Source organism: Burkholderia sp. 9777_1386 (assembly GCF_015712265.1).
In the GTDB taxonomy this organism is placed as follows: Bacteria; Pseudomonadota; Gammaproteobacteria; order Burkholderiales; family Burkholderiaceae; genus Burkholderia; species Burkholderia cenocepacia.
The window spans coordinates 339,729-397,185 of record NZ_JACCQB010000001.1 but is presented as its reverse complement, the minus strand read 5'-3'; the positions used below and the strand labels follow the sequence as shown (position 1 = coordinate 397,185).

Annotated in this window: 51 protein-coding genes and 2 riboswitches (1 of these 53 running past the window's edge); of the genes, 22 read left to right on the top strand and 29 right to left on the bottom strand. The window is 66.9% G+C overall.

Annotation, left to right across the window (positions count from 1 at the left end; genetic code table 11):
* From H0X91_RS01725 to H0X91_RS01705, 5 genes are all read right to left on the bottom strand, one after another.
* Positions 1-810 carry the 5' portion of an ATP-binding protein gene (locus H0X91_RS01725; protein ID WP_196432750.1) on the bottom strand. 591 nt of this gene lie to the left of the window's left edge, so 810 of the gene's 1,401 nt are visible here — the first part of the coding sequence; the start codon lies at positions 808-810; the stop codon falls past the left edge of the window.
* Between the two features lie 54 nt (positions 811-864).
* The gene (locus tag H0X91_RS01720; protein ID WP_006483615.1) at positions 865-1,404 is read right to left on the bottom strand and encodes an A24 family peptidase; all 540 of its coding nucleotides are present in this window, start codon (positions 1,402-1,404) and stop codon (positions 865-867) included.
* A gap of 28 nt (positions 1,405-1,432) precedes the next feature.
* Complete coding sequence (locus tag H0X91_RS01715; protein ID WP_006498088.1) at positions 1,433-1,651, bottom strand: Flp family type IVb pilin; 219 nt, start codon at positions 1,649-1,651, stop codon at positions 1,433-1,435.
* Positions 1,652-1,733: 82 nt separating this feature from the next.
* On the bottom strand, positions 1,734-1,925 hold the full coding sequence (locus tag H0X91_RS01710) for a Flp family type IVb pilin (protein WP_006483622.1): 192 nt from the start codon (positions 1,923-1,925) through the stop codon (positions 1,734-1,736).
* A gap of 140 nt (positions 1,926-2,065) precedes the next feature.
* Positions 2,066-2,257: a Flp family type IVb pilin gene (locus H0X91_RS01705; protein ID WP_006483618.1), complete on the bottom strand. Its 192-nt coding sequence runs from the start codon at positions 2,255-2,257 to the stop codon at positions 2,066-2,068.
* Between the two features lie 1,052 nt (positions 2,258-3,309).
* On the opposite strand from H0X91_RS01705, the gene H0X91_RS01700 reads away from it, so the two are divergent.
* The 6 genes from H0X91_RS01700 to H0X91_RS01675 all read left to right on the top strand — a co-directional run bounded on the left by H0X91_RS01700 (position 3,310) and on the right by H0X91_RS01675 (position 8,793).
* A complete protein-coding gene (locus H0X91_RS01700) occupies positions 3,310-4,548 on the top strand; it encodes a glycosyltransferase family 87 protein (protein ID WP_012493711.1) in 1,239 nt (412 codons plus the stop codon).
* Positions 4,545-5,924, top strand: coding sequence for a glycosyltransferase family 87 protein (locus tag H0X91_RS01695; RefSeq protein WP_059723830.1), 1,380 nt, complete (start codon positions 4,545-4,547; stop codon positions 5,922-5,924). The genes H0X91_RS01700 and H0X91_RS01695 overlap by 4 nt, the downstream gene beginning before the upstream one ends.
* Positions 5,925-5,948: 24 nt before the next feature.
* On the top strand, positions 5,949-6,992 hold the full coding sequence (locus H0X91_RS01690; protein WP_196432749.1) for a glycosyltransferase family 2 protein: 1,044 nt from the start codon (positions 5,949-5,951) through the stop codon (positions 6,990-6,992).
* A 13-nt stretch (positions 6,993-7,005) separates the two neighbouring features.
* Positions 7,006-7,389, top strand: a complete 384-nt coding sequence (locus H0X91_RS01685; RefSeq protein ID WP_006498083.1) for a GtrA family protein — start codon at positions 7,006-7,008, stop codon at positions 7,387-7,389.
* Positions 7,390-7,684: 295 nt separating this feature from the next.
* Positions 7,685-8,188 carry an inclusion body family protein gene (locus H0X91_RS01680; RefSeq protein WP_006483191.1) on the top strand — a complete coding sequence of 168 codons (504 nt, stop codon included), beginning with the start codon at positions 7,685-7,687 and terminating at the stop codon, positions 8,186-8,188.
* A 65-nt stretch (positions 8,189-8,253) separates the two neighbouring features.
* Positions 8,254-8,793: an AidA/PixA family protein gene (locus tag H0X91_RS01675; RefSeq protein WP_058903896.1), complete on the top strand. Its 540-nt coding sequence runs from the start codon at positions 8,254-8,256 to the stop codon at positions 8,791-8,793.
* A 72-nt stretch (positions 8,794-8,865) separates the two neighbouring features.
* Here H0X91_RS01675 and H0X91_RS01670 read toward each other — a convergent pair whose 3' ends face one another.
* Positions 8,866-9,807 (bottom strand): ABC transporter substrate-binding protein, encoded by a 942-nt coding sequence (locus H0X91_RS01670; protein ID WP_058903895.1) that lies wholly within the window; start codon positions 9,805-9,807, stop codon positions 8,866-8,868.
* A 96-nt stretch (positions 9,808-9,903) separates the two neighbouring features.
* Complete coding sequence (locus H0X91_RS01665; protein ID WP_006498081.1) at positions 9,904-11,025, bottom strand: TauD/TfdA family dioxygenase; 1,122 nt, start codon at positions 11,023-11,025, stop codon at positions 9,904-9,906.
* A 405-nt stretch (positions 11,026-11,430) separates the two neighbouring features.
* On the opposite strand from H0X91_RS01665, the gene H0X91_RS01660 reads away from it, so the two are divergent.
* Complete coding sequence (locus H0X91_RS01660; protein ID WP_060214033.1) at positions 11,431-12,876, top strand: MFS transporter; 1,446 nt, start codon at positions 11,431-11,433, stop codon at positions 12,874-12,876.
* A 51-nt stretch (positions 12,877-12,927) separates the two neighbouring features.
* Positions 12,928-14,196 (top strand): ATP-grasp domain-containing protein, encoded by a 1,269-nt coding sequence (locus H0X91_RS01655; RefSeq protein WP_048985972.1) that lies wholly within the window; start codon positions 12,928-12,930, stop codon positions 14,194-14,196.
* A 17-nt stretch (positions 14,197-14,213) separates the two neighbouring features.
* On the opposite strand, the gene H0X91_RS01650 is transcribed toward H0X91_RS01655, so the two are convergent.
* Positions 14,214-15,089: a LysR family transcriptional regulator gene (locus tag H0X91_RS01650; RefSeq protein ID WP_006491158.1), complete on the bottom strand. Its 876-nt coding sequence runs from the start codon at positions 15,087-15,089 to the stop codon at positions 14,214-14,216.
* A 166-nt stretch (positions 15,090-15,255) separates the two neighbouring features.
* Here H0X91_RS01650 and H0X91_RS01645 point away from each other — a divergent pair, with 166 nt between their 5' ends.
* Together H0X91_RS01645 and H0X91_RS01640 are read left to right on the top strand one after the other, a co-directional pair.
* The gene (locus H0X91_RS01645) at positions 15,256-16,200 is read left to right on the top strand and encodes a hypothetical protein (RefSeq protein WP_034204000.1); all 945 of its coding nucleotides are present in this window, start codon (positions 15,256-15,258) and stop codon (positions 16,198-16,200) included.
* 37 nt (positions 16,201-16,237) lie between these two features.
* Positions 16,238-17,446 carry an ATP-grasp domain-containing protein gene (locus H0X91_RS01640; RefSeq protein ID WP_034203999.1) on the top strand — a complete coding sequence of 403 codons (1,209 nt, stop codon included), beginning with the start codon at positions 16,238-16,240 and terminating at the stop codon, positions 17,444-17,446.
* On the opposite strand, the gene H0X91_RS01635 is transcribed toward H0X91_RS01640, so the two are convergent.
* Positions 17,430-18,632, bottom strand: coding sequence for an MFS transporter (locus H0X91_RS01635; protein WP_196432767.1), 1,203 nt, complete (start codon positions 18,630-18,632; stop codon positions 17,430-17,432). The genes H0X91_RS01640 and H0X91_RS01635 overlap by 17 nt on opposite strands.
* A 95-nt stretch (positions 18,633-18,727) precedes the next feature.
* On the opposite strand from H0X91_RS01635, the gene H0X91_RS01630 reads away from it, so the two are divergent.
* Entirely contained in the window at positions 18,728-19,621 is an 894-nt protein-coding gene (locus H0X91_RS01630; protein WP_034203997.1) for a LysR substrate-binding domain-containing protein, read from the top strand.
* A gap of 150 nt (positions 19,622-19,771) precedes the next feature.
* On the opposite strand, the gene H0X91_RS01625 is transcribed toward H0X91_RS01630, so the two are convergent.
* The 3 genes from H0X91_RS01625 to H0X91_RS01615 form a co-directional block, all read right to left on the bottom strand.
* Entirely contained in the window at positions 19,772-20,032 is a 261-nt protein-coding gene (locus H0X91_RS01625) for a hypothetical protein (protein WP_034203996.1), read from the bottom strand.
* A 78-nt stretch (positions 20,033-20,110) separates the two neighbouring features.
* On the bottom strand, positions 20,111-21,013 hold the full coding sequence (locus H0X91_RS01620; protein ID WP_006493817.1) for an NAD(P)-dependent oxidoreductase: 903 nt from the start codon (positions 21,011-21,013) through the stop codon (positions 20,111-20,113).
* 56 nt (positions 21,014-21,069) lie between these two features.
* Positions 21,070-22,398 (bottom strand): MFS transporter, encoded by a 1,329-nt coding sequence (locus H0X91_RS01615; protein WP_077189503.1) that lies wholly within the window; start codon positions 22,396-22,398, stop codon positions 21,070-21,072.
* A gap of 365 nt (positions 22,399-22,763) precedes the next feature.
* On the opposite strand from H0X91_RS01615, the gene H0X91_RS01610 reads away from it, so the two are divergent.
* The 4 genes from H0X91_RS01610 (at position 22,764) to H0X91_RS35210 (ending at position 26,730) form a co-directional block, all read left to right on the top strand.
* Positions 22,764-23,684, top strand: a complete 921-nt coding sequence (locus tag H0X91_RS01610) for a LysR family transcriptional regulator (protein WP_006498069.1) — start codon at positions 22,764-22,766, stop codon at positions 23,682-23,684.
* Between the two features lie 296 nt (positions 23,685-23,980).
* Entirely contained in the window at positions 23,981-25,084 is a 1,104-nt protein-coding gene (locus H0X91_RS01605; RefSeq protein ID WP_006493819.1) for a tartrate dehydrogenase, read from the top strand.
* Between the two features lie 3 nt (positions 25,085-25,087).
* Positions 25,088-26,536 (top strand): aldehyde dehydrogenase family protein, encoded by a 1,449-nt coding sequence (locus H0X91_RS01600; RefSeq protein ID WP_060267098.1) that lies wholly within the window; start codon positions 25,088-25,090, stop codon positions 26,534-26,536.
* A gap of 65 nt (positions 26,537-26,601) precedes the next feature.
* Positions 26,602-26,730 (top strand): hypothetical protein, encoded by a 129-nt coding sequence (locus tag H0X91_RS35210; RefSeq protein WP_006498067.1) that lies wholly within the window; start codon positions 26,602-26,604, stop codon positions 26,728-26,730.
* Between the two features lie 45 nt (positions 26,731-26,775).
* Here H0X91_RS35210 and H0X91_RS01590 read toward each other — a convergent pair whose 3' ends face one another.
* The 7 genes from H0X91_RS01590 to H0X91_RS01560 form a co-directional block, all read right to left on the bottom strand.
* Positions 26,776-27,513, bottom strand: a complete 738-nt coding sequence (locus H0X91_RS01590; protein WP_058903886.1) for a transporter substrate-binding domain-containing protein — start codon at positions 27,511-27,513, stop codon at positions 26,776-26,778.
* Positions 27,514-27,721: 208 nt separating this feature from the next.
* Entirely contained in the window at positions 27,722-28,633 is a 912-nt protein-coding gene (locus H0X91_RS01585) for an ABC transporter ATP-binding protein (protein ID WP_196432748.1), read from the bottom strand.
* 45 nt (positions 28,634-28,678) lie between these two features.
* Positions 28,679-29,653, bottom strand: a complete 975-nt coding sequence (locus tag H0X91_RS01580; RefSeq protein WP_034203993.1) for an ABC transporter permease — start codon at positions 29,651-29,653, stop codon at positions 28,679-28,681.
* 64 nt (positions 29,654-29,717) lie between these two features.
* Complete coding sequence (atzF, locus tag H0X91_RS01575; protein WP_196432747.1) at positions 29,718-31,589, bottom strand: allophanate hydrolase; 1,872 nt, start codon at positions 31,587-31,589, stop codon at positions 29,718-29,720.
* Positions 31,586-35,206: an urea carboxylase gene (uca, locus tag H0X91_RS01570; RefSeq protein WP_196432746.1), complete on the bottom strand. Its 3,621-nt coding sequence runs from the start codon at positions 35,204-35,206 to the stop codon at positions 31,586-31,588. Before uca ends, atzF begins: the two co-directional genes overlap by 4 nt.
* A gap of 88 nt (positions 35,207-35,294) precedes the next feature.
* Complete coding sequence (locus H0X91_RS01565; RefSeq protein ID WP_058903883.1) at positions 35,295-35,951, bottom strand: urea amidolyase associated protein UAAP2; 657 nt, start codon at positions 35,949-35,951, stop codon at positions 35,295-35,297.
* Positions 35,952-35,962: 11 nt separating this feature from the next.
* Positions 35,963-36,718, bottom strand: coding sequence for an urea amidolyase associated protein UAAP1 (locus H0X91_RS01560; protein WP_048985958.1), 756 nt, complete (start codon positions 36,716-36,718; stop codon positions 35,963-35,965).
* Between the two features lie 56 nt (positions 36,719-36,774).
* A riboswitch (guanidine-I (ykkC/yxkD leader) is annotated at positions 36,775-36,906 on the bottom strand.
* Between the two features lie 431 nt (positions 36,907-37,337).
* A riboswitch (guanidine-I (ykkC/yxkD leader) is annotated at positions 37,338-37,459 on the top strand.
* Positions 37,460-37,599: 140 nt separating this feature from the next.
* Between H0X91_RS01560 and H0X91_RS01555 the strand changes: the two genes are divergently transcribed.
* Positions 37,600-38,622 carry an ABC transporter substrate-binding protein gene (locus H0X91_RS01555; RefSeq protein ID WP_006485590.1) on the top strand — a complete coding sequence of 341 codons (1,023 nt, stop codon included), beginning with the start codon at positions 37,600-37,602 and terminating at the stop codon, positions 38,620-38,622.
* A 141-nt stretch (positions 38,623-38,763) separates the two neighbouring features.
* Here the strand turns inward: H0X91_RS01555 and H0X91_RS01550 are convergent, their stop codons facing one another.
* The gene (locus H0X91_RS01550) at positions 38,764-39,564 is read right to left on the bottom strand and encodes a phosphodiesterase (RefSeq protein WP_034203989.1); all 801 of its coding nucleotides are present in this window, start codon (positions 39,562-39,564) and stop codon (positions 38,764-38,766) included.
* Between the two features lie 262 nt (positions 39,565-39,826).
* Positions 39,827-40,948 carry a sensor histidine kinase gene (locus tag H0X91_RS01545; RefSeq protein WP_060214077.1) on the bottom strand — a complete coding sequence of 374 codons (1,122 nt, stop codon included), beginning with the start codon at positions 40,946-40,948 and terminating at the stop codon, positions 39,827-39,829.
* Positions 40,949-41,343: 395 nt separating this feature from the next.
* On the opposite strand from H0X91_RS01545, the gene H0X91_RS01540 reads away from it, so the two are divergent.
* On the top strand, positions 41,344-42,459 hold the full coding sequence (locus H0X91_RS01540; RefSeq protein ID WP_062885975.1) for an extracellular catalytic domain type 1 short-chain-length polyhydroxyalkanoate depolymerase: 1,116 nt from the start codon (positions 41,344-41,346) through the stop codon (positions 42,457-42,459).
* Between the two features lie 47 nt (positions 42,460-42,506).
* On the opposite strand, the gene H0X91_RS01535 is transcribed toward H0X91_RS01540, so the two are convergent.
* The 6 genes from H0X91_RS01535 to H0X91_RS01510 all read right to left on the bottom strand — a co-directional run bounded on the left by H0X91_RS01535 (position 42,507) and on the right by H0X91_RS01510 (position 49,198).
* On the bottom strand, positions 42,507-44,276 hold the full coding sequence (locus H0X91_RS01535) for a histidine kinase (RefSeq protein ID WP_196432745.1): 1,770 nt from the start codon (positions 44,274-44,276) through the stop codon (positions 42,507-42,509).
* A gap of 75 nt (positions 44,277-44,351) precedes the next feature.
* Positions 44,352-45,764: an HD domain-containing phosphohydrolase gene (locus tag H0X91_RS01530; RefSeq protein ID WP_006498056.1), complete on the bottom strand. Its 1,413-nt coding sequence runs from the start codon at positions 45,762-45,764 to the stop codon at positions 44,352-44,354.
* A gap of 121 nt (positions 45,765-45,885) precedes the next feature.
* Positions 45,886-46,335, bottom strand: a complete 450-nt coding sequence (locus tag H0X91_RS01525) for a GNAT family N-acetyltransferase (protein WP_034203987.1) — start codon at positions 46,333-46,335, stop codon at positions 45,886-45,888.
* Positions 46,336-46,735: 400 nt separating this feature from the next.
* Positions 46,736-47,140, bottom strand: coding sequence for a hypothetical protein (locus H0X91_RS01520; RefSeq protein WP_060214091.1), 405 nt, complete (start codon positions 47,138-47,140; stop codon positions 46,736-46,738).
* Between the two features lie 173 nt (positions 47,141-47,313).
* Positions 47,314-48,552, bottom strand: coding sequence for a dicarboxylate/amino acid:cation symporter (locus tag H0X91_RS01515; RefSeq protein WP_196432744.1), 1,239 nt, complete (start codon positions 48,550-48,552; stop codon positions 47,314-47,316).
* Positions 48,536-49,198, bottom strand: coding sequence for a GntR family transcriptional regulator (locus H0X91_RS01510; protein ID WP_006485559.1), 663 nt, complete (start codon positions 49,196-49,198; stop codon positions 48,536-48,538). Before H0X91_RS01510 ends, H0X91_RS01515 begins: the two co-directional genes overlap by 17 nt.
* A 150-nt stretch (positions 49,199-49,348) precedes the next feature.
* Here H0X91_RS01510 and H0X91_RS01505 point away from each other — a divergent pair, with 150 nt between their 5' ends.
* Together H0X91_RS01505 and H0X91_RS01500 are read left to right on the top strand one after the other, a co-directional pair.
* On the top strand, positions 49,349-49,813 hold the full coding sequence (locus H0X91_RS01505) for a GNAT family N-acetyltransferase (RefSeq protein ID WP_034203986.1): 465 nt from the start codon (positions 49,349-49,351) through the stop codon (positions 49,811-49,813).
* 830 nt (positions 49,814-50,643) lie between these two features.
* Positions 50,644-51,810 (top strand): porin, encoded by a 1,167-nt coding sequence (locus H0X91_RS01500; RefSeq protein ID WP_006485558.1) that lies wholly within the window; start codon positions 50,644-50,646, stop codon positions 51,808-51,810.
* A gap of 98 nt (positions 51,811-51,908) precedes the next feature.
* Here H0X91_RS01500 and gcvA read toward each other — a convergent pair whose 3' ends face one another.
* Positions 51,909-52,841, bottom strand: coding sequence for a transcriptional regulator GcvA (gcvA, locus tag H0X91_RS01495; protein ID WP_006485586.1), 933 nt, complete (start codon positions 52,839-52,841; stop codon positions 51,909-51,911).
* A 138-nt stretch (positions 52,842-52,979) separates the two neighbouring features.
* Between gcvA and H0X91_RS01490 the strand changes: the two genes are divergently transcribed.
* Both H0X91_RS01490 and H0X91_RS01485 read left to right on the top strand, forming a co-directional pair.
* Positions 52,980-54,203 carry an MFS transporter gene (locus H0X91_RS01490; RefSeq protein ID WP_048985953.1) on the top strand — a complete coding sequence of 408 codons (1,224 nt, stop codon included), beginning with the start codon at positions 52,980-52,982 and terminating at the stop codon, positions 54,201-54,203.
* Positions 54,200-55,096 carry an oxidoreductase gene (locus tag H0X91_RS01485; RefSeq protein ID WP_062885973.1) on the top strand — a complete coding sequence of 299 codons (897 nt, stop codon included), beginning with the start codon at positions 54,200-54,202 and terminating at the stop codon, positions 55,094-55,096. Before H0X91_RS01490 ends, H0X91_RS01485 begins: the two co-directional genes overlap by 4 nt.
* Positions 55,097-55,231: 135 nt before the next feature.
* Here H0X91_RS01485 and H0X91_RS01480 read toward each other — a convergent pair whose 3' ends face one another.
* Positions 55,232-55,831, bottom strand: coding sequence for a DJ-1/PfpI family protein (locus tag H0X91_RS01480; RefSeq protein ID WP_006485564.1), 600 nt, complete (start codon positions 55,829-55,831; stop codon positions 55,232-55,234).
* A 408-nt stretch (positions 55,832-56,239) separates the two neighbouring features.
* Here H0X91_RS01480 and H0X91_RS01475 point away from each other — a divergent pair, with 408 nt between their 5' ends.
* On the top strand, positions 56,240-57,397 hold the full coding sequence (locus H0X91_RS01475) for a DUF4382 domain-containing protein (protein WP_125333314.1): 1,158 nt from the start codon (positions 56,240-56,242) through the stop codon (positions 57,395-57,397).
* Positions 57,398-57,457: the final 60 nt, after the last annotated feature.

Here is a 57,457-nt window from a genome sequence, read left to right as displayed (position 1 = left end):
GTCGCGCCGCAGGTCGAGCTCGTCGAGCGTCAGCTCGCCGCCCGACATCACGACCGGCCGTTCGCACAGGCGCCACCGGCGATCGACCGACTGGCCGGCGCCCGCGGCTTCCGCGTCGACGTGCACGAGCGGGTCGTAGACCTGGATCACTTCGCCGGCCGCGCAGATCGCGTACGGCACCGGCACGCGGCCGTGCATCAGCGCGCCGAGCCGTTCGGCGAGAAAGGTCTTGCCGCTGCCGGCCGGGCCGTAGATCAGCAGCGGCCGTGCCGCGTTCAGCGCGGCGGCCGCCGCATCGAGCACCGCCGTGTCGATCACGACGCCTTCGAATGCGGCCCACACGTCGCTCTGGCCGATGTGCAGCTTGCGCACCGAATGCGCGGCCACGCTCGCGAGGTACGCATCTAGCGTCACCGGCGCGGGCCCGCTGTAGCCGCTGCGTTCCCGTTCCTCGAGCGCGAGCACGCGGCCTGCATCGGTCAGGCGGAACGTCACGTCGAGATCGGTCGCGCCGCGATGGGTCAACTCGACCAGATGCTCGCGCACCAGGAACGCGAAGACTTCGTCGAGCACCGCGAGCGGCAGGCAGTGCCGCTCGACCAGATCGCCGTACGACGGGCGGCCGAGCACCAGCGTCGACTTCAGCACGAGGCCGCCGACGAACGCCATGCTCAGCCCGGTTTCCGCGAGCGAGCGCGGCGCCGACGGCAGCTGCGCGCCCAGCTTCGTATGGACCTCCCGCGACGGCAGCGGATCGGGCAGGTGTGCCACCTGCGCGTCGCGTCTCGGTTCGGTGTGGTTCGTGTTCATGATCGTTGCGTCCTCGTTGCGTCCTCGTTGCGTCTTCGTGACGGAACCGCCGCGCTATGCGCACGACGCGAACAGCATGCCCAGCGTGCCGGCCGCGATCGCCACACCGTACGGCAGCGTGCCGACCGATGTGATCCCGGCGGGGCCGTCGTCGGCCTCGGCGCGCGCCGCCGGCGAGCGCCGCACGATCAGCGTGCGCACGTTCGCCCACATCTGGCGCATCCGCCCGCGCAGCAGCGCGTAGGCGATGGCGCCGATCCCGCCGGCCAGGAACGTGGCCAGCACGATGTAAAAGGTCATTTCCGCGCCGACCCACGCGCCGATCGCGAGCATCAGCTTCACGTCGCCCGCCGCCATTCCGCGCAACAGGTAGAACGGCAGCAGCAGGCCGAAGCCGGTTGCCGCCCCGGCGAGCCAGCCGAGCACGCCCGCCGGCACGCCGTGCAACAGGCACTGGGCGATCAATGCGCCGACCAGGCCGAGCAAGACGAGACGATTCGGAATGCGACGGGTCGCGATGTCCGTGCTGGCCGCGGCGACCGCGAGCAGCGTCACGCACAACGGAACCGGGTAAGGCGGCGCAACGGGAAACATGGCGAACCTCGCGAATCGAATCGGTGGATCAGGAAACCATGGACAGCGCGGTGGTCACGGCGGTGGTCACGGCAGCCGTCACGGCCGCGGCGATCATCTCGTACGCAGCGCCGAGCGAGCCCTTCAGCGTGACGACGCTACCCAGTACCGCGATGGCGAACATCGACGCGAGCAGCGCATATTCGATCGACGTCACGCCTCGTTCGTCGGCGATCCAGCAACGTGCGACACGCATGATGGCTTGCATGATGGTCTCCGGTTTCCGGTTGGTCGGATGGCCGGGGACGGCTCGAACGCTGCACCAGCCGAGCCGTCCGCGGCACGCTCCATCAGATGCCTGCCACCGCCGAATCGAGGTCGGCCGCGATCGTGCTGAACACGGTCTTGAGGTCCTTCCCGATGGTCGACAGCGCGAGGATGATGCCGACTGCGATCAGCGCGGCGATCAGGCCGTATTCGATGGCGGTCACGCCATCTTCATCGCGAACGAAACGGCTGGCTTGTTGAATGAGCTTGGACATGGTGATCTCCTTGCGTGGTGACTTTCAAAATCCTCGCGCACCGGCTGGTCGGATGACCGTGCTTCGATACGTCGAGGAATGTCGTTGATGCCGTGTGGCGCCGACGAACGATTCGAACGAGCCGTTCGTCGTACCGTCCATCAGATGCCTGCTACCGCCGAGTCCAGATCCGCGGCGATCGTGCTGAACACGGTCTTCAGATCCGTACCGACCGTCGCCAGCGCGGCGACGATGCCGATCGCGATCAGCGCGGCGATCAGGCCGTACTCGATGGCCGTCACGCCGTCCTGATCCTGGACGAACCACGCGATCTTTTCGATGATTCTTGACATGAGCATTCTCCTTTCGGACTGCTATGAAATACCCTTCGTCGGTCAGGACGTCGGGGGGTGGGCACCACCGGCACTACTCGAAAAATCGGAAGCCGACGATCAGTCGCGGCAACGGGGTGGACCAGCGTTGTCCGTGCGAACGGGTATCGGCGAGGCGGAGCATGAGAGACGCGTGTACGGTTCGACCGGCCGGATGAACCGGACGAGTCGATCGACCGGAACGGCGCGACGGCCGTTCGACGCATGGAATCCAGTTGAACGGGAGATGAACTCCCGGCAAAGCTGCAGTGTGTCTTTAACGCGGCTTGCGATCCGCGACGTGCTGTGGTCTTTCATTTTTATTCCCCATGTACTGCCATGCCGATTTCTTATTGCCCTGAATCCACCGGGTCTCTTGGGTCGTTCGACGACGGTTGCCGCGGTTGATCGGACTGGAGCTGCGTGTTCCCCGACGCGCTCCGGACTGTCTGTTCCGCAGGTGATTCGCGAGCCGGTTCCTCTGCTGCCTGCCGGAACCGCCCGGTCGTCACGTCGTCGACTGCCGTGCCAACGCTTACGCAAAGAGCGGACCATCCCGGTCGGAATCGAGACGCATCAAGGGTTTCAGCGATATATGCAAACCTCCGCCAAACGCCCGACCGCCGAAATGTTTCAACTTTGATATATACGGTTCGGGCGCATGCGGCCGGCACGAAAGCCCGTCGTGGCGCTGCACGAAGGACCTAAAAAATTTTCTCGGGATTTTCCCGAACGCGGCAGACCGCCCGCGCGCTGCGGGTTCGGCGGCACGCACAGCCGGTAAAAATCGCGGAATGTTTCAGGCCAGAAACACGAATCCCGGCGGCGGCGTTTTCTCATACCAGAAATGGCGGTTTTCACCCGAATCGCTGAACACATTAAATGCCGGCCGGCCGTGCGTGGTTTGCATCACGCGATTTTTTCTTCAACAATGAATTCACCGGACAACGCCATTTCAGAGCGATTCGATCCGCAGGCACCACAACATCAAACGGCCGCGACAGACCACGCGGCCACACGACAGACGGGGCATCATGTACACAGCCAATCGTGGAACGCGCGATCGCGCAATACGCTGTGCTCAATGGCTGACGGCCGACCGGATCATTCCGTACAGCTGCATCATGCTGATGCTCTTCGCTGCGCTGCTGATCGTCTGGGCGGTCGTGACCGACGGCTTCACGTCGAACGCCACCGCCCGCCCCGGCACCGACTTCTCGGTCTTCTGGACCGCATCGCATCTCGTGTTGCAAGGCCATGCCGCGGCGGCTTACGACACGTCCTCATTCCTGCAGGCCGAGTTCGCGCACTTCGGTGCGTATCTGCAAAACCGGCCGCTTCCCTGGCTCTATCCGCCGACGATGCTGCTGTTCATCGCGCCGGTTGCCCTCGTGCCTTTCCTGCCCGCTTACTTCCTCTTTTTCGCGGGCAGTCTTTTATGCTACGCGCTCGCCGTCTCGCGGTTGTCGGGGCTGCGCGCGCATCTTCCCGTGCCGCGCGCCGCGGCGCTCGTCGTCGTCGCGTATTCGGCGGTGTGCATGTCCGCGCTGTTCGGCCAGAACAGCATCCTGACCGCCGGCCTCGCCGCGCTCGCGCTGCATCTGCTCGGCAAGCGTCCGGTCCTGGCGGGCGTGCTGATCGGGCTGCTCGCGATCAAGCCGCAACTCGCCGTCGTGTTCCCGTTCGTGCTGATCGCGACGCGTGCGTGGCGCACCTTCGCGGCGGCGGCGATCAGCGCGACGCTGTTCGCGGCGGCCGGCGTGGCGCTGGCCGGCCCCGCCGCGCTGCACGGCTTGAGTCACGCACTGTCGACGGTACGCGCGCAGCACTTCATGCTCGCGTCGTACTGGCTCGCGTCGCCGACGCCGTTCGCCGCGTTGCGGCTCGCCGGCGCGCCGGTGGCGGCCGCGCTGGCCGCCCAGGCGGCGGTCGCGCTCGTCGCGCTCGCCGCGGCCGTCGACGTCTGGCGCCGCACGCGTGACATGCGGCTGCGCGGGGCGGTACTGGCGGTCGCCACCCTGCTGACGACGCCATATCTGTGGAACTACGAACTGACGTGGCTCGGCATCGCGATCTTCTGCCTGATCGCACACGGCCTCGACGAAGGTTGGCTGCCCGGCGACCAGGGCATTCTCGTGCTGGCGTGGCTGCTGCCGATCTTCGAAATGCTGAACCGGCTGATGAAGCTGCCGCAGATCGGGCCGGTCGTGCTGCTCGCGGTGCTGTTCGTCGTCGTGCGCCGCACGGCGCTCGCATCCCGGAGCGCACGATGAAAGCGCCGTCGTTCGCCCGCCACGCGCATTCGGCCGCCGACGTGCATCCGGAACTCCCGATCGCCGGCCCGCGCCGCCATCCGCACTGGCTCAACCGCGATCGCGTGCGCCTCTACGCGGCCGCCGTGCTGCTGACCGAGCTGCTGTTCATCGCGATCTACCTGACCCGCGTCCTCCTGTCGCGCCACGGCGCGCTGGAACCGCTGTCGCAGGACTTCTCGCCGGTCTGGAGCGCCGCGTGGCTCGCCGCGCACGGTCACGGCGCGGACGCGTGGCATTTTCCCGCGCTGTTCGCGGTCCAGAAGCTCGCGGTCCCGACGATGACGCTCGCGGACGGCACGCTGCCGTGGCTCTATCCGCCGACGATGCTGCTGTTCGTGCTGCCGCTCGGCTGGCTGCCGTACACGCTGGCGGTCGTGCTGTGGCTCGGCATCACGATCGCGCTGTTCGCGGCGACGATGCGCGCCACGGTGCAGCGCGACGCCGCTTGGCTGTGCGCGCTCGCGTTTCCGGGTGCGTTCCTCACGGTGATCGTCGGGCAGACGAGCCTCTTCACCGCGACGCTCGCCGCACTCGGCCTGCTCGCGTTGAACCGGCGGCCCGTCTGCGCCGGAATCTGCTTCGGGTTGCTGACGATGAAGCCGCAGCTCGCGGTGCTGTTCCCGCTCGCGCTGCTGTGCGCGGGCCAATGGCGCGCGCTGGCCGCGTGGGCCGCGACGATCGCCGTCAGCGTCGCGCTCGCGACGCTCGCGTTCGGGATCGGCCCGTGGCTCACGTTCATGCACGTGATCGGCAACGTCTACGCGATCGTCGATGCGGGCCACGCGAAGCTCGCCCGCATGCCGACGGTGTTCGCGCTCGCGACGATGGCCGGCTGGCCCGCGCTCGTCGCACGCGGCCTTCAGCTGCTGTCGGCCGCGGCCGCCGCGAGCGCCGTCGTCTACGCGTGGCGCGGCGCGTGTTCGTACGCGCTGCGCGCCGCGACCCTCGCGTGCGCGTGCCTGCTCGTCAGCCCGTATCTGTACGACTACGACCTCACGTGGTACGGCATCGTGATCGCGTGGTACGCGCGCTATGCATGGACGCACGGCTGGCGGCACTTCGATCGCGAATGGCTGATGCTGCTGTGGCCGATGCCGCTCGCGGGCCTCGCGATCGTGCCGCACCTGTCGTTCCAGTTCATGCCGCTCGTGACGCTCGCATCGCTCGCGCTGCTCGTCAGCCGCATCGCCCGGGAAAGACGCGACGTGCCGTCGCTGCCCGACGCGCGCGACACCTCGACCGAGACCGGGTTCACCCACCCGCTCCGACCGCACCACCGCCCGGCGCACGGCATGCGCCGCACCGGCCGCCCGACGCTCGGCGCCGGCCGGTAAAGCGCCATCACAAGGGGAATCATCATGCGGGAACCCATCTACACGCCGCTCGTTTCGCTGGTCGTGCCGTTCTACAACGAAGGCGAAGCCGTCGAACGCTTCTTCGACGTCGTGATTCCGTTGCTGAGCGCGATCGACGCGATCCGCTTCGAGATCGTCTGCGTAAACGACGGCAGCCGCGACGACACGCTGGAACGCCTGGTCCGGATCGGCGCGGCCGAACGGCGCGTGCGCGTCATCGACCTGACCCGCAACTTCGGCAAGGAAGCCGCGCTGACGGCCGGCCTCGACGAAGCCGCGGGCGATGCGGTGATCCCGCTCGACGCGGACCTGCAGGACCCGCCGAGCCTGATCCCGGTGATGATCGGCCACTGGCGCGACGGCGCGGAGGTCGTCGCGGCCAAGCGCAGCAACCGCGCGTGCGATTCGTTCGCGAAGCGCACCGCCGCCGCGATCTACTACCGCGTGCACAACCTGCTGTCGGACGTGAAGCTGCCGGAGAACGTCGGCGATTTCCGGCTGATGGACCGCAAGGTCGTGAACGCGCTGCGCAACCTGCCCGAGCGGCACCGCTTCATGAAGGGGCTGTTCGCGTGGGTCGGCTACAAGACCGTGATCGTCGAGTACCAGCGCGATCCGCGCAGCGCCGGGCACTCGAAATTCTCCGGCTGGAAGCTGTGGAATTTCGCGCTGGAAGGCATCACCAGCTTCAGCACCGTGCCGCTGCGCAGCTGGACCTACATCGGCGTCGGCATCGCGGCGCTCGCGTTCGTGTACGGTTCGTTCATCATCCTGCGCACGCTGCTGTTCGGCAATCCGGTGCTCGGCTACGCGTCGCTGATCTCGGTCACGCTGTTCATCGGCGGCATCGAGCTGATCGGGATCGGCGTGGTCGGCGAATACGTCGGGCGGATCTACGACGAATCGAAGCAACGGCCCGTCTACCTGATCCGCCGCCGCTACCAGGCGCACGGCAAGGTGATCGAACTGCCGGTCGCGCGCGACGCCCGCCGCCAGCCGGCCCGCCGGCGCGTGCAGCCGGTCCGGGCGCGCATCGGCGCGCGCTGAACGCGCGCTCGCCATGATCGGGCTGCTGCAGGCCGAGCGCACGCGGCTCGTGCGTTTCGGCGTGTCCGGGCTCGGCTCGACCGCGCTCCACACGCTGGTCGCGACGGCGCTGTTCGCGCTGCGCGACGCGACGCCGGTGACCGCGAATGCCATCGCGTTCCTCTGCGCGACCGCGTTCTCGTATCTCGCGAATACGCTGTGGAGCTTCTCGTCGACGGTGCGCCCCCGCAACGCGCTGCGCTTTCTCGCGGTCACGCTGGCCGGCTTCGTCGAGACGATGCTGCTCGCGCGTGCCGCCGAGGCGCTGGGTGCGTCGCGCGCGATGGGCGTCGTCGCGATCGCACTGCTGATCCCGCCGACGACGTTCGTGCTGCACCGGCTCTGGACCTACCGGTAAGCAGCCGCCTTCCCGCCCCCGCCGATAATCGGTCGATCGATTAACAGATTCGATGTCGCGATATTTATGTCACGCATCGACCCGATTGATTCCGATTTTAAAATTAACTCTAAAAATCATTTTCCCGACCTGTTTACTTTTACAGCTTCCATGATTAACCAAACGGACTAATCTGCATTAGCCGTCGCCTCCGCACGTGCCGATACCGGCGCAAACCCTTGCCTCACAAGGCGATGGCGGCTGCACGAAGCAATTCGCGCAACGATGATTCCCATTACTTCAAACGGGAGCTTCTATGTCACGCGTTACCGATGTGCTCGTTTCGTTCGATACCGAAACCATTCTCAAAAAATATCCGAATCCCAGCAAGAATCCGGCGGCGCCGACACTGATCGACTGGCGCTATGTCTATATGGTGACCAACCAGGACAACGTCATTTCCGGGCAGGCGGGCGGCGAGCTCGACCTGAAGGCGCAGGTCGGCGACCTGATCCGCTGGCGCGAAACGAGCCTGTCGCTGGGCTTCGAAAACCAGGTGGTGTTCTACAAGTTCATCGGCAACGTCGGCAACGACCTGATCTCGACGCCGACGCCGCGCGTCGCGGAAGCGTCGATCCCGGTGCCGAACACCAGCAAGCCCGAAGTGCCGACGTGCCAGAAGGTCGCGAACTACTACTGGTCGTCGGAATGCCTGAAGGTCGGCCGCGTGACCTACCACTTCCAGTTCCAGATCATCGATCGCAACTGCCAGAGCCAGGGCTGCTTCTCGTGGGATCCGTTCATCTCGATCCATAACTGATCGCGGCACGCGGGCGGCCGCACGACGGCCGCCCGTGCCGCTCCCTTGTTGCGGAGGACGTGCTCATGTCTGGTGTTCGTTGCGATGGTCTCGCGATCGTCGACGCCGTCACGCTGCTGTCGGCCTACCCCGATGCGAGCCGGGACGCCGACGCGCCGACCGTGATCGACGGCCGGCACATCTACGTGTTGCGCCCCGGCGACGCCGGGCAGGTCGGCCACAACGACAACCGGCTCTTTGCCGGCCTGTCGCCCGGCGACCAGCTGCATTTGCGCGAAACCGCGCTGGCGCTGCGTGCGGAAGTGACCGTGCTGTTCATCCGGTTCGCGCTGAAGGACGCCGGCATCGTCGCGCCGATCGAAGCGGAAATCCGCGACGCCGCCACCCCGGTGCCGGACGGCGACGACCTGCTGCATCCGTCGTGCCGGCCGATGAAAGACCATTTCTGGCGCAGCGAGGTGCTGGCCCCGGGCATCACCACGTGCACGGCCGATTTCGCCGTGCTCGATCGCGACGGCGCCGTATCGGGCTACTTCCGCTGGGAAACGGCGATCGAGATCGCGGGCAGCCGGCCGGACACGAAACAGGCCGGCGTCGAACCGTAGCCGGATCGCAACCGCCGTTTCACGGTGCAGCCGAACGGCGGCCGATCACGCAAGCGCCGCCGCGTGCCGTGTTCAGGTGCGCGGCAACCCCGGCGGATTGGTCTGCGACCGGTCGATCGCCTCGGCATCCAGCCGCCAGTGATCGAGCGCTTTCCGATAGCTGCCGTTCGCGATCAGCGCATTGATCGCGAGCGTCAGCGGCTCGGCCAGGCCGCTGCCCTTGCGGGTCGTGATCGCGATGTCCGCGGTGCGCGGCCAGCCGCCGCTGACGGTGCCGATCAGCTTCGCATCGCCGCGCAGCGACGCTTGGTACGCGAGCATCGAGTTCACGCTGAAGATCGTGTCGACCCGGCCCGACTGCAGCGCGACCCACCGCTCGGCCGCATCCGCGTAATACTGGATCTCGACCGGCGCGAGGCCGCGCGCGACGTTCTGCCGGTTCCATTCGAGCAGGATCTTTTCCTGGTTCGTGCCCGAATCGGTCACGACGCGCAGCCCGGCGACATCCTTCGGCTCGCGGATCGCGGCCAGCCTGCTGCCGGTTTTCACGTAGAAGCCGAGTTGGTCCTTGCGGTAGGTCGAGAAGTCGAACTTCTCCTTGCGCTGCTCGGTGACCGTCACGTTCGAGATCACCGCGTCGACCTTGCCGGACTGCAGCGCGAGCGGCCAGTCGGCCCACGCGAGCGGCACGATCTTCAGCTTGCGGCCGAGGCTGTCCGCGATCAGTTGCGCGAGATCGGGATCGAAGCCGACCACCGTGCGCGCGTCGGTCGCATAGGTACTGAGCGGCGGCAGGTTCGGTGCGATGCCGATCGTCAGCGTATTCGCTTCGGCAAACCGGAAACCGGCCGGCAACGCCTGCTCGACCGCCGGGTTCACGGCGCCGCGCTGCCGGGCCGGCTGCTCGGGGCTCAGGTCGAACGACGCGGCCTGCGCGGCGAAGGCGCTACCGGCGATCAGCGCGGCGGCCAGCAAGCGGGCAACGTGTGTCACGGGAAAAGCGCGGCTTCTCATGTCTGGTGGAATCCCTTTTTATTCGATGATGCGTGGCGCACGCGCGGGCGGCGGTTCGGTGACGTTGCGCGTACCTTGCCGCCCGGCCCGGCTCCTTTATGCAGGCGTCGCTTCGAGTTCGACCGCGGCCGCACGCCGCGGCGCCGGTTGCACGACGGGCGCCGGCTGCCTCGCCTGCGCCGACTCGCCCGCATACAGCGCCTTCGGGTCGAACACGCGCGCCTGCAGCGGCGTGAACGCACGGAAATTCCACAGGCTGCGCGCGACGAACACACGCTGCACCCAGCGGAACGCGCGATCGTTCTCGTCGTACTGCGGGTCGAAGCGGTCGCGCGAATGCAGCGTGAAGTGGTTGTTGATCAGCACCAGCTTGCCCGGCGACACCTGCACGCCGAACGACACCTCGCGCACCGCGCGATACAGGTTGGCCAGCGCTTCCTGCGCGCGCGGGTTGACCGCCAGCACCATGTCCGGATAGAACGCGACCGTCACGCGCGGCGCATCGAGCGGCCCCGACAGCACGGCGCTCAGGTCGGTGTTGTCGCGCGGCGTCGGCGCCGCGCCGCGCCACCGGTACGGCACGCGGATGATGTAGTGCTCGCCGTAGAGTTGCGCAATGTCGTCCGGCGACAGCAGTTGCAGCGCGCGACGCGCATCGGCGAGCCGCGTGTACGGGCCGCCGCCCGCCTCGCTGCGCACGCCGAGCAGCAGCAGCGCGAACGGCGACGTGTCGCCTTCCGGCATGTGCGCCTGCGCGGCGTTCTCGATGTGGAAGTCGAGCTCGACCTCGGACCCCAGGCCCGTGTAGTCGCGCGCGGTCGCCTTGTGCGGGGTCAGGTTGTTCACCAGCTCGCGGCCTTCGTGCGCGATCGAGTACGGCTCGCCGGCCAGCGTGCTCAACGCGACCAGCACGTTCTCGCTCAACACGCCGGCCTTGAACGAGCGGCCGGTTTCCTCGAACCGCGGGCTGCCCGTCACGCCGTCGTCGATCGGCAGGTTGTCGATCTCGATCGAGCCGTGCGCGTCGGCGGTCGGCGCCTTCGCCCGATCGAATGCGTCGACGACCCGGTCGGGAAACGCGTTGTAGGCGAGCTTGCGGACCGCGCTGATATAACCGGCGCCGCCGGCCGGGTCGTAGTCGAGCGCGCCGAGCGTCGTGCGGATATGAGCGGATTCCACTGCCGTCAAAGCGATGCGTTCATCTGCGAGATAGGTCATAGGTCTCTCGTATAAAGATCTGGTTCGAAGAGCGGCGTGGCATCACCGCCGCGCTCCACCGTCCTCGGGGCGAAGCGCTCGACAAGACTAGGAGACCGTCATTGCATTGCGAAATGATATTAATTCGATTGCAAACGAAAATTATCGATATAAGTTCAGCAATCCGGGCGGAACCGGTTCACGTCGTTTGCACCTGCCCTTAACACGAATACTTGTTAAAAAATCGCTGCTTATTATTTGTATTCGCCAACGGGTCGATGCTAGTTTTCTGTCGGATTCGACGATTCAGCCGGCGTCCGACGGGCAGCCGGCTTCCTCTATCCGCCCTACGGGAACCCGCCAGATGAATCGATACCGCCTGCCGCACCCGACGTCGCACACGTCCGGCCCGCACCGGGAGCCGCGATGAACGATCGCGCCCCGGCGCTCGACCGCGTCGACCATCCACCGGCCGCCGCCGCTGCGGCTGCGCCGCATACGTCGCTGCGCGCCATCTTCCCGACCGTCGCGGCCGCGAGCCTGGGCTTCGCGATCGTCCAGCTCGATGTGACCGTCGTCAACGTCGCGATTCCGAGCCTCGGTCAGGCGTTCGGATCGAGCGTTCACGGGCTGCAGTGGATCGTCGATGCGTACACACTGTCGTTCGCCGCGCTGCTGCTGACGTCGGGCACGCTGGCCGACCGCTTCGGCAGCCGCCGGCTGTTCGCGTACGGTCTTGCGCTGTTCCTGCTCGCGTCGCTCGGCTGCGCGCTCGCGCCGTCGCTGGCGGCGCTGGTCGCCGCGCGGGTCGCGCAAGGCGTCGGCGCCGCGATGATCCTGCCCACGTCGCTCGCGCTCATCACGCATGCGTGCGCCAACGACGCCGCCGCGCGCGTGAAAGCCGTCGCGTGGTGGAGCGCGACGGGCGGCGCGATCAGCGCGGCCGGCCCGACGCTCGGTGGCCTGCTGATCGATTCGCTCGGCTGGCGCGCGATCTTCTTCATCAACCTGCCGATCTGCGCGCTCGGGCTGTGGCTCACGCTGCGCCACGTGCGGGATTCGGCCGCCGCGCGCACCCGGCTGTTCGATCCGGCCGGCCAGATCGTTGCGGTACTCGTGCTCGGGTTGCTGACGGGCGGGATCATCCGCGCCGGTGCGCACGGGATCAGCGACCCGTATGCGGCCGGTGCGCTGCTCGCGTCGGTCGCACTCGGTGCGCTGTTCGTCGCGATCGAACGGCGCGTGGCCGCGCCGATGCTGCAGCTCGCGTTCTTCCGGATCGCCCGCGTGCCGGGCGTGCTCGCGATCGGCGCGATCACGAATGCGGCGTTCTACGGGCTGATCTTCTCGCTCAGCCTCTATTTCCAGAACGCGCGCGGCTTCACGGCGACCGAATCGGGGCTCGCGCTCGCGCCGCTCACGATCATCATGCTCGCCAATATCGCGAGCGCACGGCTCGCGGTCCGCTACGGGTTTCGCGCGACCGTGATCGTCGGGCTCGCCGTGTCGCTCGCCGGCTACGTGTGGCTGTGGCAAACGCTCGCCGCGCACACGCCGTATGCGCTGCTGGCGCCCGGGCTCGCGGCGATGGCGGTCGGCGGCGGCATCGCGATTCCCGCGCTGACGTCGACGCTGCTCGGCAGCGTCGAGGCCGGCCGCTCGGGCACCGCGTCCGCGATTCTCAATACCGCGCGCCAGGTCGGCGCCGCGATCGGCGTCGCGGCACTCGGCGCGCTGGTCGCCGGCCAGGGCGCGGCCATCGTGGCCGGCGCCGCGCATGCGTTCGCCGTCGCGGCCGTGCTCGTCGCGATCTGTGTCGTGCTGGCCGTGCGCTGGCCCCGCGACACTCCCGTTACCGGCACGCGGGCCTGAGCGCGCTGCCGCACGACGTCCTTCAACCGCCCCCATCCGAGCGAGGAATCCATGCAGCATCGCTTCATCGATACCGTCCTGATCGTCGACGGCGCGTCGACCGCCGCCTATCTGGCCCCCGCGTTTCGCGCATACGGCATCCGTTGCGCGCATGTGATCAGCGACCCCGATCTGCCCGCAATCTACCGGAACCAGTTCGTGCCGTCCGACTACGTCCGCCAGGTCCAGCATCGCGGCGACATCGACGCGACGCTCGCGCAACTGGCCGACCTGCGGATCGGCGCGGTGCTGCACGGCCTCGACGCGGCGCTCGAGCTGGCCGACACGCTCGCCGAGCGGCTCGACGTGCCCTATCGCAACCCGCTCGCGACCTCCGCCGCACGACGCGACAAGTTCGCGATGAACGAGCGCATTCGCGCGGCCGGGTTGCGTGCGCCGGCGCACTTCCACAGCACGTCGGTCGACGAAGCGCTCGCTTGGGCGCGCGCGCAGGGCACGCTGCCGCTCGTCGTGAAGCCGGCGCGCAGCGCGGGCGTGACCGGCGTGAAGATCTGCCGGACGCTCGCGCAGGTCGAGGCGGCCGCGCGCGACGTGCTGGCGACCCGTTCGCTGTACAACCAGCCGAACGACGACATCGTGATCCAGAGCTATTCCGAAGGGCAGGAATACATCGTCGACTCGGTGTCGTTCGAGGGCCGCCATCGCGTGGTCAGCTTGTGGGAGGTGCATCGCGACCGCACGCACGCGCCGCGGCTCGACAAGATGCTGGTGCTGAACCATGCCGACCCGCGCTACGCACCGCTGCTCGACTACGCGGCCGACGTGCTCGACGCGCTGGACGTGCGCTTCGGGCCGACCCATCTGGAGCTGTTCGATACGGCCGACGGTCCGACGATCGTCGAGCTGAACGCGCGGCTGCACGGCAGTCTCGATCCACGGCTGACGAGCGCGGTCAGCGGCGAGAATCACGTGTCGGCCGCCGTCGAAGCGGTGCTGCATCCGGAACGGCTGTTCGGCGAGATCACCGCGCCGACGGATTTTCGCGGCTACTGCGGGCACGTGCTGCTGCTGTCGTCGCGCAACGGCGTGCTGCGGCAGGATTTCACGTGGCAGGCGATCCAGGCGCTGCCGTCGTTCGTCGGGCTCAAGCAATGGATCAAGGTCGGCGACACGCTGCGCGTGACCACCGACCTGCAGACCGCCCTCGGCACGGTCGGCCTGTACAGCCCGACCTTCGAGCGGCTGCTCGAGGATTGCCGGCGGATTCGCGAAATCGAGGCCGACTTCTTCGCGGACGAACGCGCGGTCGCGCCGGCCTAGGGCCGGATCGTCTCGCGTCAGCGCGCGAGCAGCGCACCCGCCTGCCGGCCGAGCACCGCGCGCAACGCGTCGAGTTCGGGCAGCGCGGGCGCTTCGTCGGGCGTGACGAGATAGGTCGTCACGCTGTCGAGATCGTCGAACGCGTGCGTGCGCAGTTCCTTGCGCGCCACGTGCTCGGTCGTGATCCGTTTCGGCAGGATCGCGACGCCCATCCCGGCCGCCACGCAGCCGAGAATCGCGCCGAACGTGCCGAACGACGACACCGACTCGATCGCGACGCCGCGCGCCTTCAGCCAGTGTTCCGCGACCGCGCGATACGGACAGCCGTCGTGAAACGCGAGCAAGCGCACCGTGTTGTCGGCCAGCAACTGCCGGCGCGTGACGGTCGCCGCGCTCACCAGCACCATGTCTTCCGCGAATGCGGGCTCGTAACGCAGCCCGGGCCGGACAACCGCGCGAGCGGTCAACGCCGCGTCGATCCGGCCGCGCAACAGCGCCTCGGCCAGATCGGGCTCGCTGCCGATCTGCACCGCGAGGCCGAGCGCCGGGTCGCGCTCCTTCAGCGCGGCGGCCAGCGCCGGCAGCCGCGTGGCGGCGGTGCTCTCCATCGATCCCAGCCGGAAGCTGCGGGCGACCGGCGTTTCGCGCACCACCTGCGTCGCTTCGTCGACGAGGCGCAGGATGCGGTCGCAATACGGCATCAGCCGGCGCCCGGCGTCGTTCAGCACCAGCCGCTTGCCGTGCCGGTCGAACAGCGGCGCGTCGAGCGACTCTTCGAGCTGGCGCAGCCGCGCCGTGACGTTCGATTGCGTGCAGCCGAGCCGTTCGGCCGCGCGCAGCGCGCTGCCTTCCTGCACGACGGCCCGGAAAGTTTCGAGCAGAGGGATGTTCATATCGGTTTCTCTTGTTACCGATTCAGTTTATATCATTTTACTTCGCCAATCATCCGGATTAGCCTAGCGGGTATTCCCTGCCGGCCGGCCCTTTTCAAGGAATCCGCATGCCATTCGCTGCCTGCTTCGGCTTCACCCCCGTTCGCCGCCGGCTCGAGGTTCGTCCGTGCGCGCACTGATCGCCGCGCTGGTGCGGCGTGGCCCGACCGTGCTCGCGTGCGGCGTCGGCCTCGGGCTGCTGGTGCCGCCGCTCGCGGCGCTCGCGCGGCCGTTGATGCCCGTTACCGTGTTCCTGTTCGTGCTCGGCACGCTGCTGCGGGTCGAGCCGAGCGCGGTGCGCGCGGTCGCGCGGCGGCCGGCCGTGTCGCTGCTGCTGCCCGCCGTGACGATGATCGCGTGTCCGGTCGCGCTCGGCATCGCCGCGCGGCTCGCCGGCCTGCCGTACGACTGGGTCGTCGCGCTGGTGATCGCATACTGCGCGCCGCCGTCGAGCGGTACGTCGACGATCGCACGGATGCTGTCGCTCGACGCAAGCGTCGCGCTCGTCGCGACCCTCGCGTCGATGGTGTTCGTGCCGCTGACCGCACCGCTGTTGACCGCGTGGTTCAGCCACGACGCGGCCGTGTCGATCCCGCCGTCGAGCCTCGCGCTGCGGCTCGCGCTGCTGATCGGCAGCGCCGAGGGCGTCGCGCTGCTCGTGCGCCGCCTTGCCGGCGCGCGGCTCGCACGCCATGCGACGCCGATCGACGCGATCGTCGTCGTCGCGCTGCTGATATTCGCGCTCGGCACGATGGCCGGCATGCAGCAGTCGATCATCGACGCACCGCACCGCGCACTGGCCGCGATCGCCGTTGCGTTCGCCGTCAACGCGGGTTTCCAGATCGTCGCGTACGGGCTCACGCCCGGCGACGTCCGCACGCGCCTGAACGTCGCGCTGATCGTCGCCAACCGCAACGTCGGGCTGATGTGGGCCGCGCTCGGGCTGGCCGCCACGCCGACCATGGCGCTCGTGTTCGCGTGCGCGCAGTTGCCGATCTATACGCTGCCGCGCGTCGTCCAGCATCTGCTGCCGCGCCTCGAAGCCCAGCGCCTGCGCAGGCGCGCGCGCTAGCCGGCTTTCCTCTTCCGCCCTCGATCAAGGATTCCTCATGAAGCGACTCATCGTGATCGGCGCACGCGCCACCGGCAGCAGCATCGCGCTGGTGCGCGGCGCCCTCGCACGCCAGGTGGCCGTGACCGTCGTCACCGCGCCCGGCCATCGTCTCGACGGCGTGTTTCCCGACGGCGTCGAGACGGTCAACCTCGCGCCCGACGCCGGCCAGCTCGCCGGCTGGCTGCGCGCGCGCTATCCGGACGAACTCGACACGCTGCGCGTGACGACCGCGCACGACACCTATGCGCGCACCGCCGCGTGGGTCGCCGATGCGCTCGGGCTGCCCGGCCCCGATGCACGGCACGTCGCGCACGCGGTGTCGAAGTCCAACCAGAAGGCGCTGCTCGCCGCGCACGGCATCCCGGCCGCGCAGTTCGTCGCGGGCACGCTGGCCGCGCCGGCGGCGCTCGCGGCCGCGGCCGCGCCGTTGCGCTTTCCGGTCGTCGTCAAGCCAGCGGAAGGCTCCGCGAGCGACGGCGTGCGCCGCTGCGAGGACATCGCCGCCGTGCGCGCGCAGCTCGACGCGCTCGCTGCCGTGCGGGCCGATGCCCCGTCGCTTGCGACCGAACGCGTCGTCATCGAGGAGTTCCTGGACGGCAGCGAATACTGCGTCGAGTATTTCGACGGCCGCTATGTCGGCGCGCTGCGCAAGCTGAAGCGGCATGGCGCCGGCTTTCTCGAACGCGGCTATACGTCCGAACTCGATCTCGACGCCGACACGCTGCGCGCGCTGATCGACGTCGGCACGCGTGCGACGGCCGCCGCCGGGCTCACGTGGGGGCCCGTGCATCTCGACTGCATCGTGCATGATCGCGTGCCGCACGTGATCGAACTGAACCCGCGTATCGCGGGCAGCTTCATCTGCGACATCGTGCGCGACGGGTACGGCTTCAACGTGGTCGAAGCGTTGCTCGACAAGCTCGACGGCAGGACGGTGACGATTCCCGAGCTGTTCGAGCCGCACGCGTATGCGCGCGCCGAATTCCTGCTCGACAGCGATCCCGGCGCGTGGCGCTTCGCGCAGGCCGGGGAGATCGACGACGGAGCGGTCAGGATCAGCTACGGACCGCAAGTGCTGCCCGATCGGGAACGGCGTGCGTTTCTTTATGTGCGGGTGGCGTTGCCGGCCGGGTATGATCCGGCGGACAGCGCGGGAGCGGCGGGTGCGCGCGGCGAGTTGAAATCGACTACCGAGTCGGCCTGACTTCGGGCGAGCGAGATTTGCTTGCGCCGGCAGGCGGCGTCCCGCGCCAGAAGAAAAACACGAGCGCGCCCGCGATCGCCTGTGCGCCGACGACGAACGCGACGCAGCCCGCCCAGCCCCGGCGATTCCATGCGGGAACAGGCAGGACCGAGCCGAGACTTCCGCCAAGGTAATAGAAGGAAAGGTAGATGCCGATCGCCGTCGATCGTGCCCCGCGTGCCACCCGCGAGATGAACGCATTGGCCGATGCCTGCTCGACGAACACCGCGGTTGAACTGAGCGCGAGACCGGTCAGGATCGCACTGACGCTGCTCGACAGCGTGAGCAATGCACCGACGATCGCGAGCCCGGTCGCCGCAAGCGCGAGATCGCGCGGGCCGCGTTGCGCCGCGACGCGGCCCGCGAGCGGTGTGACGACCACCGCGACGAGAAATACCGCATAGATCGCGCCGATCTCGACCGTATCGAAGCCAAATGGCGCACCGGCCAGCCGCAGTCCGACAAACGTGAACGTCGCGACCTGCGATGCGAGCACGCATGCGCCGACCAGAAACGACGCCAGCAGCGGGCCGCGTGTCAAGAGCTTCCGGCGCGGCGTCGCCACGCCATCGCCATCGCCATCCGGACGCGCGACGCCGGACCTCGGCAGGCACGCGTGGATCGCGAGGCCCGTCGCGAGACACAGGAACGCGATGAAATCGAGCGCGTGACGCCAGCCGAACGCGGACGTCAGGATATTGGTCACGAAGCGCCCGGCGAATCCGCCGAGCGTCGTACCGGCGACGAACAGTGCGCTGACCTCCGTCGCCGCGTCGTGGCTGAAGATCTCGCCGATACAGGCGATCGAGATCGCGAAGATGAACGGCATCAGCATGCCCGCGGCAAAGCGGGCGGCGAGAAACGATGAAAAGTGCGCCGCGTGCCCCGACCACAGGACGGGAAGCACACACGCCACGGCGGCGCACGAAATGACCGTCCGGCGATCGAAGCGGGCGGCCAGCGTACCGACGAACGGAGCGATAATGGCAACCGCCAAGGTAGTGGCGCTGATGCCCTGGCCGGCCTGTTCGGCGCTCACGTTGAAGGCCGCGGCGAGTTCGTGCAGGATGCCCTGCGTCGAATAAAGATTGATAAATGCCGCGAACCCGCACAGGAAAAATGCGAATCGGATGGTTCTGTTGCCCACGGGTGATGCCCTCTCTGATGTGGGTGACAGTCTGACGAGCGGGCGGCACGCGTGCCAATACTGTTTTCGTGGCCATTGATACCGAAACGACAAAAATGCTCGACCTACGCCGCCTCCGCTATTTCGTGACCGTCGCCGACGAATTGCACTTCGGACGCGCGGCGTTGCGTTTGCGTATCGCCCAGCCGCCTTTGACGCGCCATATCGCCGCGCTGGAAGCCGACCTCGGCATCCGGCTGTTCGAGCGGTCCACGCGCGCGGTGCAGCTCACGCCGGCCGGCGCGCTGTTTCTCGAACAGGCGAGAACCGTCGTTCATGCGGTCGACGAGGCGGAGGCGACCGCGCGCAAGATGGCGCAGGGTATGGTCGGCCGTGTCGTGATCGGCTATGCAAGCTCCATCCCGATGTCCGACGCGTTTTCGGACATCATCCGCAACGTGAGCCGCAGCATGCCGGAAGTCGAGTTGGCGTTTCGGGAGGTATCGACCGCCAGTCAGCGCCAGCAGATCGCCGACGGCACGCTGGACATCGGCTTCGGCTGGTCAACGGCGACGACGTCCGGCGAGCGCATCCGCTCCCTCGTCGTGTCGCGGGAACCGCTCGTCGCCGCGGTGCCGGCCCGGAGCCGATACGCAGGCAACGCGACGATCGCGTTCCGCGAACTCGCGATGGAGAACTTCGTCACGTTCCCTTCCGGGTACGGTTCCGCGCTGAACGCCGCGCTCGAGGATCTGTGCGCGCATGAAGGCGTGACGCCGCGGATAGGACCGACCGCGTCGCAGATCACGACACTGGTGTCGCTGGTAGCGGCGGAACGCGGCGTCGCCATCGTGCCCGGCTTCACGTCGACGTTGCACCGCCCGGGCGTCGCTTACGTGCCGCTGGCGAGCCCGCACGTGCTCGAGCTGGTCGTCACGTGGTCCGAACCGTTTTCGTCGACCTGCGTCGAGCAATTCGTCGAGTTCGCCCGGTCGGTCGCGCCGGACTAGGCTTCCCGCTCCTGCTGCACGTACCACGATATCCGAGACGCATACGTTGACGTCATACGTATGTGCATACGCTACGAGACCCGACTAAGCGGTGCACCATACGCGCGGCCGGAGCATGCGTGCGCACGGACGATTTCCGGATCGACCGGGCTATGTCCCGAAACGATCAAAGGTGGCGTGCATAGCTTCCAGCGCCTGTTTCCTCGGAATAGCCTGCTTCTCGTTCTCGGCGAAGCTGTCGTAGATCGCATCGAACTGCTTGCTGTTGAAGCGCTGAATCGCGATCTTTTCGGCATCGTCGGCAATGGCCTTGTCATGCGAGTAGTACCCGAGGTGCACCTTGGTCATGAGGAACAGGCCGACGCAGATCAGTACGGCTACCGCGGCAATCGATTTCGTTCTTTTTGTCATCGGTCGTCGCACCCGCTACAAACGGGTTCCCGGATTTTTTCCGGCGATCCTGCCCCGCACGCACGACCGCCCGCCTCCTCAAAGCGACGCGCCGTCGTCGCGCGTGGGCCCCGCCATCAGCACATCGGTCAGTTTCAGCACCGGACAATGCGCGCCGGCCCCGGCAACGGCATCGCGGTACGTATCCGTGACGGCCGCCGCGATCGCATGGGCTGCATCGACGCCTTCGGCCATCGCCGAGTAGTACGACAGATCCTTCAGCGCATTCGCCATATGGAACGGCAGCGCGGACGTGTCGCCGGACTCCAGGAACGGACGCAGCCGGTTCAGCGCGGCGCCACCGCCACCGCCGTTGGCGAGCACGTCGGCGAGCACCGCGACGTCCACGCCCGCGCGCTTCGCGCACGCGACGGCTTCCGACAGCAGCGCGATGGTCCCGAGCGAAACATAGTTGTGCAAAAGCTTCATGCTGTGGCCGGCCCCGACATCGCCGACGCGCGTGATGTTCTCGGCGAAGCACGCGAGCACCGGCCGGATCTCCGCGAACAACCCGGGCGTCGCGCCGACCAGCAGGTTCAGCCGGCCCTCGTGAGCCTCCCTGGCGCCGCGCGTCATCGGCGCATCGACGAAGCGCCCGCCTGCCGCTTCGACGAGCCGCGCCATCCGGACGGTCGACTCGGGAACCGCGGTCGAACAATCGACGACAATCGCGTTGTCCTTCAGGCCGGCCAACACGCCGTCCTCGCCGGTGAGCACCGCTTCCACTTCGGGGGAACCCGTCACGCAGAGGATGACGACGTCCGCTTGCGCGGCCAGTTCGCGCGCGGTCCGCACGGTCCGGACGCCGCCCTGCAGCAGTTCGTCGAGCGGCTGGTTGCCCGGATGCTCGACGACCGTGAGCGGATAACCGTGCTTCAGCACGTTGCGCGCAATACCATGCCCCATCAAACCCACGCCGATCAGGCCAATCTGCTGTTTCATGTCATTCCCGTCAAAAAAGGCGCCACGGCGCTGCGCCGCGGCGAACCGGATTGTCGTTACCGCTCGACCAGCCGCGCCGGCAGCAGCATCGTGAGGACGAGGCCCAGCAACAGGCACCCGACCATCAGGAACAGCGGCACGGCGAGATTGCCGGACAGCTGCTTCAGGTAGCCGACCGCATAGGGGCCGAAGAAACCGCCGAGGTTGCCGAACGAGCTGATCACCGCGATGCCCATCGATACCGATGCGGCGCCGAGCGCCGCGGTCGGCATGCTCCAGAACAGCGGCGGAAACGAGATGAGCCCCGCGTTCGCAATGCAAAGCGCGAACATCCCGAGCCACAGCTGATCGTGCCAGACGACCGACAGCCCGAGCCCCGTCGCGCCCATCAGCAAAAGCGTGGCGACGTGCAGCCGCCGTCCGCCGCGCCGGTCCGCGCTGCGCCCGAACAGGACCATCACGACCACGGCCACCGCGTTCGGCAGCGCGGCGAGCAGGCCGATCACGAAATCGCTGCCGATGCCCATCTGCTTGATCATCGTCGGCGCCCAGAACGTATAGCCGTAAATCGCGAAGACGTCGAGAAAGTAGATCACGCAGAACGCCCACACGAGCCAGCTCGAGAACAGGCCGCGGTGCGCGACGGACTCGGTCGTCGCGCGGTCTTCCGCCAGTACGCGTGCGAGGACGGCGCGCTCCGCGTGCGAGAAGCGCGCGCTGCGCGTGACGTCGTCGTCGAGGCCTTTCCATACGTACAGCGCGGCCAGGAATGCCGGCAGCGCCTCGAGAATGAAGATCCATTTCCAGCCCGGTATCTGCATCGCCCCGTCGAAATACTGCAGGATGAAGCCGGTCAACGGCGATCCGATCAGGCCGGCCAGCGCCAGCGCCGCGTAGAACATCGACAGGATCCGCGCGCGCCGCCGCCCCGGGAACGAACGCGCCATGTACAGCACGATGGCCGGGATGAAGCCGGCCTCGGCGACGCCGAGCAGGAAGCGCATCACGTAGAACTGCATCGGCGTGGACACGAACGCGGTCAATCCCGACACGATGCCCCACGACACGACGATCCGCGTGATCCAGCGCCGCGGTCCGACCCGCACCAGCAGCATGTTGCTCGGCACCTCGAAGATCACGTAGCCCAGAAAGAATATTCCGGCGCCGAAGCCGAACACCGCATCCGAAAAGCCCAGGTGCTGGCTCATCTGCAGCTTGGCGAAGCTGACGTTCACGCGGTCGATGTACGAAGTGACGTACGCGAACATCAGGATGGGCAGGATCTGCACGGCCAGCCGACGAAAGATCCGGTCCTCCTGCGCGAGGTCGTGCGCCGATGCCGCGGCGGCGAGGTCGCCCGGATCGCAGGTCGCGTCGATTTCCACGTTTGTCTCCGAAAGTTCATGGATGGCCCCGCGTGCAGTCGCTGTCGAGATAAGTGTGTGCGACAGGGGACCGTTCGAATCTACCGGCTGCCCCGGCCGCCCGATATGCGAAATCCTTCAAGCGGCACTTCGAATATCTCGAACGCATGCCCGCGCCGGCCATCGTACGGTGCAATGCACAAGCCACCGGAAAAACGGATTCTAGCGCCGATCGCCCGCGCGACACGGGCAGCCGCGGGATGATCGCGGCGTCGCGGTGTGCGGCGCACCATTCGCGGCCGCTCAGGGTTAGCACCACTTCGCCCGGCACCATGGAGCGCATCGATGGATGACATACTGGCCGCAGTGTCAACCGGAGTCCGCGCTTGTTCGATCTCACGTCCCTCGCCCTGTTCGTCCGTGCATCCGAGCTGGGCAGCCTGTCGCGCGCCGCGCAGCAGTCGCACATGTCGCTTTCCACCGCGAGCCGCCGCATCGCGCTGCTCGAGCATCACTTTCGCGTGGTACTGCTGAACCGCACGGTGGCGGGCGTCGAACTCACGCCGGCCGGCGAAGCGCTGTTGCGTCACGCGACCGACCTGCTGCTGCGCACCGATGCGATCTACAGCGAGTTGTCCGACTATACGAAAGGCGCGGTCGGCCGCGTCCGCGTCTTCGCGAACATCTCGGCGATCAGCCAGGATCTTCCCGATCAGTTGCGCGCGTTCTCGCAGCGCTATCGCGACATCAAGCTGCAGATCAGCGAACTGAGAAGCGCCGACATCCTGCAGGCGCTGCGCGAAGGCCGCGCGGACGTCGGGATCGTCACGTCGCGCACCGCGACCGAAGGGATCCATCTCGCGCCCTACTGCATGGACCGGGCCAGCGTGGTCGTGCCCGACGACTACCCGCTGACCGGCGAGTCGATCGATTTCAGCGCGTTGCTCGACCACGATCTGGTCGCACTCGACGACCGCTCGGAACTGACGCGCTCGCTCGTCAGGGAAGCGGCGCTGCTCGGCAAGTCGGTCCGCTTCCGCGTGCAGGTGCAGAGCTTCGAGGCGATGTGCCGGTTGATCGCCGCGGGGCAAGGCATCGGCATCCTGCCCGAGCGCGCGGTCGCGCTGTTTCGCGAACCGATGCGCCTGCGCTTCATTCGCCTGAACGATCCGTGGGCCAACCGCGTCATGTCGGTCGGCATCCGCGCGGGCGCCGTGCCGCTGCCGACGCGCAAGCTGTTCGAGTTCCTCGCGTCCTTCGCGCCGCCTTCGCTCGTGTCCGGCGAAGCCGGGCAGGCGGTCGACTGATACGCCGCCCCGCGCCCGCGCTCGCCGGCGTGTTGCAGATTTTCGAAGGTCCCGTTCGCGGATCCGCACTTCCTGCCCGCGCCTGCGAAGAAGTAGATTCGACGGACCGATTCAACAGTCCGCCGGTTACCGCAACGGAAGAGACGCAGGAGACACGGCGACGCGATCCGACGTGAGCGGTGCAGCGTCGCGTATCGCAGGTCGCGCGGCCGTTCGACGCTGCGCGGTTCACGCCGCTCCCCGTGTCAGCCCCTCCCGTGCGGGACGCCAGCTTCGTCATGGAGGCTTCCCGCCATATGAAGAACCCGCACCGCATCGCCGTCATCGCCGGCGACGGCATCGGCAAGGAAGTGATGCCCGAAGGCATGCGCGTGTTGCGCGCTGCCGCCGACCGTTTCGACATTCCGCTCGCGTTCGACGAGTTCGGCGACTGGTGTACCGATCACTACGTTCGCCACGGCACGATGATGCCGGCCGACTGGGCGCGGCAGATCGGCGCGCACGACGCGATCTTCTTCGGCGCGGTCGGCGCGCCCGATATCGTGCCCGACCACGTCGCGGTGTGGGAATCGCTGATCAAGATCCGGCGCGAGTTCGATCAATACGTGAACCTGCGTCCGGTGCGCCTGATGCCGGGCGTGCCCGCGCCGCTCGCCGGACGCCGGCCCGGCGACATCGATTTCATCGTCGTGCGCGAGAACACGGAAGGCGAGTATTCGTCGGTGGGCGGCCGGATGTTCACCGGGACCGACCGCGAAATCGCCGTGCAGCAGTCGGTTTTCTCGCGTGTCGGCGTCGACCGCGTGCTCCGGTTCGCGTTCGAGCTCGCCCGCTCGCGCCCGCGCAAGCAGTTGACGGCCGCGACGAAATCCAACGGCATCTCGATCACCATGCCGTTCTGGGACGAGCGCCTCGCGGAAATCGCGCGGTCGTTCCCGGACATCGAAACGCGCAAATATCACATCGACATACTGTGCGCACACTTCGTCCAGAATCCGGATCGCTTCGACGTCGTCGTCGCCTCCAACCTGTTCGGCGACATCCTGTCCGACCTCGGCCCCGCCTGTACCGGCACGATCGGCATCGCGCCGTCCGCGAACCTGAACCCCGAGCGCCGCTTCCCGTCGCTGTTCGAGCCGGTGCACGGCTCGGCGCCCGACATCGCCGGCCGCGGCATCGCCAATCCGATCGGGCAGATCTGGTCGGCCGCGTTGCTGCTCCAGCACCTCGGTCGCGGCGAATCGCGCTACGAAGCCGCGGCCGCCGAAATCGTCGCGGCGATCGAATCCGTGCTCGTCGCCGGCCCGCGCACCCGCGACATGGGCGGCACGGCCAGCACCGCGGAACTGGGCGCCGCGATAGCGCACACCATCGCGAATCCCGCATCGATCGAGGAATGACCCATGCAATGTGATCACTACATCGACAACGTCCGCGTCGCACCGACGACCGGCGAGCGGATCGACGTCGTCGACCCGAGCACCGGCGAAGCGTTCGCGACGATCGCGCGCGGCGACGCGACCGACGTGCAGCGCGCCGTTTCCGCCGCCCAGCGCGCCATGGGCGACACGCTCGACGGCCCGTGGGCGAAGCTGTCGCCGGTCGAGCGCAGCAACCTGCTGTTCGCGTACGCCGCGGCCGTCACGCAGCATGCGGACGAACTCGCGCAGCTCGAAGCGCGCGACACGGGCAAGGCGCTGAACACCGCGCGTACCGACGCGGCGGTGCTCGCGCGCTACCTTCAGTACTACGCCGGATGCGTCGACAAGCTGCACGGCGACACACTGCCCTACACCGCCGGGTTCACGGTATTGACGGTGCGCGAACCGATCGGCGTGACGGGCCACATCGTTCCGTGGAATTACCCGATGCAGATCTACGGCCGCTCGGTCGGTGCGTCGCTCGCCGCCGGCAATGCGTGCGTGGTCAAGCCGGCGGAGGATGCGAGCCTGTCCATTCTGCGGCTGGCCGAAATCGCGGCGGAGGTCGGCTTTCCGGCCGGCGCGGTCAACGTCGTCACGGGGTTGGGCGGCGAAGCCGGCGCGGCATTGTCAGCCCATCCCGGCATTCGTCACATCTCGTTTACCGGGTCGACCGGAACGGGCGCGCTGGTCGGGCGCGCGGCGGCCGAGCGTCACTGCCCCGCGGTGCTCGAGCTGGGCGGCAAGTCGCCGCAGTTGCTGTTCGACGATGCCGACCTCGACCAGGCGCTGCCGGTCATCGTCAACGCGATCGTGCAGAACGCGGGCCAGACCTGCTCGGCCGGCAGCCGCCTGCTCGTCCAGCGCACCGTCTACGAGCGCGTGCTCGATCGTCTCGCGCAGCAGTTCGCGCGGCTGCGTTCCGGGCCGCCGTCGATGAATCTGGAGATGGGGCCGCTCGTCAACGCCAGGCAGCATGCGCGGGTCCGGGCCATCGTCGAGCGCGCGCAGGCCGACGGCATTCGGGTGGCGGCGCGCGGCACCATCGCGGCCGGCGCATCGGGTTCGGGGTACTACCACGAAGCGGTGCTGTTCCGCGACGTACCGCCCGACAGCGAACTCGCGCAGGAAGAGGTGTTCGGCCCCGTGCTCGCGGCCATGCCGTTCGACGACGAGAACGCGGCGGTCGCGCTCGCGAACGGCACGCAGTACGGCCTCGTCGCCGGCGTCTGGACGCGGGATGGCGCACGTGCGCTGCGCCTCGCGCGCAAGCTGCAGGCCGGACAGGTCTTCATCAACAACTATGGCGCGGGCGGCGGCGTGGAACTGCCGTTCGGCGGCGTGAAGGCAAGCGGATATGGCCGCGAGAAAGGCTTTGAAGCGTTGCTCGGCTTTACCGCGCTCAAGACCATCGCGATCAGGCACGATTGACGGCCACAACGGCGCGACGGCCTTCGGGCCGTCGCCGGGGAATCGCGATATCTCGGCTGACCATCGTGGGTGCCGGCCACGTCGGCAAGAGGTTCGGCAACCTGATCGTCGTGAACCGTGTCGTCGACGTGTTGCAGATCCACGATCGCGACATCGCGCGCGCTGCCGCCGCGGAATTCGTCGGCGCCGGCTGACCGTTCCATCATCCGTCGCGCGACGCTTGCCGGCCGAGTGCCGACCTATCCCGTCTGCAAGACGGCCGGATCGATCTCGCGCGCCGTCAGCCCGAATCTCGCCATGCGAGCGCGATGGTCCGGCGAGCCGAGATACGAGCGAAGTCGCTGATTGAACGCCGCCAGCAGATCCCCGTGTTCCCGGTTGAATGAAAACGCGCCCAGCGGAGGCGTCCGCGGGCTGCCGTCGACATCCGACTCGTGCGCGACGGCCTCGATCAGCGCGCTGCCTATCCGGCCCGCCACGATTCGATTCCCCAACGCGGTGCTCGCATACGCATCGACCACGCCGGAAAGAACGGCCGCGATCGCGTCGGCCTGCTGTTCGAAGACGACGATTTGCCGCCGGCTCACGCCCGCCGCGATCGCGGAATCGTGCTGGACCTGTCCGGCAATGATGCCGAGGCGCGCGTCAGGACGTTCGGCAATCGACGCATAACGCCTGAGTGCCTTCGGATTTCCCGGGCGAACCAGAAAACCGTCTTCGATTCCCCACACCGGCACGCTGAACGCGACGGTATCGGCACGCTGCGGTGTCACGAAAAGCGGTACGTTCATGTCCCAGTGACCTGATGCAACGCCGGGCAGCAATTCGCCGAACGTCGCCGGGCAATACTCGATCCGGGTCACGCCTATCTGCCGGAGGATCGTCGCCGCGAGTTCGAGATCGGCACCGGTCGCGGTGCCATCCGCTTCGGTCCAGCCGAATGGCGGTTCTTCGATGTACGCAATGGTCACCTTCATCGCTTTCTCTCGCAAGCCGAAGAATCGATCAGGAATGCATCAGCTTACCGTGGGAAGTCGAGGTCCAGTCAGCGTGGACAAAATTAATCCGGATGTAAGCAAGTTGGCGGTATTTTCCTGACGCGCCCGTCGATGCAGTCACCAACCCGAAACATCGCAGGCCCGATGCGACAGGCGTTCTGGCGTGACGGCATGAGCCGGCGCCACGCTACTCGACGCTATCCGTCACGTCCGTCATCCGGATCATGTGCGGCTTGATGCCGTCGTCTTCGGCCGTCGCGGTCTCCTTCGGATGAATCAGCGCTTCGAGTCGCGCCTTCGTCGCGATGAACTCGGGCGTATTGACCTGCGAATAATCGCGCGGCCGCGGCACCGGCACTTCGATCAACTCCTGCACCCCGCCCGGATTCGCCTTCAGCACCAGGATCCGGTCGGCCAGAAGGATCGCCTCGTCGAGGTCGTGCGTGATGAACAGGATCGTCACGTCGATGTTGCGCCAGATGTCGAGCAGGTGCGTCTGCATCCTTGCCCGCGTCTGGGCGTCCAGCGCGCCGAACGGTTCGTCCATCAGCAGGATGCGCGGACGGTTCGCGAGCGCACGGGCAATCGCCACGCGCTGCTTCATGCCGCCCGACAACTGGTGCGGATACACGTCGGCAAAACGCGTCAGCCCGACGAGATCGAGCCACTGCAGCGCCTCGCGCTCGGCCGCGCCGCTGCTGCTGCCGTTCATGCGCAGGCCGAACATCACGTTCTTCTTCACCGTGAGCCATGGAAACAGCGTATAGCCCTGGAACACCATCCCGCGATCGGCGCCCGGCCCGTCGACCGGCTTGCCGTCGAGCAGCACGTCGCCGCTCGTCTGCGCGTCGAGCCCGGCGAGGATCCGGATCAACGTCGACTTGCCGCAGCCGGACGGGCCGATCACGCACACGAACTCGCGCCGGTGCGTGCGGAAACTGATGTCGTCGAGCGCGACGCACTCGCCCTGCGGCGTCGCGAAACGCTTGCCGACGTGTCGCACGTCGAGGATCACGTCGCGGGCCTTCAGCCGCGCGAAGCGCTCGCGCACCGCATCGGATTGAATCAGGTAATCGGGGACGGCTTGCGGGTTCTGCATGATGCCCTCTGCGAAAATCGGTCGATGGGTACGTGGGAGCGGACGTCACGCTTTCAGCGTGCGGTCCCACGGAAAGAGCCGGCGGCCGAGCAGCCCGAGCACGATGTCGGTGCCGAGGCCGATGATCCCGATCATCAGGATCGCCGCATACACGTTGTCGAAATGCTGGTAGCGCGCCTGCTGGCTGATGTACCACGTGATGCCCGAGCTCGTGCCGACCAGCTCGGCGACGATCAGGTAAGTCCACGCCCAACCGAGCAGGATCCGCTGATCGCGATACAGGTCGGGCAGCACGCCCGGAATCACGACGTGCGTGAGCAGCTTCAGCTTCTTCGTGCCGAGCGTCATCGCGGCCTCGAACAGCCCGTATTCGAGCTTGCGCGTGGTGTTCGCGATGATCAGCACCTGCTGGAACAGCGTACCGATCACGATGATCGCGATCTTCGGCGCGTCATAGATGCCGAGAATCGCGACCATCAGCGCGCCGAACGCCGGCGCAGGCAGGTAGCGGAAGAACTCCAGGAACGGCTCCTGCAGCCGCGCGAGCGCACTGAAGGTGCCGCAGACGATGCCGAGCGGCACGCCGATCGCGGACGAAATCACGAAGCCCCAGAAGATGATGCGGATGCTGTGCCACAGGCTTTCGTGCAGCCACACGCCATCGCGCGACGCGGGCGGCGTCGTGAACGCCGTGTAGAACGCGCGCAATACCTGGTGCGGCGCCGGCAGGTAGACCGGATTCGCGCGCTCGCCATCGGGCACCGCCGCGTGCGCCGCACGCGCATGCGCGAGCTCGTCGTCGAACACGTCGCGGTCGATCTGCATGCCGGTCTGGAAATAGTCGACGCTGCCCGGATTCGTGATGCGCATCTGCGGATGCCAGATGAACGGGACGTAGCTGATCAGGCACCAGACGGCGAACGGCAGCAGGAAGGACGCCAGCCCGAGCGTCCATTGGCCGCGCGTCGTCAGCTCGCGGCGCACCGCGAGCCAGCCGGTCGTGTTGCGGGTCGTTGTCATCGGAATCTCCGTATCGTTTCGGGTGCCGGTCGCGCGGATGCCGCGGCATCGCGCGACCGGGCGTTCATTGCAGCGCGCCGCTGGCGGCCTGCGCGCGGTAGGCCCGCCAGCCGCCGAAGCGTGTGATGTCCTGCGCATCGTCGAGCGCCACGCTTTCGCACAGGAAGCCCTGCACGCGCGTACCGTCGGCGAGCGTCAGCGTGCCGATGCCGAGCGGCGCCGCAATTCCGGCGACGAAGCTGCCGTAGGCGTCGACCGGCATCTCCCAGACCTCGACCGCGATCGGTGCGCCATCGTTCGGCACACGCACGAGGCCCGGTTTCGCGACACCGCCGCTTGCTTCCGCGGACAGCGCGTAGAGGCGATAGGCCGGCGCGGTGGTGGTCGCGGTGACGAAGCGCGCGCCGCGCTGCGTGAGCTGCCCGTTCAACGGTTCGCCGCGCAGATGCGCGCCGACGACGGCCACCCGCACGACACCCGGGGCTGCGGCACGCGCCGACACGGTGGCCGCAGGCGGCCGACCGTCATCGACAGCGGCAACGCCGTCGCCCCACGCGTGTGCGAGATCGAGCAGCCGCGCATCGTCGTGTGCACGCCCGACGAACGTGATGCCGAACGGCAAGCCCGCATGCGGCCCGGTCGAGCACGTGCCCGCCGGCACCGCGATCGCCGACAGGTCGAGCAGGTTCACGAAGTTCGTGTAGTAGCCGAAGCGCGAATTGATCGCGATCGGATCGGCTTCGAGCGCATCGACGGTCGCGGTCGTCGCCGAGGTCGGCATCACGATCGCGTCGAGGCCGTCCCACGCGCGGGCTGCGTCGACGCGCAGCGCCGCCAGCCGGTCGAATGCGGCGAACGCGTCGGCGGCGCTGAAGCGCGACGCCCCGCCGACGATTTCGCGGATCACCGGATGCAGCGCGTCGGGCTCGCGCGCGGCGAATGCGCCGATCGCGGCCAGCCGCTCGGCGACCCACGGGCCGACGTACAGCAGCCGCGCGGCGGCCAGGAACGGTGCGAAGTCGATCTCGACGACCCGCGCGCCGGTCGCGCGCAGCCGTTCGAGCGCCGCGCCCCACGCCGCGCGATACGATGCGTCGCCGAAGAATTCGAGCTGGTCCGCACGCGGCGTGCCGAACCGCACTTGCCCGAGCGGCCGTGCCGGCTGCGCGCGCAACCCGTCCGCACCCAGCAGCGGCTGCCATGCGCGCCCGTACGGATCGCCTTCCGTCACGCCGTGCGCAGCGGCGAACACGACGCGCGCGTCGTCCGCCGAACGCGCGAACACCGACACGCAATCGAGCGACCGGCAGGCCGGCACCACGCCGAGCGTGCTCAGCACGCCCCGTGTCGGCTTGAGCCCGACGAGCCCGTGGAAGGCGGCCGGCACGCGCCCGGAGCCGGCCGTGTCGGTGCCGAGCGAGAACGTCGCGACCCCGAGCGCGACGGCCACCGCCGACCCGGAACTCGAGCCGCCCGACGCGTAGCGCGGGTCGAGCGCATTGCGGCACGCGCCGTAAGGCGAGCGCTGCCCCGAGAGCCCGGTCGCGAACTGGTCGAGATTCGTCTTGCCGACCGGAATCGCACCGGCCGCGATCAGCCGCTCGACGACGGGCGCGCTGCGTGCCGGCGTGTACGCGTAGGCGGGGCAGCCGGCCGTCGTCGGGATGCCGGCGAGGTCGATGTTGTCCTTGATCGCGAACGGCACGCCGTACAGCGGCAACGACGCGATGTCGCGTCCGGCCAGCGCGTCGGCGTACGGCATCATCTCGTCGCGCGTGAGCGGCCGGATCCACGCATGGTGCGGGTCACCCGCATCGAAGTGCGCGGCGATCGCGTCGACGAGCGCAGGCGGCGTCAGGTCCCCCGCCGCGTAGCGGGCGCGCAGCGCGGCAATCGCATGCACTCCGCGCAGGATCGAGCGTTCCGTCGTGCTCATGCGACCTCCTCGGCGGCGCCCGCCTTCATCACCATCAGCCGCTGGCCGGCCACCACCGCCATGCCGGGCGCGCAATCGATCGTCTCGATCGCGCCGTCTTCCGTTGCCGTCACCGCCACCTCCATCTTCATCGATTCGACGATCGCGACGACCTGCCCCGCGCTCACGCGCTCGCCGGCTTCGACCAGCACTTTCCACACGCTGCCCGACACGTCCGCGGCGATCGCCCGCTGCGTGTCGTCGAGCGCGCCCGCTACCCGTTCCGCTTGCGCATCGCCCGGCTCCCCCTCGCCGACGTATTCCGCATGGCCGGCCACGCGCCACCGCTCGCGCTCCGCGTCGAACGCGGCCTGCTGCGTCGCCTTGAACGCGGCGATCGACTCCGCCTCGTCGTGGAGGAAGCGGTTGTAGGCGCGCAGGTCGAACACCGATTCCTCGATCTTCAGCGTCGCGCGGCCCGCGATGAAATCCTCACGCAGCGCACGCAGCTCGGCCTCGCTGACTTCGTAGAAGCGGATCTCGTCGAAGAAGCGCAGCAGCCACGGCTTGCCGGCCTCGAACTCGCGCGTGGTGCGGTGGCGATTCCACATCTGCACGGTGCGGCCGACGAACTGATAGCCGCCGGGCCCTTCCATCCCGTACACGCACAGATACGCGCCGCCGATGCCGACCGCGTTCTCCGGCGTCCAGGTGCGCGCGGGGTTGTACTTCGTCGTCACCAGCCGGTGCCGCGGATCGATCGGCGTCGCGACGGGCGCACCGAGGTAGACGTCGCCGAGCCCCATCACCAGATAGCGCGCATCGAACACGATGCGCTTCACGTCGTCGATGCTCGCCAGGCCGTTGATGCGCCGGATGAATTCGATATTGCTCGGGCACCACGGCGCATCGGGCCGCACCGACTGCATGTAGCGCTCGATCGCGACGCGCGTCGACGGGTCGTCCCACGACAGCGGCAGATGCACGATGCGGTTCGGCACGCGCATGTCGGCCACGTCGGCGAGTTCGCGTTCGGCGGTCTGCAGATGCGCGAGCAGCGCGGCAAGCGGTAGCGTCCGCGCGTCGAACTGCACCTGAAGCGACCGGATGCCCGGCGTCAGGTCGAGCATGCCGGGCAACCGGTGCGCGTCGAGCCAGCCCATCAGCGCGTGCACGCGAAAACGCAGGTTCAGGTCGAGCACGAGCGGCCCGTATTCGACCAGCACGTTGCGATCGCCCGAGCGCCGGTAGACGACGCCGATGCCGCCGCCAGCCGACGGATCGCGATGCAGCACGCAATCGTCGAACGAGCCGGATGCAGCCGCGGCAACGTCATGTGCCGCCTCCACGACCGCGGCAGCCGGTTCCCCCGACGATATTCCGGACGACATGCCCGCGCGCACGAACTGCACGGTATCGCCCGGCCGCAACTGCCCGAGCTTCCACAACTCGTCGCGCACGACCGTCACCGGACAGACGAAGCCGCCGAGGCTCGGCCCGTCGGGGCCAAGGATCACCGGCATGTCGCCGGTGAAATCGACGGCCCCGATCGCATACGCGTTGTCGTGGATGTTCGATGGATGCAGCCCCGCCTCGCCGCCGTCCGCACGCGCCCATCGAGGCTTCGGGCCGATCAGCCGCACGCCGGTGCGGCTGGAGTTGTAATGGACGATCCACTGCGTGCCGTACAGCATCGCGATGTCGTCCGGCGTGAAGAAATCCGGTGCGCCATGCGGACCGTCGAGCACGCCGAGCGTCCACGCATGCGTCAGCGCGGGAATGTCGGCCGCGGCCAGCGTCGCGCCGGCATCGCCACGCCCCGCTTGCGCGTGCAGATGCAGCACGTCGCCCTTGCGCAGCGCGCGGCCGGCATGGCCGCCGAACTGGCCGAGCGTGAAGGTCGCCTTGCTGCCGAGATAGTCGGGCACCTGCAGCCCGCCCTTGACGGCGAGACACGCGCGCACGCCCGCGCCCGTCACGCCGCCCAGCTTCAGGACCGCGCCCGCTCGTGCGCGCACGACCTGCCAGAACGGCGCCGCTTCGCCGTCGAGCGTGGCCGCGAGCGGCGCACCGCCGAGCACGAACAGCGTCGCGGTATTGAAGCGCAGCGTCGCGCCGACCATCGTGAATTCCAGCCCGGCCGCGTCACGCGGGTTGCCGAGCAGCGCGTTAGCAAGGTCGAATGCGCGGTCATCCATCGGCCCCGACGGCGGCACACCGACGCTCCAGTAGCCGACCCGCCCGGGGGCCTGCTGAACGGTGGTCTGCACGCCGCCGTCGAGCACGTCGATCGTATGCGGCGCGAACGCGAAGCGCGACAGGAAGGCGGTCGTCGGCGCGCCGCGCGCGAACGCGTCGGAGCCGACGACGGCACGCAGGTAGTCGAGATTGGTCTCGATCCCGTACAGCTCGGTCTGGTCGAGCGCGGCACGCAGCGCGGCCAGCGCGTCGCGCCGCGTGTCGCCGCGCACGATCAGCTTCGCGAGCAGCGGATCGTAATGCGCGCTGATCTCCGTGCCTGCCTCGATCCAGCCGTCGACCCGCACGTTGTCCGGAAACGCCACGTGCGTGAGCAGCCCGGCGCTCGGCTGGAACTGCTTGTGCGGATCCTCCGCATACAGCCGCACCTGGATGCTCGCGCCGCGTGGTGCGACGGCGAGCGTGTCGAGCGGCGGCAGGTCGCCCTCGGCCTGCAGGATCATCCATTCCACGAGATCGACGCCCGTCACGGCCTCGGTCACGCAATGCTCGACCTGCAGCCGCGTGTTCACTTCGAGGAAATAGAACTGCCGCGTGCTCGCGTCGAACACGAATTCGACCGTGCCGGCCGATGCGTAGCCCACCGCGCGGGCGAGCCGCACCGCGCTCGCGTGCAGCGCGTCGCGTTCGGCGTCGGTCAGGTCGGGCGCGGGGGTTTCCTCGATCACCTTCTGGTTGCGCCGCTGCACGGAGCAATCGCGTTCGCCGAGCGCGAGCGCCCCGCCGCGACCATCGCCGAAGATCTGCACTTCGATGTGTCGCGCATGTTCGACGAACTTCTCGAGATAGACGCCCGCATGCGCGAAGTTCGCGGCGCCGAGCCGCACGACGGATTCGAACGCCGCGCCGAGCTGCGCGGCATCGCGGCACAGCGACATGCCGATGCCGCCGCCGCCCGCGGTGCTTTTCAGCATCACCGGATAGCCGATCGCGTCGACTTCGGCAAGCGCCGTCGCGACGTCGTCGAGCAGTCCGGTGCCGGGCAGCAACGCGACGCCGTGCGCGGCCGCGAGTTCGCGGGCGGTGTGCTTGAGGCCGAACGCGCGCATGTGGTCACCGCGCGGCCCGATGAAGCGCAGGCCTGCCGCTTCGCATGCGTCGGCAAAGGCCGCATGCTCGGACAGGAAGCCGTAGCCGGGGTGCACGGCCTGCGCGCCGGTCTCGCGCGCGGCGGCGAGGATCGCCGCGACGTTCAGATAGCTGTCGGCCGCCGGCGCGGGCCCGACGCGTACGGCTTCGTCGGCGAGCGCCACGTGGCGCGCGTCGCGATCGGCATCCGAATAGATCGCGACCGATGCGATACCGAGGCGCTTCAGCGTGCGGATCACGCGGCAGGCAATTTCGCCGCGGTTCGCGACGAGGACTTTGGCGAATCTCATGTTGCCTCCCGCAGCGAACGTGTCGGCCCGGAGTAGCGCTTCAGCGCATACTCCGGCCCCATGCAAAGCAAGTGCGCGTGGGGGCCGTTCATTCCGCCTCCCATACCATCAGGCGCACGGGTGTCGGGTTGTAGCCGTTGCACGGATTGTTGAGTTGCGGGCAGTTCGAGATCAGCACCGTGACGTCCATCTCCGCACGCATCTCGACGTACTTGCCGGGTGCGGAGATGCCGTCCTCGAACGTGAGCCCGCCGAGCGGCGTGACGGGCACGTTCATGAAGAAGTTGACGTTGCCGACCAGGTCGCGCTTGGTGAGCCGCGCGCCGGCGCCGCACGTGCAGTGTGCGATCGCGTTGAGGAAGCTGTCGCGGCAGTTGTGCATGTAGCGCTTGTCGAGCGCATAGCGCACCGTGTTGCTCTCGGCCGCGCACGCGCCGCCGAGCGTATCGTGACGGCCGCACGTGTCGGCGACGATCGTCGCCATCGGGTTGCCGTGGTTCGACACGAGCACGCTGCCCGCGCTCAGGTACAGGTTGCGCTGCGCGCGGATCGTGTCCTGCGCGCTGTAGCGCTCTTCGGGAGCGTCGGTGCGGTAGAACAGCGTGTCGACGGCTTGGTTGCCTTCCAGGTCGAGAATGCGGAAAGTCTGCCCGCGCTTCAGGTCGTGCAGCCACGGGTCGCCCGCGTTCAGCGTGACGTCGTGGATCGCGTCGCGCGGATCGAGACGGCTTTCGGTGATCGGCATGGTCTCGCTCCTCATGCGAACAGACGGTCGGTGTTGGCGAAGCCGCGCGTGTTCTCCGCGCATGCGCGCCGGCACGGGTCGTCGTCGGGCGCGGCGCCGTCGGCCGGATACGCGCGGTACGCGATCAGCTTCACGGCTTTGGGCGCGTAGTCCGGACGCGGATCGAGCGGATGCGGCGCGGTCGAGAACGCCGCGAGCGTATTCATCTCGAAGCGCAGGTCGAACGCGCTGCCGGCCGGCGAATGTCCGGCAACGAAATCGAGCGCGCCGTCGTCGCGCGTGTCCAGCTTGCTGAAGAAGTTGACGTTCGCGGCGAGGTCGCGTGCCGACAGCCCGTATTTCGCGAGCTCGAGCACGAGGCTGTCGCGGCCGTTGCGGATCATCGCGTTGCGATCGGCCTGGTACGACGACGCGCCGTACTTGTGCGCGAACAACCGCGCATCGCCGACGCCGCCGAGCGGATCGTGCCAGCCGAGCGTGTCGGCCGTGATCGACGCGATCACGCGCCCCATGTCCGTATACAGCGCATGGCCGCGCGTGAGATGCGCGGTGTGCTGCGCCTTCAGCGTATCGGCCATGTTGTAGCGTTCGAGCAGGTCTTCCTGACGATGAAAGACGGCGGACAGGTTCGCGCCGCCGTCGACGTCGACGATGCGCAGCGCGAGGCCGCGGCGCAGGATGCCGGACCAGTGGGTTCCGGCGGGAATCAGCGTTTCCCACGCGACGTGCGGCGGCGGGGCAAGAATGGCTTGGGGGCTCGGCGACATGACGGCTCCGGGATCGGTTGATAAAAGGCGTGAGAGGGCGACCGAACGACATCGCGACCTCCCGGGCTTTTATCCCTCCGTGGAGCCTCGCCGTTTCCTCTCATCGAGGCGAAGGCAAGACCGGATTGCTCTCGGACCAGACATCGCGCGGCACATGCCGCACGACCGGAACCCTAGCGATCCTGAAGATGATGCAAATTGCTTCGCACCTCTCGAGCGTCGAATAAGCGAGTTGCGTGCCAGGCGCTGCCAATGACCACACGACGCGGCTCGGCGGCGCGATGATGCATGGCATCCGAATGGCGGACGCATTTTCTTGCCCTCGCGGCGGGCGTGCGGCGCACCATGCGCACGCAACCGCGCACCGGCGCAGTGCGCGTCGCGTGCTCGCACATTGCGCGCTCCGCGATGGCATGGCTATTGCTGAATCCGTGCACCGTCATCTCACGCACGATCCTTCATGAACAAGCTCGACCTGCTCCGACGCGTACTGCACGCGCTGTTCGCCGCCCGTTTCATCGAACTTCAGCGCCCCTTGCGCCGACGTTGAATCGGATGGCCGCGTGCCATTGGCACGCTTCTCGCTCGGCATGACGCCGAGAGGTGCGGCGGCGTCGCATCTTAGGGGTGCTAGGGTTCCGGTTCATCGAGCGTCTGGTCCGAGAGCAGCCCGGCGTGGGTTCATCCGTTCGCGAGACCGGATGCGCACGCGCTACACGGCGGGACAAAAGCCCGGGAGATTGGCGATGGCAACAGCCGTCGCGCCTCTCCGTGGCCGCCTCGTTCGTTCCGCATCCGCAGGAACCGGCCATGCAGTCGGAACGTGTGCTCACGCACGATCCGTATCGACGATCCCGATCCCGGTCTCCTGGAGAACAACGATGACCCGTCCCGCCCCGGCGTTCCGCCGCCTGCCGTCCTTCCGTTTCATCCGTCATGCATTGGGCGCCGCCGTTGCGGCCGCCACGCTATGGGCGGCGCCTGCCGCGCAGGCTGCCGCACCGCTGAAGATCGGCTACAGCGACTGGCCCGGCTGGGTCGCCTTCCAGGTCGCGCTCGACAAGGGCTGGTTCAAGGAGGCCGGCGTCGACGTCGATTTCGAGTGGTTCGATTATTCGGCGTCGCTCGACGCGTTTTCCGCAGGCAAGCTCGATGCGGTCGCGGCGACCAACGGCGATGCGCTGGTAACAGGCGCGTCCGGCGCGAAGAACGTGATGATCCTGCTGACCGACTACTCGGCCGGCAACGACATGATCGTCGCGAAGCCGCCCTTGCGCACCGTCGAGGCGCTGAAGGGCAAGAAGGTCGGCGTCGAGCTCGGCCTGGTCGATCACCTGCTGCTCGAAACCGCGCTGCAGAAGCACGGGCTCAAGGACGGCGACGTCACGCTCGTGAATGCGAAAACCAACGAGCTGCCGCAGGTGCTCGGTTCGTCGGCCGACATCGCGGCGGTGGCCGCGTGGCAACCGAATGCGGGCGAGGCGTTGAAACGCGCGCCGGGCGCACGCGCGATCTTCACGTCGGCGGATGCGCCGGGGCTGATCTACGATGCGATCACCGTCGCGCCGGCGAGCCTCGCCGCGCGCCGGGCCGACTGGGCGAAGGTGGTCAAGGTCTGGTATCGCTGCGTCGCCTACATCAACGATCCGAAGACGCAGGCCGATGCGGTCAAGATCATGTCGGCACGCGTCGGGCTCGCGCCGGCGCAATACCTTCCGCTGCTGAAGGGCACGCATCTGCTCGACGAAGCGGCCGCGAAGCGCGCGTTCCGCAAGGGCGACGGGCTCGATTCGATCTACGGCTCGACGCGCAACGCGAATGCGTTCAACGTGCGTAACGCCGTGTACAAGCAGTCGCAGGACGTCGACGCGTATATCGATCCGCGGCTCGTCGACGCGCATTGACGGCGGCGCGCCTGCCGGCGCGGCGACGCGCCGGTGGTAACGCCGGTCGATCGCCTGCTCCGGGGTAACAAGCGGCATGGCCTGTCCATGTCGTGCCAATGCCTCGTACGTCATCGACCGCCGTGTCCTCGACGGGGACGCTTACGCGAAGGGGAACGGGCCCTCGAAGTGCCCCACGTAACACAAGTGGGAGACCGCTGGCTGACCTCGACCTGCCCAGCGATGCAGCATGTATGCAGGGGGTTCGAGAAAAGAAGCGGGCTGCGCGTCCGCTTCAACGCGCAGCGCAATCTGAGTGGTCGTGCTCGGGCAGGTGAGTACCGGAACGCGCCCAAGACGCGTCTGCATCGACCGGTGGACGTGCCCGGCAAGAATGCGATCTACGTTGCTATGCCGCGCAAGAACCGCGGCAAATGCCTCCGCATTTCGCAACCCGTAGATGTCGAGATAAGGAATGCCGGTCATGAACGGTGGATGGTGCATGACGATAACCACCGTCCGATTGCGATGCTCGGCAAGTTCAGTGTCGAGCCACGCCAGGGTTTCGGCGTCCAGTTCACCGTGATGTAGCCCTGGAACGGAGGTGTCCAACGCCACGACGCGTAGTTCGCCCACGTCCAGCGCGAACGAGAGTGCGCCCTCGTCCGGAAGCCACGCGTGATCCGGGAACGCGGCTCGCAGATTGCCACGGTCGTCGTGATTACCCGGCAGAACCACGAACGGTCGCCTCAACTCGACGAGCAGTTCGCGAAGTTTTCGATACTCGTGTTCGGTGCCCTCGTCCGTCAGGTCGCCGGAGATGACGACCAGATCTGGCTCAGGTCGAATGCGGTTCAGCGAATCGACGGCTGCCGAAAACATGACATTGGAATCCACGGCGTCTTGATACAGGACGCCGTGAGGCCGGACATGAATATCGGAAAGTTGTGCGATGACCGTCACTCAGCGCTCCGTTGGCTTTGACCTGCCCGTACATCGATCGAGGAGATTTTAGGCCGGACAAAATTCGCCCATCGACAGAGGCGTTCGGTGACAACGGTCGTGCGCCACGCGCGCTCAATTGTGCGTCAGTGTGGCTGATGCGGGATGACAAGCAGACGCCGGGTGGCGAAGCACGAAAGGCGGCTTCTAGCCGGTAGCGGCCTCTCGCCACCGCCGACCGCAAGCCCGACGGGGAATCATCCCCCGACCCGCGCTTCCCGCTTCATACACGTCTCGGCAGCCGCACCGCAAACACGGTTTCCGTCTGATCGGACCGCGCGTCGATCCGGCCGCGATGCGCCTTGGCGATTTCCCTCGCGATGAACAAGCCGAGCCCCAGGCCGGCATCGTCACCCGTCCGTCCCTGACGCTCTTCCCCACGCTCGAGCGGATCGAAAATGCGGTCGAGCATGCGCGGATCGATCGCCGGCCCGCTGTTGCCGACCTCGACGAACACTTCATCGCCGGTCGTCGTGGCCACCACCCGCACCGGGGTATCGCGCGCGCCGTACTTGATGGCATTGCCCACCAGGTTGCTCAGCAACTGCTGCATTCTCTGCTCGTCCCACTCACCCCGGAGATCACCGCGCATATCGACGGTAATTTCGCGATCCGGATGACCCGCCCGCAACTCGTCCACCACATTGACGAGCACGTGTGCGAGATCGATATTGCGGGGAACGACGTTGATGCCCAGCCCGAGCTGGGTTCGATTGAAATCGCAGAGATCGTCGAGAAGGCCCTGCATGCGGCCGCCGCTTCGGATCAGCCGAGCGGCGGCCTCCGATACGGCCTCGCCCGCATTGAGGGCGGCAAGATACGACGCCGTGAGCTGGATGGTCTGCAGCGGCGTGCGCATGTCGTGGCTCAGCATGCCAAGCAGCAAGTTGCGCGCCTGCTCGACCTGGTCGGTAAAGAAAGCCACGGATTCCGCCAGCGCTTGGTCGATCGCTTCGTTGAAGCGAATCATGTCGCCCATATCAGGCGGCGCCGGGTGACACGCATCGATCCACAGCCGCAGCACACTGGCACGCAGCGCCCGATACTCGGCTGCCAGCTGGTTGATGTTGAAACCCCGCCGGGCGCGCAGAACGGCATGCGTCTGGGCGGCCGTCTCGCTGGCGTTCGCCGGCTCGGGCGCGCGCCCCAGGGATTTCTCGTGCTGCTCCTCCCTCGTTTGCGGCGTCGCGATGTCCTTGGCGACGGCGGTCAGGATCTCGCGCGCGTGGTCGCGTAGCCCCTGCGAGTTCATGTGCCTCGCAGCCGGTAACAACGTGGCGGCAAACGCCTCCCACTGCACCAGGATCGGTTCCATGTTCCGTACGATGAAATCAGCAAGACGCATGTCGCCCCTCACAACGGAATGAACGGTGAACGCTTCTGTCGAACCGCACGATATCACTGAACAACGGCGTTATCCGACGATTCGATCACCGCCGTCGTCATTTCCGGCCGCGTGGGCGGTGAATGCCCGGCGGCCAGGGCCCGGCGAACCGAACGATTCCCGATGCGCGATGGTCCTTTTCAGGGCCGAAGGAGGCTTCGATTCGCACGCTCGTCACGTCGGGCGGCTAGCATCGCCGATAATCGATGCGCGTCACCCCCGTTCAGCCGGACGCCGCCTTTCGGTTGCCGCGGCATCGGCAGCACGAACCTTGCTCCGCGCCCATTCGACTTCCATCTGACGGTGGAGTCGGCCGCCTCTTCCCGCCACGGCCGGCCGCCGGCACGAAACCGCACATGCCCAGGAAAAAATCCAGCCTCTGGTTACGGCATCTCGAACTGTTTTCCATCGCGACCGGTGCGCGGCCGAAGAAGCGGGCCGGCAAGCCGCGACCAGCCCCCCAAAAAGCCGCCAAAAAGGTCGTTCAACGCACCATCAAGCCGGCCGTCGCCGCCCCTGCCGCCAAACGGACGGGCACCGCGCCCGCCGCACGCGCGCCGTCGGTCGAGCTGCCCGGCACCTGGCTGCGCTCGTTTCATTCCGCCGGCCCGAGCGCCGGCCGGCTCGTGAACCATCTTGCGTATGCGCTGTATCTTCCCGCCGCACCCGCCAAGACAGCAGGCATGCCAGCCATCGTCATGCTGCACGGCTGCAAGCAGACCGCCGAATCGTTCGCCGCGGGCACGCGCATCTGCCGTCTGGCCGAGCGAGCGGGGTTCGCCGTGCTGTTTCCCGAACAGGCCAAGACGACCCATGCGCACCGCTGCTGGCACTGGCATGGCGATGCGACCGAGTCCGAAGCCGCGGCCGTCGCGTCGCTGGTCGACGCCATCGTGCGGCGCCACGGCTTCGATCGCGACCGGATCTACGTGGCCGGCCTGTCCGCCGGCGCCGGGCTCGCCGCGGTGCTGGCGCTCCGGTATCCCGACCGTTTCGCGGCCGTCGGCCTGCACTCCGGCCCGGCCATCGCGCCGCCGTCGTCGACGATGGCCGCGATGAGCCTGATGCGTCGCGGGCTCCGCGACGATCCGATCGCCGCGCTCGACGCGTGCGCCGACGTCGCGTCCTATCCCGGCATGCCGGCCCTCGTCATCCACGGCGCGCTCGATACGGTCGTGACCGACCGGAACGCGACGCAGCTCGGCATCGCGTTCGCGCGGCTCAACCGGCTCGTCGACGAACACGGTGCGATCCGCGTCGGCGAGCAACGCAGCTACGCGCAGGACGATGCGGACTACGTCGATTATCTGAAGGGGGGGCGGCTGGTCGTCAGGGTGTGCATCGTCCGCCGGCTGCCGCATGCGTGGAGCGGCGGGGACCCGAGCGAGCCGTTCCATTCCGCCAAGGGGCCGGACGCGACCGCGATGTTCTGGCATTTCTTTCGTCGTCAGCGCCGCAAGCGATCGGCGTGACGCACGACGCTCGCAGCGGCCGCTCGCGAACGGCCGCCGTCATGACGTCAAACCCGCTGCTCCAGCGCTGCGGCGTCCGCGCGGTCGCCGGCACGCCGAACCGGCAACCGTATCCGGAAGGTCGTGCCGCGCCCCGGCTCGCTGGTCACGTCGATCGCGCCGCGATGACGCTCGACGATGCCGTGCGAGACCGACAGCCCGAGCCCCGTGCCCTGCCCGACCGGCTTCGTGGTGAAGAAGGGATCGAAGATCCGCCGCACGACGTCGGGTGTCATGCCGGCGCCGGTATCGCTGATCGCGATCGACACCTGTTCGCCGTCGCTCGACGTGCGGATCGTGATCACGCCGCGCTCGGGAATCGCCTGCGCGGCGTTGACCAGCAGGTTCATGAACACCTGGTTCAACTGCGACGGCAGGCATTCGACGTGCGGGACGTCGCCGTAATCGCGCACGATGTCGGCCTTGTACTTGAGCTCGTTGTGAACGACGTTGAGCGTGCTCTCGAGGCCCGTATGGAGATCGACCACGCTCCATTCGTCGCTGGCCGGGCGCGAGAAATCGCGCAGGTCCTGCACGATGCGCCGCACGCGCAGCGCGCCGTCGATCGATTCGTCGATCAGCGTCGCGATCTCGTCGCGGACGTAGTCGAGATCCGCCGCGCGGTGCGCGGCCGTCAGCGCGTCGCGGGTGGCCGGATCGAGCTGCGGCAGCGCGGCTTCATGCGCCGCGACCACGTCGAGCAGGCTGCGCACCCACGTCTTCAACGTGTTGAGGTTCGCGCTGACGAAGCCGATCGGATTGTTGATCTCGTGCGCGACGCCGGCCGCGAGCTGGCCGATCGACGCGAGTTTTTCCGACTGCAGCAACTGCTCGTGCGTTTCCTCTAGCGCATGCAGCAGGCGTCGCTGCTCGTCCTTCTCCTGTTCGAGCAGCGCGTGCGCGGCCTTGCGCTCGTCGATCTCGGTCGCCATGTTCTCACGCGTGCGTTGCAGCATCTGCGTCGTCTGCTCGTAGCTGTGCAGCGCGCGTTCGAGTTCGCTGGTTCGCACCCGCACGAGCCGTTCGAGCGTATCGGTCATGCCGCGCAGGAAAGTGGTGCGCGCATCGAAACGGCACACGAGCAGCGTGACGACCAGCGTCGCCATCGTAAACAGCGCGACGGTCGTCGCGAGCCACGGCGCGTCGACGCCGTTCGCGGCGCCGCACCGCGCGTCCGGTGCGAAATGCGCGGCCGCCATCGCCGTGTAGTGCATGCCGGTAATCGCGATGCCCATGATGACGGCCGCGCCGATGCGCTGCGCGGTCGCGTGGCGCGCCTGCTGCATGCGCAACGCCTGCGCGATCCACAGCGCGGCCGTCGACGCGACCACCGCGATGCCGATCGACGCGGCGAACAGCGCGGCGTCGTAGCGAATGCCGGGCTGCATGTGCAGCGCGGCCATCCCCGTGTAGTGCATGCCGGCGATCCCGCCGCCCATCAGCACGCCGCCCGCGCACAGCCGCCGCCAGCCCAGCCGGGCGCGCGTGACGACGTTCAGCGCGAAATACGACACGAGCACCGCGATCGCGAGCGAGGCGCCCGTTTCCTGCCACGCATAGCCGAGCGGCACCGGCAACGAAAACGCGAGCATGCCGACGAAATGCATCGACCAGATTCCGGTGCCCATCGCCGCCGCGCCGCCGCCGAGCCACGCGCGCTTGAGCTTCGGATTGTCGAGCAGCGAAATGAACGCGGCGAGATCGAGCGTCGTATAGGAAGCCAGCGTCGCGATCGCGAGCGACAGCAGGACGAGCGGAAGGTTGTAGATGCCATGCATGATCGGGGCGCCCGCAACGAGTTGAATGCAGCGTCGCGGTGCGGGCGGTCGCACGCCCCGCGGTCGTCTTCGATATCAGGCCGGCGGCGCCCCTCCATTGGGTGCGTGCGCCTGCCCGGCCGGACGGGCCAGCACGAGAATGTCGAACGGCGTGCCCTCGCGCGTCTCGAAGCGGCGCACGAGCTCGATCTGATGCGCGGACATCACGCTGCCCTTCGTCATCAACAGCACGCCGCGATGCGTGCGCAGATCGTCGGCGAGCTCCATCCCTTCGCGCAGTTGCGCCGACCGGATCTCCGCGACGGACGCCGCGATGCCGAGGCTCGCCGGATCCCGCATCAACTCGATGAAGCGCGCGACCAGTTGCGGGTCGTAACGCACGTTCGCCTGCGAACGCAACACGTCGATCGCCTGCTCGATCGAATGCGGCGCACCGATTTCGCCATGGCGCAGCCCTTCGAAATCGCGCGCGATCGCGACGATCCGCGACCCGACCGGGATCGCGTCGCCGACCAGCCCGTCCGGCGTGCCGCGGCCGTTGAAGCGCTCGTACTGGTGCAGCACGATCGACGCGACCTTGTGCAACTGGGCGACCGGCGTCAGCACCATCTGCGCACGCAGCGGATGCTCCTGGAACACGCGGTGCTCGTCGGTCGTCATCCGCGCGAGCGGCTTGTGCAGCAATTCGTCCGGCAGCGACAGCTTGCCGATGCCGTGCAACAGCCCCGCGAAATAGACGTCCTGCGCGTGCAGTTCGCTCATCCCGGACGCCAGCGCGAGCCGCCGCGCGATCTCGCCGACCCGCATCGCATGCCCGCTCGCGGCCCCGCAGCGCAGCTCGATCATGCTCGCGCACACCTGGACCATCGCGGTGAAACTGCTTTTCAGGTCGCTCTGCGCCGCTTCGAGAAACATCACGGTCTGGCCGAGCTCCTCGGTGCGCGCGCGAACCTGCGTTTCGAGGTCGGTATTGAACCGGCGCAGCGCGTCGTTCTGCGCTTCGGTGAGGGCCGCCAGCCGCGCCGCTTCGCGACGCAGACGGCGCTGCTCCAGCGCCTGCTCGATGGTCAGCAGCAGGTCGTGATCGTCCCACGGCTTGTTCAGGTAGCGATACACGCCGCCTTCGTTGACGGCCTGCACGACCGACGCGATCTCCGCATAGCCGGTCAGCAGGATGCGCATCGTGTCAGGGTACAGCGCCCGCGCGCGCGCCAGGAATTCCGCGCCGCTCATGTGCGGCATCCGCATGTCGGACACGATCAGGTCGATGTCGGTCGACGCCAGGATCTCGAGCGCGGCCTCGCCGCTGTCGGCCGTCGCGATGTCGTAGCCGGTGGGCCGGAATACGCGCCTGAGCGCCGACAGCACGTTCGGTTCGTCGTCGACGAGCAGGATCGACGGTACGCGGGCCGCTTCACCGGATGCCACCGCGGTGTCGGACGTTTCGGGCGACACGGCATTCAGGTCGTTTGTTGCAGATGTCGTCATAATCGGCCTCGGATCAATTATTCACGCCCTCTCTGCGACATCGGCCGGCCCCGCGTTTTCCACATTGGTGGAAACGCTAATACGTGCGTGTCGATTTCATTCGGAATCCATCACGCGAGCGCTACGTCGTCGCCGTGCCCGGTTCGCGCCGGTAGTAGATGTCCCATTCCGCTTCGCCGGTTCGCACGAAGCCATGCCGTTCGTAGAAGCGGTTCGAGTCGCTGCCGCGCAGCGCGCCGACGTGAACGGGCATCCGGTGTTCGTCGGCTTCGGCAAAAATCTCGCGCAGCACGGCGGCGCCGATGCCCTTCCCCTGATGCGCGGGCACGATGTACAGATGGTCGAGCAACCAGTGATCCGCCCTCGGGCGAAGCGTGTAGAACCCCGCACGCGAATGGTCGACTTCGACGAAACGGCATCGCGCCGGATCGAACGACGCGAGAAACCGCTCGCGCGCACGCTGCGGATCGAAACGGCCGATGCGCTCGAGGCTGTCGCGCATCGCGGCGATGCGGATCGCGACGAGCGCTTCGGCGTCGGCGTGCGTGACGGGGACGAAGATCAGGGGCATGGAGCTGACGCGATTGACGCGATGCGTGGGACAGTGTCTGATGTGCCGCTACCGACGATGCAGCGTTGCCTGACCTTACCCGATAAAGGATCGCGCGCAAAGCGAGCGGTCATGCAGCAACCGCTCGCCTCGCTCTGAACGAACTTCCCGAACAAAACGGTCTTTCGGTTTGTCCGGATAAGCGCCCGGCAAACGAGCCGACGAGATCGGCTCGAGGAATAAAAAACGCTGGCCAGTGAACTGGCCAGCAAATTGGTTCTGGCGATCCGAGGTTGGTGCGTGCCAGAACCACATGCATTAGACGGCCTGCGCGTACAGACGGACGGGCTCGTCAGACGACCGCGTCCCGAGAATCGGAGCGGTCCCGGACCGCGCCCGAGCAACAATCTGTGATCGCAGTTCAGGCCACGCTGGCGGAGGCGATCAGGTCTGCGCGCGCGCCCGGAAACGCGAAGACATCGTCGCGATTCGGCACTTCCCACGTTGCGATCGTCGCCGCCGTCGGAAGATAGTCGGGATCAGCCGACGCGACCCCGACCCACACGCCTTGCGACACCTGTTTGCCATGGAGATAAAACTGCAGCTCCCGGCCACCGCGTTCGCAAGTACACCTGATTCTCCCCACCGATTGGCCCAAGCCTCTGATCCGTGCGACCTGGTTGCGATCCAGTTCGAACATGGCACTCATCACCCCGTCGCAATCGCCGATGCCGAGCATGTTGCTGTCATCGGTGAATGTCCACGACGGATGCGGCGTGCCTAAGCGCAGCATGAAAAAATCTGCGGACGCTGAACCAACCATCATCTTTCTCCGGCAAAAAATACGTCGTCCTACCCACTGAAACTCGCCAAGAACGAACGCTCGTCCAGTCCTGTTCTCGTCGCGGCGCCTGGATGGCCGAGCGGGCGCCCCCCAATGCGTGACATTCGCCGGGCGCGACATTGAAAAACGCCCGCCGCCCGTCGCTTCCGAAGCACCTACACGCTTGCCTGACGCGTCACGGTTTCCGCGGCCATGTCGTCTGAACCGGAAAGCCTCACCGCGACAGCGGCCGCCGTCGTGCTCCCGTACACGTTGAGCGCGGTTCTCCCCATGTCGAAAAAGGCGTCGACGCCCAACAGCAGCAGCACCGCATCGGCCGGCAACCCGATCGACGTGAGGACGATGGTGATGGCGACGATCGCCCCGGACGGCACATTGGCCGCTCCGTCGATGGTGATGATCGTCAGGATCAAGATCGTGATCACCAGCGGCCAGGACCAGGCCAGGTGATACGCGTCGGCCAGATAGCCGACCGCAAGGGCCGTATAGAGCACGGCGCCGTCGCGATTGAAAATATAGGCGAGCGGCAAAATCGTGGACGCGACGCCGTATGGCACACCCAGTTCAACCAGCTTCTTCAGGTGCAACGGGTAGGTAATTTCGGACGAACGCGTCGTGAAACCGAGGATCAGCGGTTCCTTCACCTTCCTGAGAACGGCGACCGGCGACTGACCGGCAATGCGAATGACGATCGTGAGTACGACGGCCAGCACCGCCATGCCGAGATAGGCCACGCCCAGCAGTTCGATGAGCGAGTGCGCGCCGGTAAAGCCCTTGGCCGCCAGCAGTTGCGCGATCGCGGCGAAGATCGCGAGCGGCGACCATGCGATCACCCACTGGACCATCTTGAACAGCCCCGACAGCAGCGCCTCGAAAACGGCGATCGCAGGCTCCGCACGCTCCGGTGCAGCCGCCAATGCCGCGCCGAAAATGACGCCGAAAACGAGCACCGGCAGAGAATTCCCCGCGGCGAGCGCCGCAACGATGTTCGCGGGAATCAGGTCAACGAGAAACTTCGTCCAGTCGATGCTGGACGCGAGCGCTGCCGGCATCGATCCCGACTGCGCCATGCTCGCACCGAGCCCCGGTCGAAATGCGAAGTTGAGCAGCAGGCCGAGCGACGCAGCCAGGCCGGTCATCAACACGAAGAAGGCGATACTGGACAGCGCGACCTTTCCAAGCTGCTCGCGAAGCTTGCCCGCGCGAAAGACACCGACCGTGACCGACAGGAAGATCAACGGCATCACGACCATCTTGATCGCGTGGCCGAACATCGTGCTCAAGAAGCCCAGCTTCGCGGCAAAGCCCGGTGCAAGCACGCCGCAAGCGGCGCCCAGGACAAGTCCGCCAAGCATTTGCATCGGGAGGGAAAGCCCTTTATTTTTCGTGTTCATGCCGCGCCTTTAGCAGTTTTATCCGTGCCGGCGTACCGTCAACGATGTGGTTCCACATGTGCTGACGCGCCAGCTCGCCGTTGTTCGCTTCGATTGCCTGAAAGATGTGCAGATGCTCGATCGTGCCGCGCCGGACGGTTTCGGCGTCGCCACGCGGGAGTTCGTTCAAGGCGAGCGTCTGGGCCCGCAACAAACCATACGCCGACGAGATTCGAACGTTCCGTGCGGCAGCGAACAGCTCTTGATGAAACACCCAGCCGATACGTTGCTCGAGCATGATGTCCGCGACGTCCCGGTCGATCAGTTCCCGCATCTTCCCCGCCGCCTCGCAAAGACCCGGCGTGACGCCCGATCTCGCGGCAAGAAACGCCGCGGTACTCTCCAGCGCCAGCCGCATTTCAAAAATTTCGCGGAGATCGCTCGTCGTGGGCGAGGCAACATAGGTTCCACTCTTTTCGATGACGACGACCAGCCCTTCGGATTCGAGCAAATGCAATGCGCTGCGCACCGGCATTTGGCCGAAACCCAGTTCGTCGGACAGGCCGCGGTGAGATACTTTCTGTCCAGGCGCAAGGCGGCCGTCAAAGATCCTCGATCGGATCTCGTCGTAGGCAAGCTCTGCATCTGTCGAGACTTTCGACGTCATCTGTGATCGCAGTTAGCGTATGATTGGAAAAGAAGTGGCGGATAGGAAATTACCCTTACCGGCAATATCCGGCAACTGCTAATTTTGCGAGTGGGTATACCGAAAGAGAACTGCAAGAAAATCTGCGTCACGAAAAGAGCCGATAATTATATGATTTCACAAGATGTGCGCTTTACCATCTGTGCCGTCCGTGCGGAAGAAACCTATCCCCTCAGGGCCGCCATCCTGATGGCGGGAGATGAGGAAGGAAGTGCTTTACACGGCGATCTCGCCCCCACGACAACGCATTTTGCCGTTCGCGATAACGATACGATCGTTGCCGTGGCATCGGTGTGTAAAGAAGCACAATCCGGCGTTTCGAACGCCGGGGCCTGGCGCCTGCGCGGCATGGCCGTCCATCCGTCAGTACGCGGGCTGGGGTTCGGACGCCTGCTGGTCAATCTCTCCCTTCGCCATGTACGCGAACAGCATGGCACGCTGCTGTGGTGCACGGCCCGCGAGTCGGCGTATCGATTCTACGAAATGCTCGGCTTTAATCGCGATCCGGTGCCGATTTCAATGCAGGGCCGCGACGACATGAAATTCTATCTAATGCAGCGCGAGATCGAATGCTGAGTTTCGTCTGCGACTGGCGTTCGGTCGCAATCGCAACCTGTAAGGTACTGATAGCTGATCCGAAAACAGTGCGACACACGAAAGCTCACGTGCGACTAACGCGCAACATTCAATAATCTCCTTATCCGTTTCGATTATCGCAATCGACGCGCAAATGGACCGGTTACCGAGCACCACGCTTGGTGACCGATTTTCCGCGATGGCTTTCGGCTTCTCGAACGGACCTCATTCGACCGGCGCCGCGCAATCAGCGAGATCTGCCGACCGGTACTTTCCGCCCCCGATTGTCGCCCCTTTCAGCCGGATATCGTCCTCCGCCACATAGCGCGCATTCGCTTGCCCTTGTCGAGATCATCGGCATGATGGCGCGGACGTCGACAGCACGTCGCCCTGATGGCAGTTCCTATAAGGGAAACTCCGTAAGGCGCGAGGTCATCAAACGAGATTAACTTATATCAAACTAATTTTGACGGGAATTTATGTTCCTGATATGGTTTTTCCACCTGCAAAGTGCGACCACGTTGCAGGGGCGTGGCGCGCGCCGCGGCAGCACGGCTGAAGCGACAACGTAGCAAGGCAGCAGCTTTCGTTCACGTCGTGGCACCACGATCGTTCCAATCGAGCGGGTGCCGGATCGCTCGGGCAATACGGCGTTCTCCACACAAGATTGTAAGGATCACGAAATGAGTGAATCTGGTCCGCCGCTGTGGCGAATACGACGCTGACCGTCGCGACCGAAACGATGCGCAAGCCGTGCGCGTCACCTGCATTCGAATACAACAAAGCCGTTTCAACCCATCCCGAAACCCACTCCTGACAGTGAAATGCAGATGAAAAACAAGAAAATCAACATCAGCGTTATCGCGGTTGCCGCCTTCGCAGCATCGTCGGCAGCAATGGCGCAGTCGTCGGTCACCCTGTATGGCATGCTCGATGCGGGCATCGGCTATACGTCGAACATCAATGGTCACAGCCGGTTCGGCCTCGATGGCGGCGCCGCCGGTTCGAACAAGTGGGGCCTCAGGGGGCAAGAGGATCTCGGGGGCGGTCTCCAGGCGGTATTCAAGATCGAGAATGGTTTCAACATCGGCACCGGCGGCATCGGCGGCCAAGGGCCGATCGGCACCACGCGTTCGCTGTTCAACCGCCAGGCTTACGTCGGCCTCGCGTCCGAACAGTACGGCGCACTGCGCATGGGGCGCCAGCTCGACGCCGTGACGGAGATGGTTCAGGCCCTGACGGGCGACGTCATTTCGGCATCGACCTTCTCGACCCCGGGCGACGTCGACAACAACGACAACACGACGAACCAGAACAACGCCGTGAAGTACATTTCGCCGATCATCCACGGCTTCCAGGCTGAAGGCGCGTACTCGTTCGGCGGCGTGGCCGGCGCAACGGGTTCGGGTCAATCGTGGTCGGCGGCCGCGACCTACGCTCAAGGCGGCCTGACGGTCGCCGGCGGCTACTTTCGTGCGGTCAACCAGGGCGAGAACGGCTGGTTGAACGCAACGGCACAACCGAGTTTCGGGGGTGCGCTCGGCTATCCGAGTTCGGGCTACAACGGCGGCAATGCGTTCAAGAGCGCGGGCATCGCGCAAATCGCCGCGCAATACCAGGTAGGGCCGTACACGGCCGGCCTGCGCTACTCGAACGCCCAGTACCACGGCAACGATGGCCAGCCTTCGATCCACTTCAACGTGCTGGGGGCGCTGCTGCAGTACCGGGTCACGCCGGCGCTGTCGCTGGCGACCGGCTACACGTATGTGTACGGTTCCGCGGCCACGCCCAAGCAAGCGGCCGAAGGTCGCACGATGGCTTCGATCAACCAGGTGTCGCTGGGTGCCACGTACTCGCTGTCGAAGAGTACCGCGCTGTACGCGATGGGGGCCTACGTTCACGCGAAGGGCGCGCAGGCGTCGGCTGCCGACTTTGGCAACACCTCGTCGGGCGGCAACCAAGTGCAGGTCAACATCGGCATGTTCCACGGCTTTTGATCGCCGACTCGCCGGTCCGGACGAGTGGGCGCACGACGCCGGCGACGAAGGCTTCCGCCAGTTTCGTCGCCCCTTGCCGCCCGATCTGACCGGCGAGCCTAGCCACCCTCCTGGCTCGCCATGCCTTCCATCCATTCCTCGAACGCGGACACCGCCGCCTCGTCGGCGCGATCGGCGTTCGTCACCAGCATGTAGTCGTCGGCACGCCATACGGGCGCTGCGATGGGACACACGAGGCGCCCCTCGGCGAGATCGCGCCCGATCAGCGGCAGCGACGCCAGCGCGACGCCGAGCCCCTCGATGGCCGCGCCGAGCTGAAGATTCACGTGATCGAATTCGACATGGCGCGCCGCCCGCAGATCGGCAGCCCCCGCTTCCTTCAACCAGTGCGACCACGCGGAGCGCGTCGTGGCCGAATGCAGCAGGGTGTGATGACGCAGGTCGGCCACGCTCTGTATCGGATGCTGGCGCAGCAAGGCCGGATTGCAGGCCGGCACGCGCAGGTCGGGCATCAACGGGCGCGATACGACGCCCGCGCCTTGCTCGGGACCGGAACGCACGCCGATATCGAAAGCGTCGGCGACATAGCGCAGCTTGCGCGAGGTCGTCGACACCCTGACGTCGATGTCGGGATACCGCGCGTGAAAATCGGCGAGCCGCGGCAGCAGCCAGCAAAGCGCGAAGCTCATCGGCACATTCACGCGCACGACCCCCGATATCCGCTGCGTGAACGTGTTGTGGCGCAGCCGCACCACCGCGGTGCCGAGGCGCTCGAACGCGTGGCTGACGTCGTTCAGCAACGCGGCCCCTTCGTCGGTCAGCACGACACCGCGCGGACGACGGTCGAACAACGGCAGGCCGAACCAGTCCTCCAGCAACCGGATCTGCTTGCCGACGGCCCAGTGGGTGACATGCAGTTCCGCCGCGGCCCCCGCGAAGCTGCCGTGCCGCGCGACCGCATCGAACGCGCGCAGCGCATTGAGCGGAGGCAACTCCCCGCGGTGCGTCGCAGCATCCCGGCTCTCGTTCATGACGTGACTTTTTCTCTCCATTGACGCGATTTTAGCTCAGTTGAAATGGCTGTCCCGTCAGCCATAAAATTCACCCATCGAGCCTGAAAACGATACCGCGCGCGGCTTCCATGACCCGCTCGCACGGAGCGAACGACGATGCGCCTGCCGGTTTTTTCCCCACCCGTCATGTCGGAAACCGCGCCATCCCGACGGCGCGTGCTATGGCTATCCTGCATTGCACACGCGATGCACGATGGCTATACGGACATGATCTATGCGTTGCTACCCGTGTGGCAGTCGGAATTCGGGCTCGACTTTGCGGCGCTGGCGATCCTGCGCGGCATCTACGCCGGCACGATGGCGACGCTGCAGTTGTCTGCCGGGCGGCTTGCCCAGCGTCTGGGCAGCCGCACGACCCTCGCACTCGGTACGTTGCTCGCCGCGCTCGGCTATGCGATCGCGGGCCTGTCGGGCGGCCTGCTCGGATTGGGCGTGGCGCTGGCGATTTCGGGCGGCGGATCGAGCACGCAGCATCCGATCGCGTCGGGCGCCGTGTCGCGCCTCTACGGGCGCGACGCGCGGGGCCCGCTGAGCATCTACAACTTTTCCGGCGATCTGGGGAAATCCGCGCTGCCGGCCGCCATTTCGCTGCTCGTGACCCTGATGCCGTGGCGCCACGCGCTATGGATCGTCGCCGGACTGGGCTGCGTCGTGGCTGCCGTCATCGCGTTGTGGTTTCCCGCCGTGCCACGCGGCGCCGCCGCGAAGACGACAGCCAAGGTACGAGCGTCCACTCAACGCAGTGGCACCGGAGCAAGCGGATTCGCCGCGCTGTTTTCCATCGGCGTGCTCGATACGGCCGTACGCATGGGACTCCTCACCTTCCTGCCTTTCCTGCTCAACGCAAAGGGGGTCTCGCCTCAGCTGTTGGGAACGGCTCTTGCACTCGTTTTCATCGGCGGCGCGGCCGGCAAGTTCATGTGCGGGTGGCTCGGCGCGCGCATGGGTATGGTCAGTACAGTGCTGTTCACGGAGGGCGGTACGGCGGCATGCATCGTCGCGGTGATGTATCTCCCGCTGGCGCCGGCCATGGTGCTGCTGCCGATTCTGGGCATGATGCTGAACGGCACCTCGTCGGTGCTGTACGGCACCGTTCCGGAGATGTCCGCGCCCGAGCACACCGAGCGCGCATTCGCGATTTTCTATACGGGAACGATCGCATCGGGCGCGATATCGCCCGTGCTCTACGGTTTTCTGGGCGACAGGATCGGTGTGCACGGCGCCACGTATGCGACCGCGTTGACCGCCGTCGCGATTTTCCCGCTCGCGCTCGCACTGCGCCCGCATCTGGCAAACGACTCGACAGGACGAACACCATGACGAAATCCCCCCACCCGCGCGTCGCCCTCGTCGGTCCGGGCGCGATCGGAACGACGGTCGCCGCCGCCCTTCACGAAGCCGGCCGCACGCCGGTGATCTGCGGCCGCTCGGCGCACGCGCAGTTGACGTTGCGCTTCGATGGCGGCGAGATCGTCGTGCCCGGGCCCGTACTGACCGATCCGCACGCGATCAACGAACGGGTCGATCTTGTCTTCGTCGCGGTCAAGGCGACGCAGGTGGCGAGCGCCGCACCCTGGATCACCGCGCTATGCGATGCGAATACCGTCGTCTGCGTGCTGCAAAACGGTGTCGAGCAAAAGACCGCGTTCGCACCGTATGCGGCCGGCGCCGCGGTGGTGCCGTCGGTCGTCTGGTTTCCGGCGCAACGCGAACCGGACGCGTCGGTGTGGCTGCGGGGCAAGCCCCGGCTCACGCTGCCCGATACGCCGGCGAGCGATGTGGTGGTGTCGGCTTTACGCGGCACGCGCTGCTCGCCCGAGGTCGCGGAGGATTTCATCTCGCTCGCGTGGCGAAAGCTTTTGCAGAATGCCGTGGCGGGACTCATGGTGCTGACCGGCCGCCGCGCCGGCATGTTCTCGCGCAGCGACATCACGGCCCTGGCGCTCGCCTACCTGCGGGAATGTCTCGAGGTCGCGCGTGCGGAGGGCGCGAAGCTGGGCGATGACGTGCCGCAGGAAATCGTCGATGGATTCCATGGCTTTCCACCCGATCTGGGTACGTCGATTCTTGCCGACCGACAGGGCAACCGCCCCCTCGAGTGGGACTGCCGGAATGGCGTCGTGCAGCGGTACGGACGCACCCACGGCATTCCGACGCCGATCAGCGATCTGGTCGTGCCGCTGCTCGCGGCAGCGAGCGACGGGCCGGGTTGATCGCGCATCAACCGCTATCCAGCCTGACCGGCGCGAATCGTCGTCGCCGACGCCTCCCGTGAGGAACACCACAGCGGCCCGTCAACCCGCCGCGCCCGGCTTGCTGCGATGGAGGCGGCGTCATTGCTCGTCGAGCTACCCCAAGTAGGGCTTGATGTTCGTCAGCGCGCGTGAAACGTACTCGTCCTTCTCCCCGACCGGCGCGACGTAGTGCAGCGCGCTGCGCGCGGCGTCCTCGCCTTCCAGGCGCGCGATGAGCCACGCGGCCAGATACTGCGAAGCAAAGCAGCCACCCGCCGTGGCGACGTTGCCTCGAGCGAAGAATGGCTGATCCAGGACGTCGACGCCCGCCTCGAGCACCCACGGTTTGGTCGTGAGATCGGTGCAGGCCGGGATGTTGCCGAGCAAGCCGAGCTTCGCCAGAACCAACGTGCCCGAACATTGCGCGCCGATGAGCTGCCGGGCAGGGTCGAACTCGAGCTGCGCCATCAGTGCCGCGTCATTGACGACCTGGCGGGTTTGCATACCGCTGCCGATGAGGACGGCATCGGCCGTGCAAGCGTCCGCCAACGTTGACTGCGCCTGCACGGTCACCCCGTTCATCGAGGTGACGGCAGGCTCCGGACAAGAAAGGGTTACCCGCCAGCCCGGCTTCCTGATTCGATTGAGCACGCCGAGCGCAATGAGGGAGTCGAGCTCGTTGAAGCCCTGGAAGGTCACGATCGCGATATGCATGGGACACCCTGTATCCAGTCAGTCGGTGCATCTTGCCAGATTGCCGTCGCGAACGGCCCTGCTTTGCCGACAACTCAGTGTTACAGCCGGCCGGCTTGCCCTGATGGTCGACTTCATCCCGATACATCCCGGGCGGGCACACTCGCGCCGCCCAGGCAATTTCTCGCCGCTCCATGAGTCCCCGTGCCCCTGGCGATACAAACATACGACGAAAGAACGTGCGGCCATGCCGTACGACGTAATTGCCCGCCGCCACCCGGCCCGGGCCATCCGAAGCGACATCAATCCCGGTAAAAATTGACGGATCGAACAAATTGTTACCGTCGGTTTCAAAGATTCCCAAATAGTAGGCTGCCGCCTCGCTATTCTTCCGTCACCCACAATAACGATCCCACTTGGGGGTGACATATGAACAACATCATCAAGAGCGCCCTGTGCGCCGCCTTCGTACCATTCGTCCTTGCAGGTTGCGGCGGCGGCGACGACGGTGGCGGCACGCAAACCGGTACGCTGCACGTCGCGATGACGGATGCGCCATCGTGCGGCTTCGACCATGTGTACGTCACCGTTTCGCAAGTCCGCGTCAACGCCAACGCGAACGCCGCCGACAACGACGGTGGCTGGTCGACCGTTTCCCTCGCGACGCCGCAGAAGATCGACCTGCTGTCGCTGACCAACGGCGTGCTCGCCGATCTCGGCCAGACCGCGCTGCCCGCCGGCCAGTATCAGCAAGTTCGGTTGGTGCTCGCGCAGAACCAGGGCAACACGCTCGCGAACTCGGTCGTCCCGACCGGCGGCACCGAACAGGCGCTCGCGACGCCGAGCGCGACGCAAAGCGGCTACAAGATCATCCAGCCGTTCACGGTTCAGCCCAATACGCTGGTCGATCTCGTGCTCGACTTCAACGCCTGCAAGTCGATCGTCCAGCGCGGCAACGGCTCGTATGCGCTGAAACCCGTCGTCACCGCGATTCCGACCGTCGTGAGCGGTGCGATTTCCGGTTACGTCGCAGCGGCCGAAGCCGGCGCGACCGTCTATGCCGAACAAGGTGGCAAGGTCGTCCGCGGCACGGTGGCCGACAGTTCCGGCAAGTTCGTGCTGTCGCCGCTGATCCAGAGTTCGACGCAGGGCAATTACGATGTCGTGATCGTGCAGAACCACTTCGCATCGGGCATCGTCCGCTCGGTTCCGGTGGTCGTGAACACGACCACGGCGGTGTCGGCGTCGAACGCGCCGATCACGCTGCCGGCCTCGACGATGAGCACCGTCGGCGGTACGGTGACGGCGAGCGCGAACGCCTTCGTGCGTGCGCTGCAGACGATCGATGCGAACGCCTACGAGATCACGTCGATCAACGCGAACATGGACACCGGCGCCTATTCGCTGTCCGTGCCCGCTGCCGCACCGATCGTCGGCACCTACTCGGGTTCGCTGCCGGTCGCGCTGGCCGCGGCGCCGGCCGCCGCGGGTCAATATACGATCGAGGCCGACGCGGCATCGGGCGCGACCCAATCGGCAAACGTCAACGCAACGACCAGTCAGTCCAACGTCAACTTCAGTTTCTGACGCGCTGACGGCATCATCGAAAGGGCCGAACGGCCCTTTCCTTCCAACGGGAGAACGAAG

Coding starts and splice junctions, on each gene's coding strand:
- H0X91_RS01690 (WP_196432749.1), top strand. CDS start 5,949: ATGCGGGAACCCATCTACACGCCGCTCGTTTCGCTGGTCGTGCCGTTC.
- H0X91_RS01705 (WP_006483618.1), bottom strand. CDS start 2,257: ATGTCAAGAATCATCGAAAAGATCGCGTGGTTCGTCCAGGATCAGGAC.
- H0X91_RS01695 (WP_059723830.1), top strand. CDS start 4,545: ATGAAAGCGCCGTCGTTCGCCCGCCACGCGCATTCGGCCGCCGACGTG.
- H0X91_RS01650 (WP_006491158.1), bottom strand. CDS start 15,089: ATGAACATCCCTCTGCTCGAAACTTTCCGGGCCGTCGTGCAGGAAGGC.
- H0X91_RS01500 (WP_006485558.1), top strand. CDS start 50,644: ATGAAAAACAAGAAAATCAACATCAGCGTTATCGCGGTTGCCGCCTTC.
- H0X91_RS01545 (WP_060214077.1), bottom strand. CDS start 40,948: ATGCGTCTTGCTGATTTCATCGTACGGAACATGGAACCGATCCTGGTG.
- H0X91_RS01580 (WP_034203993.1), bottom strand. CDS start 29,653: ATGACAACGACCCGCAACACGACCGGCTGGCTCGCGGTGCGCCGCGAG.
- H0X91_RS01605 (WP_006493819.1), top strand. CDS start 23,981: ATGAAGAACCCGCACCGCATCGCCGTCATCGCCGGCGACGGCATCGGC.
- H0X91_RS01715 (WP_006498088.1), bottom strand. CDS start 1,651: ATGCAAGCCATCATGCGTGTCGCACGTTGCTGGATCGCCGACGAACGA.
- H0X91_RS01625 (WP_034203996.1), bottom strand. CDS start 20,032: ATGACAAAAAGAACGAAATCGATTGCCGCGGTAGCCGTACTGATCTGC.
- H0X91_RS01485 (WP_062885973.1), top strand. CDS start 54,200: ATGACGAAATCCCCCCACCCGCGCGTCGCCCTCGTCGGTCCGGGCGCG.
- H0X91_RS01655 (WP_048985972.1), top strand. CDS start 12,928: ATGCAGCATCGCTTCATCGATACCGTCCTGATCGTCGACGGCGCGTCG.
- H0X91_RS01565 (WP_058903883.1), bottom strand. CDS start 35,951: ATGCCGATCACCGAAAGCCGTCTCGATCCGCGCGACGCGATCCACGAC.
- gcvA (WP_006485586.1), bottom strand. CDS start 52,841: ATGAACGAGAGCCGGGATGCTGCGACGCACCGCGGGGAGTTGCCTCCG.
- H0X91_RS01660 (WP_060214033.1), top strand. CDS start 11,431: ATGAACGATCGCGCCCCGGCGCTCGACCGCGTCGACCATCCACCGGCC.
- H0X91_RS01685 (WP_006498083.1), top strand. CDS start 7,006: ATGATCGGGCTGCTGCAGGCCGAGCGCACGCGGCTCGTGCGTTTCGGC.
- H0X91_RS01670 (WP_058903895.1), bottom strand. CDS start 9,807: ATGAGAAGCCGCGCTTTTCCCGTGACACACGTTGCCCGCTTGCTGGCC.
- H0X91_RS01600 (WP_060267098.1), top strand. CDS start 25,088: ATGCAATGTGATCACTACATCGACAACGTCCGCGTCGCACCGACGACC.
- H0X91_RS01535 (WP_196432745.1), bottom strand. CDS start 44,276: ATGCATGGCATCTACAACCTTCCGCTCGTCCTGCTGTCGCTCGCGATC.
- H0X91_RS01560 (WP_048985958.1), bottom strand. CDS start 36,718: ATGTCGCCGAGCCCCCAAGCCATTCTTGCCCCGCCGCCGCACGTCGCG.
- H0X91_RS01510 (WP_006485559.1), bottom strand. CDS start 49,198: ATGACGTCGAAAGTCTCGACAGATGCAGAGCTTGCCTACGACGAGATC.
- H0X91_RS01480 (WP_006485564.1), bottom strand. CDS start 55,831: ATGCATATCGCGATCGTGACCTTCCAGGGCTTCAACGAGCTCGACTCC.
- H0X91_RS01620 (WP_006493817.1), bottom strand. CDS start 21,013: ATGAAACAGCAGATTGGCCTGATCGGCGTGGGTTTGATGGGGCATGGT.
- H0X91_RS01700 (WP_012493711.1), top strand. CDS start 3,310: ATGTACACAGCCAATCGTGGAACGCGCGATCGCGCAATACGCTGTGCT.
- H0X91_RS01585 (WP_196432748.1), bottom strand. CDS start 28,633: ATGCAGAACCCGCAAGCCGTCCCCGATTACCTGATTCAATCCGATGCG.
- H0X91_RS01555 (WP_006485590.1), top strand. CDS start 37,600: ATGACCCGTCCCGCCCCGGCGTTCCGCCGCCTGCCGTCCTTCCGTTTC.
- H0X91_RS01530 (WP_006498056.1), bottom strand. CDS start 45,764: ATGACGACATCTGCAACAAACGACCTGAATGCCGTGTCGCCCGAAACG.
- H0X91_RS01710 (WP_006483622.1), bottom strand. CDS start 1,925: ATGTCCAAGCTCATTCAACAAGCCAGCCGTTTCGTTCGCGATGAAGAT.
- H0X91_RS01505 (WP_034203986.1), top strand. CDS start 49,349: ATGATTTCACAAGATGTGCGCTTTACCATCTGTGCCGTCCGTGCGGAA.
- H0X91_RS01665 (WP_006498081.1), bottom strand. CDS start 11,025: ATGACCTATCTCGCAGATGAACGCATCGCTTTGACGGCAGTGGAATCC.
- atzF (WP_196432747.1), bottom strand. CDS start 31,589: ATGAGCACGACGGAACGCTCGATCCTGCGCGGAGTGCATGCGATTGCC.
- H0X91_RS01680 (WP_006483191.1), top strand. CDS start 7,685: ATGTCACGCGTTACCGATGTGCTCGTTTCGTTCGATACCGAAACCATT.
- H0X91_RS01515 (WP_196432744.1), bottom strand. CDS start 48,552: ATGAACACGAAAAATAAAGGGCTTTCCCTCCCGATGCAAATGCTTGGC.
- H0X91_RS01720 (WP_006483615.1), bottom strand. CDS start 1,404: ATGTTTCCCGTTGCGCCGCCTTACCCGGTTCCGTTGTGCGTGACGCTG.
- H0X91_RS01490 (WP_048985953.1), top strand. CDS start 52,980: ATGCGCCTGCCGGTTTTTTCCCCACCCGTCATGTCGGAAACCGCGCCA.
- H0X91_RS01540 (WP_062885975.1), top strand. CDS start 41,344: ATGCCCAGGAAAAAATCCAGCCTCTGGTTACGGCATCTCGAACTGTTT.
- H0X91_RS01640 (WP_034203999.1), top strand. CDS start 16,238: ATGAAGCGACTCATCGTGATCGGCGCACGCGCCACCGGCAGCAGCATC.
- H0X91_RS01630 (WP_034203997.1), top strand. CDS start 18,728: ATGCTCGACCTACGCCGCCTCCGCTATTTCGTGACCGTCGCCGACGAA.
- H0X91_RS01590 (WP_058903886.1), bottom strand. CDS start 27,513: ATGAAGGTGACCATTGCGTACATCGAAGAACCGCCATTCGGCTGGACC.
- H0X91_RS01475 (WP_125333314.1), top strand. CDS start 56,240: ATGAACAACATCATCAAGAGCGCCCTGTGCGCCGCCTTCGTACCATTC.
- H0X91_RS01525 (WP_034203987.1), bottom strand. CDS start 46,335: ATGCCCCTGATCTTCGTCCCCGTCACGCACGCCGACGCCGAAGCGCTC.
- H0X91_RS01675 (WP_058903896.1), top strand. CDS start 8,254: ATGTCTGGTGTTCGTTGCGATGGTCTCGCGATCGTCGACGCCGTCACG.
- uca (WP_196432746.1), bottom strand. CDS start 35,206: ATGAGATTCGCCAAAGTCCTCGTCGCGAACCGCGGCGAAATTGCCTGC.
- H0X91_RS01520 (WP_060214091.1), bottom strand. CDS start 47,140: ATGATGGTTGGTTCAGCGTCCGCAGATTTTTTCATGCTGCGCTTAGGC.